This is a genomic window from Rhizobium sp. LARHSG275 (assembly GCF_052871115.1).
Genome location: NZ_JBIXJN010000005.1, coordinates 1 through 57,671, shown reverse-complemented (window position 1 = coordinate 57,671; position 57,671 = coordinate 1). Strand labels below are relative to the sequence as shown.

General features: G+C 60.6%; 50 protein-coding genes and 1 pseudogene (1 of these 51 running past the window's edge). 30 read left to right on the top strand and 21 right to left on the bottom strand.

The window, feature by feature from the left end; all coding sequences use genetic code 11:
• Positions 1-795, top strand: partial view of an FdhF/YdeP family oxidoreductase gene (locus ACIPSK_RS07440; protein WP_446532765.1) — the end only. 1,500 nt of this gene lie to the left of the window's left edge; the window shows 795 of its 2,295 coding nt (coding positions 1,501-2,295); the start codon falls outside the window, past its left edge; the stop codon is at positions 793-795.
• Entirely contained in the window at positions 792-1,076 is a 285-nt protein-coding gene (locus tag ACIPSK_RS07435; RefSeq protein ID WP_222296143.1) for a hypothetical protein, read from the top strand. Before ACIPSK_RS07440 ends, ACIPSK_RS07435 begins: the two co-directional genes overlap by 4 nt.
• A gap of 51 nt (positions 1,077-1,127) precedes the next feature.
• Here the strand turns inward: ACIPSK_RS07435 and ACIPSK_RS07430 are convergent, their stop codons facing one another.
• The 6 genes from ACIPSK_RS07430 to ACIPSK_RS07405 form a co-directional block, all read right to left on the bottom strand.
• Positions 1,128-2,129 carry an AraC family transcriptional regulator gene (locus tag ACIPSK_RS07430; RefSeq protein ID WP_446532764.1) on the bottom strand — a complete coding sequence of 334 codons (1,002 nt, stop codon included), beginning with the start codon at positions 2,127-2,129 and terminating at the stop codon, positions 1,128-1,130.
• A 1,106-nt stretch (positions 2,130-3,235) separates the two neighbouring features.
• The gene (locus ACIPSK_RS07425) at positions 3,236-4,315 is read right to left on the bottom strand and encodes a quaternary amine ABC transporter ATP-binding protein (RefSeq protein WP_162116231.1); all 1,080 of its coding nucleotides are present in this window, start codon (positions 4,313-4,315) and stop codon (positions 3,236-3,238) included.
• Positions 4,308-5,195: an ABC transporter permease gene (locus tag ACIPSK_RS07420; RefSeq protein ID WP_017967583.1), complete on the bottom strand. Its 888-nt coding sequence runs from the start codon at positions 5,193-5,195 to the stop codon at positions 4,308-4,310. The genes ACIPSK_RS07425 and ACIPSK_RS07420 overlap by 8 nt, the downstream gene beginning before the upstream one ends.
• 206 nt (positions 5,196-5,401) lie before the next feature.
• Positions 5,402-6,403: an ABC transporter substrate-binding protein gene (locus ACIPSK_RS07415; RefSeq protein WP_017967582.1), complete on the bottom strand. Its 1,002-nt coding sequence runs from the start codon at positions 6,401-6,403 to the stop codon at positions 5,402-5,404.
• Positions 6,404-6,470: 67 nt separating this feature from the next.
• Positions 6,471-7,265, bottom strand: coding sequence for a pyrroline-5-carboxylate reductase family protein (locus tag ACIPSK_RS07410; protein WP_446532763.1), 795 nt, complete (start codon positions 7,263-7,265; stop codon positions 6,471-6,473).
• A gap of 11 nt (positions 7,266-7,276) precedes the next feature.
• Positions 7,277-7,906, bottom strand: a complete 630-nt coding sequence (locus ACIPSK_RS07405) for a TetR/AcrR family transcriptional regulator (protein WP_017967580.1) — start codon at positions 7,904-7,906, stop codon at positions 7,277-7,279.
• Positions 7,907-8,052: 146 nt separating this feature from the next.
• Here ACIPSK_RS07405 and ACIPSK_RS07400 point away from each other — a divergent pair, with 146 nt between their 5' ends.
• From ACIPSK_RS07400 to ACIPSK_RS07355, 10 genes and pseudogenes are all read left to right on the top strand, one after another.
• On the top strand, positions 8,053-10,089 hold the full coding sequence (locus ACIPSK_RS07400) for an oxidoreductase (RefSeq protein WP_446532762.1): 2,037 nt from the start codon (positions 8,053-8,055) through the stop codon (positions 10,087-10,089).
• Positions 10,090-10,135: 46 nt separating this feature from the next.
• Positions 10,136-10,738, top strand: a complete 603-nt coding sequence (locus ACIPSK_RS07395) for a dimethylsulfoniopropionate lyase (RefSeq protein ID WP_446532906.1) — start codon at positions 10,136-10,138, stop codon at positions 10,736-10,738.
• A gap of 34 nt (positions 10,739-10,772) precedes the next feature.
• A complete protein-coding gene (locus tag ACIPSK_RS07390; protein WP_446532761.1) occupies positions 10,773-11,522 on the top strand; it encodes an electron transfer flavoprotein subunit beta/FixA family protein in 750 nt (249 codons plus the stop codon).
• 25 nt (positions 11,523-11,547) lie between these two features.
• Positions 11,548-12,477: an electron transfer flavoprotein subunit alpha/FixB family protein gene (locus ACIPSK_RS07385; RefSeq protein ID WP_446532760.1), complete on the top strand. Its 930-nt coding sequence runs from the start codon at positions 11,548-11,550 to the stop codon at positions 12,475-12,477.
• Between the two features lie 14 nt (positions 12,478-12,491).
• Complete coding sequence (locus tag ACIPSK_RS07380) at positions 12,492-13,187, top strand: dimethylsulfonioproprionate lyase family protein (RefSeq protein WP_162116238.1); 696 nt, start codon at positions 12,492-12,494, stop codon at positions 13,185-13,187.
• A 148-nt stretch (positions 13,188-13,335) separates the two neighbouring features.
• Positions 13,336-14,463, top strand: coding sequence for an S-(hydroxymethyl)glutathione dehydrogenase/class III alcohol dehydrogenase (locus ACIPSK_RS07375; RefSeq protein WP_162116239.1), 1,128 nt, complete (start codon positions 13,336-13,338; stop codon positions 14,461-14,463).
• 3 nt (positions 14,464-14,466) lie between these two features.
• Positions 14,467-15,303 carry an S-formylglutathione hydrolase gene (gene fghA / locus ACIPSK_RS07370; RefSeq protein WP_446532759.1) on the top strand — a complete coding sequence of 279 codons (837 nt, stop codon included), beginning with the start codon at positions 14,467-14,469 and terminating at the stop codon, positions 15,301-15,303.
• A 54-nt stretch (positions 15,304-15,357) separates the two neighbouring features.
• On the top strand, positions 15,358-15,930 hold the full coding sequence (gfa, locus tag ACIPSK_RS07365) for an S-(hydroxymethyl)glutathione synthase (RefSeq protein ID WP_170259552.1): 573 nt from the start codon (positions 15,358-15,360) through the stop codon (positions 15,928-15,930).
• Between the two features lie 93 nt (positions 15,931-16,023).
• A pseudogene (locus tag ACIPSK_RS07360) lies at positions 16,024-16,161 on the top strand (proline racemase family protein); the annotation flags it as partial.
• A 31-nt stretch (positions 16,162-16,192) separates the two neighbouring features.
• A complete protein-coding gene (locus tag ACIPSK_RS07355; protein WP_446532758.1) occupies positions 16,193-17,206 on the top strand; it encodes a GlxA family transcriptional regulator in 1,014 nt (337 codons plus the stop codon).
• 53 nt (positions 17,207-17,259) lie between these two features.
• Here ACIPSK_RS07355 and ACIPSK_RS07350 read toward each other — a convergent pair whose 3' ends face one another.
• The gene (locus ACIPSK_RS07350; protein ID WP_170276036.1) at positions 17,260-18,330 is read right to left on the bottom strand and encodes an FAD-binding oxidoreductase; all 1,071 of its coding nucleotides are present in this window, start codon (positions 18,328-18,330) and stop codon (positions 17,260-17,262) included.
• Between the two features lie 10 nt (positions 18,331-18,340).
• Complete coding sequence (locus ACIPSK_RS07345) at positions 18,341-19,594, bottom strand: aromatic ring-hydroxylating oxygenase subunit alpha (RefSeq protein ID WP_446532757.1); 1,254 nt, start codon at positions 19,592-19,594, stop codon at positions 18,341-18,343.
• A gap of 110 nt (positions 19,595-19,704) precedes the next feature.
• On the opposite strand from ACIPSK_RS07345, the gene ACIPSK_RS07340 reads away from it, so the two are divergent.
• Positions 19,705-20,592 carry a LysR substrate-binding domain-containing protein gene (locus ACIPSK_RS07340; RefSeq protein ID WP_446532905.1) on the top strand — a complete coding sequence of 296 codons (888 nt, stop codon included), beginning with the start codon at positions 19,705-19,707 and terminating at the stop codon, positions 20,590-20,592.
• Between the two features lie 11 nt (positions 20,593-20,603).
• Here the strand turns inward: ACIPSK_RS07340 and ACIPSK_RS07335 are convergent, their stop codons facing one another.
• Together ACIPSK_RS07335 and ACIPSK_RS07330 are read right to left on the bottom strand one after the other, a co-directional pair.
• Positions 20,604-22,256 carry an acyltransferase gene (locus ACIPSK_RS07335; RefSeq protein ID WP_446532756.1) on the bottom strand — a complete coding sequence of 551 codons (1,653 nt, stop codon included), beginning with the start codon at positions 22,254-22,256 and terminating at the stop codon, positions 20,604-20,606.
• A gap of 328 nt (positions 22,257-22,584) precedes the next feature.
• Complete coding sequence (locus ACIPSK_RS07330; protein WP_446532755.1) at positions 22,585-24,582, bottom strand: putative bifunctional diguanylate cyclase/phosphodiesterase; 1,998 nt, start codon at positions 24,580-24,582, stop codon at positions 22,585-22,587.
• A gap of 180 nt (positions 24,583-24,762) precedes the next feature.
• Between ACIPSK_RS07330 and ACIPSK_RS07325 the strand changes: the two genes are divergently transcribed.
• On the top strand, positions 24,763-25,800 hold the full coding sequence (locus ACIPSK_RS07325; protein ID WP_162116247.1) for a class I SAM-dependent methyltransferase: 1,038 nt from the start codon (positions 24,763-24,765) through the stop codon (positions 25,798-25,800).
• A 41-nt stretch (positions 25,801-25,841) separates the two neighbouring features.
• Here the strand turns inward: ACIPSK_RS07325 and ACIPSK_RS07320 are convergent, their stop codons facing one another.
• From ACIPSK_RS07320 to ACIPSK_RS07310, 3 genes are read right to left on the bottom strand one after another with little or no spacing between them, the layout of a single operon-like run.
• Positions 25,842-26,312 carry a cyclophilin-like fold protein gene (locus tag ACIPSK_RS07320; protein ID WP_017967563.1) on the bottom strand — a complete coding sequence of 157 codons (471 nt, stop codon included), beginning with the start codon at positions 26,310-26,312 and terminating at the stop codon, positions 25,842-25,844.
• Between the two features lie 13 nt (positions 26,313-26,325).
• Entirely contained in the window at positions 26,326-27,072 is a 747-nt protein-coding gene (locus tag ACIPSK_RS07315; protein WP_026154505.1) for an SDR family oxidoreductase, read from the bottom strand.
• A 32-nt stretch (positions 27,073-27,104) separates the two neighbouring features.
• Complete coding sequence (locus ACIPSK_RS07310; protein WP_446532754.1) at positions 27,105-28,292, bottom strand: MFS transporter; 1,188 nt, start codon at positions 28,290-28,292, stop codon at positions 27,105-27,107.
• Positions 28,293-28,386: 94 nt separating this feature from the next.
• Between ACIPSK_RS07310 and ACIPSK_RS07305 the strand changes: the two genes are divergently transcribed.
• The gene (locus ACIPSK_RS07305; RefSeq protein WP_446532753.1) at positions 28,387-29,283 is read left to right on the top strand and encodes a LysR family transcriptional regulator; all 897 of its coding nucleotides are present in this window, start codon (positions 28,387-28,389) and stop codon (positions 29,281-29,283) included.
• Positions 29,284-29,338: 55 nt separating this feature from the next.
• Here the strand turns inward: ACIPSK_RS07305 and ACIPSK_RS07300 are convergent, their stop codons facing one another.
• A complete protein-coding gene (locus tag ACIPSK_RS07300) occupies positions 29,339-29,833 on the bottom strand; it encodes an Lrp/AsnC family transcriptional regulator (RefSeq protein WP_170256631.1) in 495 nt (164 codons plus the stop codon).
• A gap of 172 nt (positions 29,834-30,005) precedes the next feature.
• Between ACIPSK_RS07300 and ACIPSK_RS07295 the strand changes: the two genes are divergently transcribed.
• Positions 30,006-30,212: a hypothetical protein gene (locus ACIPSK_RS07295; RefSeq protein WP_170259571.1), complete on the top strand. Its 207-nt coding sequence runs from the start codon at positions 30,006-30,008 to the stop codon at positions 30,210-30,212.
• Positions 30,213-30,239: 27 nt separating this feature from the next.
• The gene (gene putA / locus ACIPSK_RS07290) at positions 30,240-33,947 is read left to right on the top strand and encodes a trifunctional transcriptional regulator/proline dehydrogenase/L-glutamate gamma-semialdehyde dehydrogenase (protein WP_446532752.1); all 3,708 of its coding nucleotides are present in this window, start codon (positions 30,240-30,242) and stop codon (positions 33,945-33,947) included.
• Positions 33,948-34,100: 153 nt separating this feature from the next.
• Here putA and ACIPSK_RS07285 read toward each other — a convergent pair whose 3' ends face one another.
• The 4 genes from ACIPSK_RS07285 to ACIPSK_RS07270 all read right to left on the bottom strand — a co-directional run bounded on the left by ACIPSK_RS07285 (position 34,101) and on the right by ACIPSK_RS07270 (position 38,676).
• The gene (locus ACIPSK_RS07285) at positions 34,101-35,300 is read right to left on the bottom strand and encodes a mandelate racemase/muconate lactonizing enzyme family protein (RefSeq protein ID WP_446532751.1); all 1,200 of its coding nucleotides are present in this window, start codon (positions 35,298-35,300) and stop codon (positions 34,101-34,103) included.
• Positions 35,301-35,316: 16 nt separating this feature from the next.
• Positions 35,317-36,678 (bottom strand): mandelate racemase/muconate lactonizing enzyme family protein, encoded by a 1,362-nt coding sequence (locus tag ACIPSK_RS07280; protein WP_446532750.1) that lies wholly within the window; start codon positions 36,676-36,678, stop codon positions 35,317-35,319.
• A 67-nt stretch (positions 36,679-36,745) separates the two neighbouring features.
• Positions 36,746-37,912, bottom strand: coding sequence for a mandelate racemase/muconate lactonizing enzyme family protein (locus ACIPSK_RS07275; protein WP_446532749.1), 1,167 nt, complete (start codon positions 37,910-37,912; stop codon positions 36,746-36,748).
• Positions 37,913-37,965: 53 nt separating this feature from the next.
• Entirely contained in the window at positions 37,966-38,676 is a 711-nt protein-coding gene (locus ACIPSK_RS07270; protein ID WP_162116255.1) for a GntR family transcriptional regulator, read from the bottom strand.
• 207 nt (positions 38,677-38,883) lie between these two features.
• Between ACIPSK_RS07270 and ACIPSK_RS07265 the strand changes: the two genes are divergently transcribed.
• From ACIPSK_RS07265 to ACIPSK_RS07205, 13 genes are all read left to right on the top strand, one after another.
• A complete protein-coding gene (locus ACIPSK_RS07265) occupies positions 38,884-40,362 on the top strand; it encodes an ABC transporter substrate-binding protein (RefSeq protein WP_446532748.1) in 1,479 nt (492 codons plus the stop codon).
• A 72-nt stretch (positions 40,363-40,434) separates the two neighbouring features.
• On the top strand, positions 40,435-41,394 hold the full coding sequence (locus tag ACIPSK_RS07260; protein ID WP_017967551.1) for a carbohydrate ABC transporter permease: 960 nt from the start codon (positions 40,435-40,437) through the stop codon (positions 41,392-41,394).
• Positions 41,391-42,281: a carbohydrate ABC transporter permease gene (locus ACIPSK_RS07255; RefSeq protein ID WP_170259577.1), complete on the top strand. Its 891-nt coding sequence runs from the start codon at positions 41,391-41,393 to the stop codon at positions 42,279-42,281. The genes ACIPSK_RS07260 and ACIPSK_RS07255 overlap by 4 nt, the downstream gene beginning before the upstream one ends.
• Positions 42,282-42,292: 11 nt before the next feature.
• Complete coding sequence (locus ACIPSK_RS07250; protein WP_446532747.1) at positions 42,293-43,390, top strand: ABC transporter ATP-binding protein; 1,098 nt, start codon at positions 42,293-42,295, stop codon at positions 43,388-43,390.
• A 33-nt stretch (positions 43,391-43,423) separates the two neighbouring features.
• Positions 43,424-44,587: a mandelate racemase/muconate lactonizing enzyme family protein gene (locus ACIPSK_RS07245; protein ID WP_446532746.1), complete on the top strand. Its 1,164-nt coding sequence runs from the start codon at positions 43,424-43,426 to the stop codon at positions 44,585-44,587.
• A 20-nt stretch (positions 44,588-44,607) separates the two neighbouring features.
• Positions 44,608-45,357 (top strand): ribonuclease activity regulator RraA, encoded by a 750-nt coding sequence (locus tag ACIPSK_RS07240; RefSeq protein ID WP_446532745.1) that lies wholly within the window; start codon positions 44,608-44,610, stop codon positions 45,355-45,357.
• A gap of 175 nt (positions 45,358-45,532) precedes the next feature.
• Positions 45,533-46,543 (top strand): LacI family DNA-binding transcriptional regulator, encoded by a 1,011-nt coding sequence (locus ACIPSK_RS07235; protein WP_446532744.1) that lies wholly within the window; start codon positions 45,533-45,535, stop codon positions 46,541-46,543.
• A 46-nt stretch (positions 46,544-46,589) separates the two neighbouring features.
• Positions 46,590-47,882 carry an ABC transporter substrate-binding protein gene (locus tag ACIPSK_RS07230; RefSeq protein WP_446532904.1) on the top strand — a complete coding sequence of 431 codons (1,293 nt, stop codon included), beginning with the start codon at positions 46,590-46,592 and terminating at the stop codon, positions 47,880-47,882.
• A gap of 72 nt (positions 47,883-47,954) precedes the next feature.
• Positions 47,955-48,887 (top strand): carbohydrate ABC transporter permease, encoded by a 933-nt coding sequence (locus tag ACIPSK_RS07225; RefSeq protein WP_017967544.1) that lies wholly within the window; start codon positions 47,955-47,957, stop codon positions 48,885-48,887.
• The gene (locus ACIPSK_RS07220; protein ID WP_446532743.1) at positions 48,880-49,773 is read left to right on the top strand and encodes a carbohydrate ABC transporter permease; all 894 of its coding nucleotides are present in this window, start codon (positions 48,880-48,882) and stop codon (positions 49,771-49,773) included. Before ACIPSK_RS07225 ends, ACIPSK_RS07220 begins: the two co-directional genes overlap by 8 nt.
• A 2-nt stretch (positions 49,774-49,775) precedes the next feature.
• Entirely contained in the window at positions 49,776-51,476 is a 1,701-nt protein-coding gene (locus ACIPSK_RS07215; RefSeq protein WP_446532742.1) for a glycoside hydrolase family 32 protein, read from the top strand.
• 13 nt (positions 51,477-51,489) lie between these two features.
• Positions 51,490-52,536, top strand: a complete 1,047-nt coding sequence (locus ACIPSK_RS07210) for an ABC transporter ATP-binding protein (protein ID WP_446532741.1) — start codon at positions 51,490-51,492, stop codon at positions 52,534-52,536.
• 391 nt (positions 52,537-52,927) lie between these two features.
• Positions 52,928-54,634 carry an adenylate/guanylate cyclase domain-containing protein gene (locus tag ACIPSK_RS07205; RefSeq protein WP_446532740.1) on the top strand — a complete coding sequence of 569 codons (1,707 nt, stop codon included), beginning with the start codon at positions 52,928-52,930 and terminating at the stop codon, positions 54,632-54,634.
• 234 nt (positions 54,635-54,868) lie between these two features.
• Here ACIPSK_RS07205 and ACIPSK_RS07200 read toward each other — a convergent pair whose 3' ends face one another.
• From ACIPSK_RS07200 to ACIPSK_RS07190, 3 genes are all read right to left on the bottom strand, one after another.
• Positions 54,869-55,537: a hypothetical protein gene (locus ACIPSK_RS07200; RefSeq protein WP_446532739.1), complete on the bottom strand. Its 669-nt coding sequence runs from the start codon at positions 55,535-55,537 to the stop codon at positions 54,869-54,871.
• A gap of 24 nt (positions 55,538-55,561) precedes the next feature.
• The gene (locus tag ACIPSK_RS07195) at positions 55,562-56,962 is read right to left on the bottom strand and encodes a selenium-binding protein SBP56-related protein (protein WP_446532738.1); all 1,401 of its coding nucleotides are present in this window, start codon (positions 56,960-56,962) and stop codon (positions 55,562-55,564) included.
• A 351-nt stretch (positions 56,963-57,313) separates the two neighbouring features.
• On the bottom strand, positions 57,314-57,671 hold a 358-nt coding region (locus ACIPSK_RS07190), incomplete at its 5' end, for an integrase core domain-containing protein (RefSeq protein ID WP_446532737.1).

Genomic DNA, 57,671 nt, shown 5'->3' with positions numbered 1-57,671 from the left:
CCCGGTGAGACGGCGTTCATCCTGCCGTGCCTCGGACGCACCGAGATGGATCTGAACGCGGCGGGCAACTCACAGCTCATAAGCGTCGAGGATTCGATGAGCATGGTGCATGGTTCCGCCGGTATCAATCGTCCGGCCTCGCCGCATCTGCTCTCGGAAGTCGCCATCATTGCCGGCATTGCACAGGCGACGGTCGGCTCCGCCGTGGTCGACTGGGCAGAGCTTGCCGACAACCACGACCGCATCCGCGATCATATCGAGGCGACCATCCCAGGCTTCGAAAATTACAATACGCGCCTGCGCAAGCCGCGCGGTTTCCACCTGCGCAACCCGGCTGCCCATCGAGAGTGGGATACGCCGGCGGGCAAGGCATCATTCTCTTCGGAGGCGCTTCCCGACGAGACGGTGCATCAGCGGGCGCGAAAGGGCGAGGGGCGTTTCGCCCTGCAGACGTTCCGGTCACACGATCAATACAATACGACCGTCTATGGTCTCGATGACCGATACCGCGGCGTCTACGGGGAGCGGCAGGTCATCTTCATTCATCCGGCCGACCTGACGGCGATGAATGCCAAGGCCGGTGACCGGGTCGACGTGATCGGCGAGCATGATGACGGTATCGAGCGCATCGCTGAGAATTTCCGCTTTGTGCCCTATGACATTCCGCGAGGAAGCATAGCGGGTTACTACCCCGAACTGAACGTGCTCGTGCCGCTCGGCAGCTCCGGTCGGGAAAGCGATACGCCGACCTCGAAATCCATCATGGTTTCTTTCCGTAGGCGAAAAGCTGCGTGAGCGAGGAGGTTTCCGACGCCGATCGCTTTCTCGTTCTCGTCGCTGCGGCGCAAGAGAGGGATATCAGGCTGACATCCATACAGGCCGGTCTCCTTGTCGCCGCGGAACTCGGGATTGCCCGTGACAGTCGCGCCTTTGCGCGCAAGCTGGGGATCGCGCATTCTCTCGTGCTCAGGGAACTCAACGGCCTGGCGGAGCGCGAAGGCCTGCTGCAGATCGTGAAGCGGGATCCGAGGACGATGAGAGTGCATTACATGTTGCCGCCGCGGGACGAGACGTAATTACACTGTGTCAGCGCCGGCCATCTGCGTACTCGCCGCAAGCTGAGGCCATTATCGACCGATCAGGCGCTTCCTGGTGTCGGAGGGGTATTCTCCGTATGTGGTTTTATAGACTGCGGAAAACCGGCCGAAATGAAAGAAGCCCCATTTGAGGCAGATGGCCTTCATGGTCTCCTTGCTCTCGGGATCGATGAGATCCTGGCGCGCGGCGCGCAGCCGAAGCGTCAGCAGATAGGCGGCGGGAGAGGTTCCTCTGAATGCACGAAAACCGGTTTCGAGCGCCCGGCTGGATACGCCGGCCGCTTCGGCCACCTTCAGCATGGTGATCGGCTGATCGATATTGGCGTGCATGAATTCGATCGCCCTGCGGACGTGCCGGGGGGCGATCAGGGACGGGCCATTCTCCAGGAAATGCGACAGCCGGTGCGGCACCAGGCGCACGACCAGATCGGCCAGCGCTTGCGTCATATGCGCCATTGCGATCGGCGACTGCAGCAAGGGGCCATCGTCGCGCATGCCTAAGATAATCGTTTCCGTGAGGTTGCCGATCAACCGCCCGGCGGGCTTGGACAGATCCAGTTCCGGCAGTAGGTCGAGGGAGCCGCTGAACGGCATCTCGAATGTCTGGCCGATCGTCTGGAGGATGACAGGCCAGTTGATCAGCAACTCGTCGATGACGTTCGCTTGCCCATGCATGATGACGCTGTCGGGTTCGAAATTGTTATAGAGAAGCAATTTTCCTTGCCCGGCCTCGGCAATGCGGGACGATCCATAGGTTACCCCCATGCCGCCGCTGCGCGGCACGACAATCGACAGATACTCCGACGTATCGACGGTCGGCTCGATATTGAACTGAAACTCCGCCTCATGATAACCCGTCAGCAGAACGGCCTTGTCACAGACGGAGAAATCCAGTCCCCAATGGAAGTCCTGGGCGCGGCCGACAGGCTCGGCATCAAACGCGCCAAAAGCACCCCCCAGCGTTTCGACCATGTTGTCGAAGGACGAACCGCTAAATCGAAATGAGAATGGGGCAGTGCTATTTTCTGTCATGCTGCTCCCATTGTTCGATGTGGCTGTTTCGACATGCCCTTCTTGACCGCTCTGAGATGCCAGTGTGATGCGCGATCCGCGCGGGCGCCGGATCGGCGCGCCTACCTCTGCCAGTCTTGCCGGTCGTCATGCATGCGCCGTCGCGGGACTTCATCAGGGCCAGCAGACGGTGTGGATGGGCGGAACTCGCCTGTATATTAGACGATTGTAACTTATAGTGAAGCGGCTTGCCGCCGAGCAGGTGGATTTCCGCGTGGTCGGTCTCGGATCAGCGGCTTTCGGCAGCCGATCCAGCCCGAATTCGGGCGTGGCAAGCGTCAAAAAAACCAACCCTTTAACTGCATTATCGATTGCTCCGGCAGAGCTCAGATGTTTTTGCGAGACGGCAGGAACTGACAGAACGTGCGGCGATTGGCAAGATTTGCGCTGCCGGTTATGACGGCAGTCCGCCGGTAAATCGATTACGCTGAAGACGCGATTTTGCAGCTATGGCCGCCACGCCTCAGGTTCAACTGCCGCGACCTTGCCGAGACGCGCTCATCATCTGAAGTTTGTAGGAATTCCCATCCGAGAGCCGCGCAGTCGCCTGCCGAAGGTTTTATAGTGGACCGTTTAAGGAGCCTTCGGCAGGCTGACAGGCATGCAAGCATACGCACGGGATGGGGTGCGTATGTATAATCCCTTCCATCCTTCTGGGGGCGACGGATGGACGGGCCTTTTGGCTTAGAGACCGCAAACCATCATGGTCTTGGTCAGGAATGATCTTATTATTCTCCAGCCACGGAGCAATTGTCAGGCGCCGATATTGTCGCCCGATCGGCTTTTCGCTACGCAGTCTGGACTGCTCCTGCGCAAAGTGTATACGCAAGCACTCGCCTTAAGCCGCATCTTCCGCGGAGCGGCCTGCCGGCCGCCGCGCTCGGAAGGGATCGGGCGAGAGAATCGTCATCAGTTGCTCATCTTCAGCGAGCTTCCAGGCGGTTGCGCAGCCGCGCCAGCCCTCGTTCAGCCCCAATCATCAGACGGCCGACTCCAGGTTCCGGAGATGGCGACCTGCCAGATATCGGTGTCGCCAACGAAACGGAGAGACAGCCGCAAGCGCAGCTTCAGAGCGCGATCGAGAGGGCGCTATCGCGTTGGGGAGCCACCTCCTGCGAGTTCACCATCGCACCCGCGAGCTGGCGGAAGGTGACAAGGCCCAATGCTTCCCCGGATGGCGAAATCACCCTCGCATCGTTGTCCTGCGCCGATGCCAGCATCCGGACGGCCTCTTCGACGGTCGTTCCTGATGCAATCGTCAATCCGCCTGGCACTGCACCGGAATGCAAGGGCGTCATGACGGCGTCGACCTGGATGACCCGACCTCGATTGACCTCCTTGACGAAGTTGGCGATGTAGGCGTCGGCCGGACGCAGAACGATGTCCTGGCTGGTGCCTTGCTGGATGACTTCGCCATCGCGCAGGATCGCAATCTGGTCACCCAGGCGAAGGGCTTCGTCGAGATCGTGGGTGATGAAGACGATGGTCTTCTTGATCTCCTTCTGAATGTCGAGAAGGACCGTCTGCATATCCGTGCGGATCAAAGGGTCGAGCGCCGAATAGGCTTCGTCCATCAGCAGAACCGGCGCATCATTCGAGAGGGCTCGTGCCAGCCCGACGCGCTGCTGCATGCCGCCCGATAGCTGGTTGGGATATTTGCTCTCGAAGCCCTTCAAGCCAACCCGCTCCAGCCAGCCCATGGCGACGTCGGCGGCCTTCGAGCGCTCCATGCCCTGCACTTCGAGGCCGAAGATGGTATTGTCGAGAACATTGCGGTGCGGCAGAAGCGCAAACTTCTGAAACACCATGGCCGTCTGATGCCGGCGAAACGCCCGCAATTCGGTCTCGTTCATTTTCACCACGTCGACGCCGTCGACAAGCACTTCGCCGGCGGTTGGATCGATCAGGCGATTGATGTGGCGGATGAGCGTCGACTTGCCCGAACCGGAAAGGCCCATGATGACCTGGATGCGGCCCGAGGGTATCTCGAGATTGATATCTTTCAGGCCGAGCACGTGGCCGTGCTTTGCGTTGAGCTCGGTCTTCGACAATCCTTTCTGCACGGCATCGACATGAGCGGCAGGGTTGGGACCGAAGATCTTGTAGAGGTGGCGGATCTTGATGCCGCCGAAACGTTGATCAGCCATGGACGATCTCCCGATGCTTCTGGAGCCGCTTGCCATACGCCTGGCTGACCCGGTCGAAGATGATGGCAATGCCGACAATGGCAAGGCCGTTGAAAATACCCAGGGTGAAGTACTGGTTGGCGATGGCCTTCAGAACCGGCTGGCCAAGCCCCTGGACGCCGATCATCGAGGCAACGACCACCATGGCGAGCGCCATCATGATGGTCTGGTTGATGCCGGCCATGATGGTGGGAAGCGCCAGCGGCAGCTGGACCTTGAACAGCTTCTGCGCGCTCGATGTTCCGAAGGCATCGGCGGCCTCGAGCACGTCCTTGTCGACCAAGCGGATGCCGAGGTCGGTCAGCCTTATCATCGGCGGAATGGCGTAGATGACGACGGCGATCAGTCCCGGCACCTTGCCGATGCCGAGCAGCATGACGACAGGGATGAGATAGACGAAGCTCGGCATGGTCTGCATGACGTCGAGGATCGGATTGATAACGCGCTGCAGCCGGTCGGAACGCGCCATCAATATCCCCATCGGGATGCCGATGGCGATGGAGAGCACGGTACAGACGAAGATCATCGACACCGTCCGCATCGTATCGTCCCACATGTCGAAATAGCCGATCAGCAGCAGTGTCACGAGACAGCCGAGGACGATCTTCAGGCTGCGGCTCGCAAACCATGCGATGACAAGGATGATTGCCGTAATGATCGGCCACGGCGTCTGCGTCATGAAGCGGTCGGCGGCGATCAGGAAATGCTGCAGCGGGGAGAAGAGGTTTTCGATCGCGTCGCCATAGCTGCGGGTAAATGCGCGAAAGCCGTCATCGATCGCCTTCTTCAGATTGCGAAGGGCATCGTCATCCATATGCGGGAATTTATAAAACCATTCCATTCGGTTCCCCTTTTTCTTCAAAGAGCCGTGGCAGTCTTTTTGATTTTATCGGCAGCGAGAGGCGGTGCGCATCAAGCGCACCGCGGTAGTCGGCGTTAGAGCATGATGCCGAAAACTGTGAGCGGTTTTCGCAGACATCATGCTCTGACTATTTAACTTAGAGCAGGATTCAGATTTTAGGCCGATCCGGCCTAAAATCATCTTGTTTAGAGCGCAGCTTCGACCTTGGTGGCAGCCTCAGGCGAAACCCACTTGGTCCAGAGGTCCTTGTTTTCTTTGAGGAAGTGCTTGGCACCGTCCTCGCCGGTCGCCTGGTTGTCGGTCATCCAGGCCATCAGCTTGTTGACCGTTTCATTGCTCCAGGAGCGCTTCGCCAGATAGTCCATCACCTCGGGCCCGGCCTTTTCCGAGAAAGGCTTTGCAACGAGGGTGACGATCTTGTCGACCGGCCATGCGTTCGGCTTCGGATCGGGGCAGTCGGCGACGGTATTGCAGCGCTTCCATTCGGCGGGGTCGTTCGGCACGCCGGCTTCCAGCTTGACCATCTGATACTTGCCGAGCAGCGCGGTCGGCGCCCAGTAGTAGCCGGCCCAGCCTTCCTTGCGTTCATAAGCCTTGGAGATCGAACCATCGAGGCCGGCAGCCGAGCCGGTATCGACGAGGGTGAAGCCGGCCTTGTCGGCTTCGAAGGCCTTGTAGAGCTGCGTGGTCACCACGGTGCCGCCCCAGCCCTGCGGTCCGTTGTAGATCGCGCCCTTCTTCGGATCCTCGGGAGCGGGGAAGAGTTCTGGATGCTTCAGCACGTCGCCGATGGTCTTGATGTCGGGATGGGCGTCGGCCAGATATTTGGGAATCCACCAGCCCTGCACGCCGCCATCGGGTAACGGAGAGCCGACCTGGACGATCCGGCCTTCTTCCGTTCCCTTCTTGACGACGTCGGGCAGCAGGTCGATCCAGGCTTCCGGCGCGATATCAGGCTGGCCCTTTTCGGCCATCGAGGTAATCGTCGGAACGGTATCGCCGACGGTGATTTCCGCTTGGCAGCCATAACCTTCGTTCAGGATGAACTTGTCGAGGTTGGAGAGAACCTCCGCACTCTGCCAGTTCATGCTGGCGATGGTGACAGTGCCGCATTCGGCGGCGCTGGCGAAAGACGCCCCGCCAATCAGGCCGAACGTCAGACATGTCGATGCGAGTAGTTTTTTCATTCTCGTTCCCTCTGTTTAGCGGCCGGTTTTACTAAGCGGGGCGCCGCAGGACCCGCTCCAACGGTTGTCAGGAAGCCTCTCCCATACTCACCGATTTCTTGAATGCCGCCGATAGTCCCTTCGCGACCGAAGCGTCGAACCCGGCAGCGCGCATGGCTTCGATGGCTGCCGCAGTGGTGCCGCGATAGCCGACAAAGGTTTGAACCACGTCATCGGGACATTCGTCGCGGCGCTCCAGCAGGCGGCCGGCGCCCGTGATCACCGTGTTGACGGCGCGGCGCGCAATCTCCGCCGGCAGGCCGTTTGCGACAGCGTCGCGCATCATGGCGGCGGCAAGCAGCGCCGGGAAAGCCGGCCCGGACCCGGAAAGGCCGGTGAGGTAATCGATGTCGCTTTCCCCCGCGACTTCGTCCTCAGATCCGCATGCCTGAAAAATCGCGCGGACGAGCGCCCGGTCGTCTTCGGTGACATTGCTCGCGCCAATCCACGGCGTATAGGATTTGGCCACTTCGGCGGCGGCGTTCGGCAAAGCGCGGACGACGCGGCCGGTGTTGTGGCGCTCGGAAAGTGCGCCCAGGCGGATGCCCGCCATGACCGAGATGACCAGCTTGCCACCGGCATCGACATCAAGAGCATGCCAGTCATCAGGGCGGACGGAAAGAATGATCACGTCCGAAAGGTCGGCAAGCGCCTGATTGTCGGTGGTCAGGAATGAATTCGGGAAGCGGCGCGGCTGCTCACTGCGATAGGAGAGGGAGAGATTTCGAGGTTCGACCAGGACGGCATCAAGGATCGAGCCGGCGATTGCGCCGCCAAGCCAACCACCGCCGCCAATGATCCCGATCCTCAAGGAAACGCTCATCCCGGCCTTCCCTAACCCGGCCTATAGCCATGCCGGGCGAAGAAGCGATCGAGCTCCCTCTGCTGCGGCACTTCGCCGGTGTAGATCGCGATATATTCGGGAATCCGTTTCATGCGGACGGCGAGTTCCTCCTTGGCTTGCATAGAGATGTACCCGATCTGCACGAGGTACGTTGTTCGCGCTCGGACATCCGATGTCGCTTCTGGTAGCCCGAACCGGATAAACATCCGCTTGAGCGCATCGAGCCGGAGCTGATCGGCTTGCCGGACCTCGGCAAGAATCTCGTCGGACTGCAGCGCCCAGCTGCGCACGGCAAATTCGAACCTGGCGTCGAACAGATCATTGTTGAGCCAGCAATCGAAGACGTTGAGCATCGCCTCGGCGAGCGATTCCGCATAGGCTTCGGACTGCTTGACGATGTTGCCGGTGTTTTTGTCGCGCCACCGTGCGACGAGCCCGGCCAGCAGTTCCTCCCGGTCCTTGAAGAACCAGTAAAAGCTCGTGCGCGAGAGGTTGAGCTTCTTCGCCAGCGGCAGAATTTTCACCGAATCCACGCCGGAATCCAGCAGGGAATGGTACGCTGCTTCCAGCCATCCCTCCTGTGATCCGCGCCAGCCTGTGTCATTCAGAGCCTGATCCATGGATGATCTCCTATCAGATTATCAAGCCGCGCACAAGAAAAATGTACATCAGTGTCGAAATCGACGACCCAGCTGTTTTCAATATTGACACATATGTACATTGTGCTTAGCGTCTCCTCTGATGTTTTAATCCGGAACCACGGCCCATGTCGAACGATCCTCTTCTTCAGCCCTATCAGCTCAAGCATCTGACGCTACGCAACCGTATCATCGTGACCTCCCACGAGCCGGCCTATCCGGAGGACGGCATGCCAAAGGAGAGGTATCGCGCCTATACGGTGGAGCGGGCAAAGGGCGGTGTGGCCTTGACGATGACGGCTGGCTCGGCCGCGGTTTCCAGGGACAGTCCGCCGGTGTTCAACAACCTGCTCGCCTACAAAGACGAGATCGTGCCCTGGATCAGGGAAATGACCGACGCCGTGCATGAAGAGGGTGCGGCGATCATGATCCAGCTCACTCATCTCGGCCGGCGCACGCGCTGGGACAAGGGCGACTGGCTGCCGGTCGTGGCGCCATCGCATCATCGCGAGGCCTCCCACCGCTCCTTCCCGAAGAAGATGGAAGATTGGGACATCGAGCGCATCATCAGGGATTTCGCCGACGCTGCCGAGCGCATGAAGGCAGGCGGCATGGACGGTGTCGAACTGGAAGCCTACGGCCACCTGATCGATCAGTTCACGTCGCCGCTCACCAACGAGCTCGATGGTCCCTATGGCGGCTCGCTCGACAACCGTTTGCGCTTCTGCTTCGACGTCTTCAAGGCGATCCGGCAAAGGGTGGGGAACGACTTCATTCTGGGCGTGCGCTATACCGCAGACGAATGTCTTCCCGGCGGTACCGGCAAGGGCGACGGGATCGAAATTTCCAAGCGCCTGAAGGCAAGCGGCCTGATCGATTACCTCAACGTGATCCGCGGTCACATCGATACCGATGCGGGTCTGACCGACGTGATCCCGATCCAGGGCATGGCGAATTCACCGCATCTGGATTTTGCCGGCGAAATTCGCGCAGCAACCGATTTCCCGACCTTCCATGCGGCGAAAATCCCTGACGTCGCCACCGCGCGCCACGCGATCGCCTCCGGCAAGGTCGATATGGTCGGCATGACCCGCGCCCACATGACCGACCCGCATATCGTCCGCAAGATCATCGAAAAGCGCGAAGACGATATTCGTCCCTGCGTCGGTGCCAACTACTGTCTCGATCGCATCTACCAGGGCGGAGCCGCCTTCTGTATCCACAATGCCGCCACCGGCCGCGAACTGACCATGCCGCATATCGTGGCAAAAGCCGACGCCAGGAAAAAGGTCGTCATCGTCGGCGCCGGCCCGGCCGGTCTGGAAGCGGCGCGCGTCGCCGGAGAACGCGGCCACCAGGTCGTGGTTTTCGAAGCGGCGAACAATCCCGGCGGTCAGATCCGCCTCACCGCCCAAAGCGAGCGCCGCAGGGAGATGATCAGCATCATCGACTGGCGCATGAGCCAGTGCGAGAAATACGACGTCACCTTCCACTTCAACACCTGGGCGGAAGCGGACACTATCGGAGCCGAGAATCCCGATGTCGTCATTATCGCGACCGGGGGCCTGCCGCATACCGAGGTTCTCGCCAGCGGCAACGAGCTGGTGGTCTCGTCATGGGACATCATCTCCGGCGACGTGAAGCCTGGAACCAACGTGCTGATCTTCGACGACGCCGGCGACCATGCCGGCCTTCAGGCAGCGGAGTTCCTCGCCCAGGCAGGCGCCAAGGTCGAGATCATGACGCCGGACCGGTCCTTCGCGCCCGAGGTCATGGCCATGAATCTCGTGCCCTATATGCGGTCCCTGCAGAAGCACGACGTGACCTTCACCGTCACCTATCGTCTGGAGGCCGTCGAGAAGAGCGGCAACCAGCTCGTCGCCCATATCGGCAGCGATTACGGCGGGATTGCCAGGCAGCACAGCTTCGACCAGATCGTCGTCAATCATGGGACCATTCCGCTCGATGAGCTCTATTTCGAACTGAAACCCAGCTCGAGCAATCTCGGCGAGATGTCGCACGACCAGCTTCTTTCCGGAGAACCTCAGTCCGTCATTCGCAATCCTGATGGCAAGTTCCAGCTGTTCCGGATCGGCGATGCGGTCGCCGCACGCAACACGCATGCGGCCGTCTATGACGGGCTGCGCATCGCGAAAGATATCTGATCCCAGAGCGGATCGCTTGCCGCCGATCGTCTCTGGAGGTGATGATATGAGTTTACGCAATGAAAGCCTCCAGATTTTCGTGGATGCGGCTTTCGTGGCTTTCGACCAGTTCGCGAAGGCCCCGGAGGCCCGCCGCTCGGTCCGTCCGATTTTCGCGGCGCTGGAGCGCCCGGGGCTTGCGCGTGCGGGGCCGGGAAGCCGATTGCCCGTGTGTGCTCAGCTTGATGTGGCGCTTTCCTTCGATACGTCCTATCCTTCACTGACGCGTTTGATCGAGGGGTTCAAAGGCATCGAGCCAATGCTTGAATGGCATCGGCGCAGCAAGTATGACCACACGGCCAGCGACAATTTTGTCGATGGGCATGCCAATGCCATGATTATCGGCCCGGGAGGATTGGAAGAGCGGAGCGATCTGTGGATCGGTGTGACGTTGATGGCGCCTCACGTGCGCTATCCGGATCATGATCATGCGCCCGAGGAAGTCTATCTCGTGCTTTCCGAGGGAGAGTTCCAGCAAGGAGAGGGAGACTGGTTCTCGCCAGGTATCGGTGGGTCGTTCTACAATGTCCCTGGCATCCGACATGCCATGAGGTCGCTCGACACGCCGTTCTTCGCCTTCTGGGCATTGCTTGCCGAACGGCCGAACTGACGGCCAGCAGTTTAGAAATAAAAGGGGGTTGCCCATGAAGATACTCGTCCCAGTCAAACGGGTTGTCGACTACAACGTGAAGATCCGGGTGAAGCCGGACGGCACGGGTGTCGAGCTAACCAATGTGAAGATGTCGATGAACCCGTTCGACGAGATCTCGGTGGAAGAGGCGCTGCGGCTGAGGGAAGCCGGCAGGTGCGAGGAAGTGGTGGTCGTCTCAATCGGTCCGGCCAAGGCCGAGGAGACGCTGAGGACCGCCCTTGCCATGGGCGCCGACCGGGCGATCCTGGTCGAGACCGATGATCAGATCGAGCCGCTTACGGTTGCCAAGATCTTGAAGGCTGTTGCCGATGCCGAACAGCCGGGGCTGATCATATCAGGCAAGCAGGCGATCGATGACGACAGCAACCAGACCGGCCAGATGCTGGCAGCACTGATGGGAATTGCCCAAGCGACCTTCGCCTCGAAGATCGAGATCGGTGATGGCAAAGCAACTGTCACCCGCGAAGTCGATGGCGGCCTGCAGACGATCGAGATCAAGCTGCCGGCGGTCGTCACATCAGATCTGCGCTTGAACGAACCGCGCTATGCCTCGCTGCCGAATATCATGAAGGCGAAGAAGAAGCCGCTCGACAAGAAGACGCCCGGCGACTTCGGTGTCTCCACCACGCCGCGTCTCAAGGTCTTGAAGACCGAGGAGCCGTCCGGCCGCAAGGCCGGCGTCAAGGTCAAGTCGGTCGCCGAACTGATCGACAAGCTCAAAAACGAAGCCGGCGTGCTGTAATCAGCCTGGAACAGGAGCCATCATCATGACCATTCTTCTTCTGGCTGACCACGACAATGCCAGCCTGTCCGATCAGACCGCCAAGGCGCTGACGGCGGCGACAAAGATTGGCGGCGATGTTCATATTCTCGTTGCCGGCAAGGCTGCCAAGCCTGCTGCCGAACAAGCCGCCAAGCTTGCCGGCGTCTCGAAAGTGCTGCTCGCCGAAAGCGACGAACTCGCCAACAATCTGGCCGAACCGCTCGGCGACCTGATCGTTTCGCTCTCCGCCAGCTACGACACGATCATCTCGGCTGCCACCTCGGTCGGCAAGAATGTTCTGCCGCGGGTGGCCGCTCTTCTCGACGTCGCCCAGGTCTCGGAGATCATCGAGGTGATCTCGTCCGACACCTTCAAGCGGCCGATCTATGCCGGCAATGCCATCCAGACGGTGCAGGCGAGCGATGCCAAGAAGGTGATCACCGTGCGCACGGCATCCTTCGCCTCGGCACCGGAGGGTGGCTCGGCCACCGTCGAGGCGATCCCGGCGGTTTCCGATCCGGGTCTTTCCACCTTCATCGGAGACGCGCTGTCGGCCTCCGACCGGCCGGAGCTGACCTCGGCGAAGATCATCATCTCCGGCGGCCGTGCACTCGGTTCGGCGGAAAAGTTCAGGGAGGTCATCCTGCCGCTCGCCGACAAGCTAGGTGCTGCCGTCGGCGCATCCAGAGCCGCGGTCGATGCCGGTTATGCGCCGAACGACTGGCAGGTCGGCCAGACCGGCAAGGTGGTGGCGCCTGATCTCTATATCGCCTGCGGCATTTCGGGCGCCATCCAGCATCTGGCCGGCATGAAGGATTCAAAGGTGATCGTTGCCATCAACAAGGACGAGGAGGCGCCGATCTTCCAGGTCGCCGACTATGGCCTCGTCGCCGATCTCTTCGATGTCCTGCCGGAATTGCAAAAGGCGCTCTAGCGGGGAGACCGAACGTGGCGCGCGTCGTGGGACGTCCAATCAAACCTGGTGCCGACCTTCTTCTCAACGATGACGAGAAGCCGGCATATATACGGCTGCACGACATCGGCAGAGAGAGGCGCTCCCGGCCGCTGCAGGAATTTCTCAATGACATCGGCGGCCTGATGCTGTCGGCGGAGGCTCCTGCCGTCGCCAGCTTCGTCGCGGGCAAGGTTCTCCAGAGGCTGCTCAAGACCGGCAAGGTGCGCCCGGAGGGCGGGTCTCTTCCCGGCGCGCCGGAGGGGCTTGATGACGCCATCAACCATCTTGCGAAATCGGGACGGAAATACGAGGCGATCGCCAGCCAGTTCCGTACCCTCGCCGACCAGCTGCTCTGGAGACGCGGCCGCTCCGGTCCGTTTGCAAGCCTGAATTTTGGCGATACGCATTCCCATGCGGTCTTGGTCGGTCCCGGCGGCATGGAGGAGCGCGCCGATCTCAGGGTCGGCGTGATCTATATGGATCGTTATACAAGATTCCCCGATCATGTTCAGACCCAGCCCCGCGCCTTCATTCTGCTTTCGCCGGGGGAAATCCGCCTTGGCGATTCCGAGTGGTTCTCTGGCGGTGTCGGTACGGTCTTTGCGAACGACGCCGGCGAATCTTTCGCGATAAGATGCACAGCCCGGCCGCTGCTGGCGGTCTGGTGCCAGATTGAGCGGGAGAGGTGATAGGGTCCTTGGCAACAGCGAGCCTGAGATGAACGAAAAGCCGAACGCGAGAGCGTGAAGTCTCGCGGTGAAGCAGCAGCAGATCGGCGAGAGCTGGCCCCTTCGAATATGCAGCATCAGAATTCAATTTGACAGGAAGGATATCAAAATGGACGTTCGCGCCGCCGTGGCCACACAGGCAGGAAAACCGCTCGAAGTGATGACCGTGCAGCTGGAGGGGCCGCGAGCCGGCGAAGTGCTGGTCGAGGTCAAGGCGACGGGCATCTGCCACACCGACGATTTCACCCTGTCGGGCGCCGATCCCGAGGGCCTCTTCCCGGCCATTCTCGGCCATGAGGGCGCCGGCATCGTCGTCGATGTCGGCCCCGGCGTCACTTCGGTGAAGAAGGGCGACCACGTTATTCCGCTCTACACCCCGGAATGCCGCGAGTGCTATTCCTGCCTTTCCCGCAAGACCAATCTCTGCACGTCGATCCGCGCGACCCAGGGCCAGGGCGTGATGCCGGACGGTACCTCGCGCTTCTCGATCGGCAAGGACAAGATCCATCACTATATGGGCTGCTCGACCTTTTCGAACTTCACCGTGCTGCCGGAGATCGCCCTTGCCAAGGTCAACCCGGACGCCCCCTTCGACAAGATCTGCTACATCGGCTGCGGCGTCACAACTGGCATCGGCGCGGTCATCAACACCGCCAAGGTCGAGATCGGCGCCACGGCGATCGTCTTCGGCCTTGGCGGCATCGGCCTCAACGTGCTTCAGGGTCTGAAGCTTGCTGGTGCCGACATGATCATCGGCGTCGATATCAACCCTGACCGCAAGGCCTGGGGCGAAAAGTTCGGCATGACCCACTTCGTCAATCCGAAGGAGGTCGGTGACGACATCGTGCCTTACCTTGTCAACCTGACCAAGCGCCACGGCGACCTGATCGGCGGCGCCGACTACACCTTCGACTGCACCGGCAACACCAAGGTGATGCGCCAGGCGCTGGAAGCCAGCCATCGCGGCTGGGGCAAGTCGGTTATCATCGGCGTTGCCGGCGCCGGCCAGGAAATCTCCACCCGTCCGTTCCAGCTGGTGACCGGCCGCAACTGGATGGGCACGGCTTTCGGCGGCGCGCGCGGCCGCACCGATGTGCCGAAGATCGTCGACTGGTACATGCAAGGCAAGATCCAGATCGATCCGATGATCACCCACACCATGCCGCTCGAAGACATCAACAAGGGCTTCGAGCTGATGCATGCGGGCAAGAGCATCCGCGGCGTGGTCGTGTACTGAGCGATGAAGACGATCTCGACCGAAAATTGTCATGGCGGCACCCAGGGCGTTTACGTCAATCGCTCGGATGTCTGCGACTGCGACATGACCTTTGCGGTATTCCTGCCGCCGCAGGCCAAAGCACGGAAGCTGCCGGTTCTATGGTACCTTTCCGGCCTGACCTGCACGCACGCCAATGTCATGGACAAGGGCGAGTATCGGCGTCTTGCCGCGGAACTCGGCATGATCATCGTCTGCCCCGACACCAGCCCGCGGGGCGACGCCGTCCCGGACGAACCGGACAATTGGCAGTTCGGAAAAGGTGCCGGCTTTTATGTCGACGCCACCGAGCCGCCGTTCGCTAAGAACTATTGGATGTACAGCTACATCGTCGATGAATTGCCGAAGCTTATCGCAGCCGAGTTTCCGGTCGACACGACGCGACAGGGAATCTTCGGTCACTCGATGGGGGGACATGGCGCGATCACGATCGCGCTCAAGAACCCCGAACGCTTCGGCAGCTGCTCGGCCTTCGCGCCGATCAGCCATCCGTCGGTCTCCGGCTGGTCAAAGCCGGCGTTCCGGAAATATCTCGGAGCGGATGAAGCGCGCTGGCGGGCATATGATGCCTGCTCACTGATCGAAGACGGGCACCGGTTCCCCGAATTCCTCGTCGACCAGGGGACGGCGGATAGCTTCCTGGAGGATGGACTGCGCCCCGACGAGCTCAGGCAAGCTTGCGAGACGGCCGGCATCAGCCTGCGGCTTCGCATGCAGGAAGGCTACGGCCACTCCTACTTCTTCATTTCGACATTCATGGAAGACCATCTGCGCTGGCACGCGCGAAGATTGGGAGACTGATTGCAGAGCTTGGCCGGGCATATCGCAAACGGCCCAGAAGGGGAGGAGAAACCCATGACCAGCATAGCCATACATCCGGCAGTAGATTCAGGCTTTCGGGCGACTGACGCTGCTTTCGCAGGCGGGACGCTCGTCTGCAAGTGCACAAGCAATCCCGTGAAGGTCAGGATCAAAGGTGATATCGCCCACAACCACGCCTGCGGCTGCACCAAGTGCTGGAAGCCCGACGGTGCCGTCTTTTCCGTCGTGGCGGTCGCTCCGACCGAAAGCGTCGAAGTCCTGGAGAACGGCGATAAGCTCGCCATTGTCGATTCCACGGCCTTGATCCAGCGCCACGCCTGCAAGGAATGCGGCGTTCATATGTATGGGCCGGTCGTGCGCGAACATCCGTTCCAGGGATTGTCGTTCGTCCATCCGGAGCGCTTTCAGGAAAGCGGCTGGGCGAAGCCGGGCTTTGCGGCCTTTGTGTCGTCGATCATCGAAAGCGGCTTCGACCCCGCCAAGATGGACGCCGTCAGAGCGCAGCTGAAGGCATCGGGCCTCGAGCCCTACGACTGCCTGAACCCGGGACTTATGGACTATATGGCAACCTGGACCGCCAAGAAGAGCGGCGTCCTGGCCGCGTGACGAGATCGGGGAGCGCCGCAGCGGCGCTCCCCGGCGATATCCGGATATCGGGATATTCCGGATGGCTGCGCACGGCTTTTCGACGGCCAGGTTGGCCGGGTCCAAGCCGAAGCACGCATTGGACCCTACAGCGGCATTCTTCCAAGCATCGGAGGCTGGGCGCGCGTCATCGGCCACAACACCATTTTCGTTGACGATCGTGATCCGCTGGCGCACGGTTTTCAGATTCGTGAATGCATTCAGAAACGGCAAGGAGATGACCATGCGACCCGGACAGCATCGGCAGGCAGACGACGCTACGAGGTCGGCTGCCCGGCTCAAGGTGGGGTTCGTTCTGGCGCGATCGTTCACGCTATCCGCCTTCGCGCTCTTCGTGGACACGCTGCGGCTTGCCAGCGACGAGCAGGATCGTTCCGGAAGGGTCCTTGCCGACTGGCAGGTGATCGGCAGCACGCGGCATCTGATCACCGCGAGCTGCGGTGTCCAGGTCGCTCCGACGTCCGATTTCGTCGATCCGTCACGCTTCGATTACATCGTCGTTGTCGGCGGCCTGCTGACAGTGGAAAACCCTGTCGACCAGGCGACCATCGCTTTTCTCAAGCAGGCGGACGCCAAGAAGGTGCCGCTGATCGGCGTGTGCACGGGCTCGTTCATTCTCGCTGCGGCCGGCCTGATGAAGCGGCATGACTCCTGTGTGAGCTGGCTGCACTACAAGGAGTTCCGGGAGCGGTTTCCCGACCTCAGCGTTCGTTCCGACCGGCTCTTCAATCTCGACCGCCAGCGTGGGTCTTGCGCCGGCGGCAGCAGTTCAGCCGACATGGCGGCGCTGTTGGTCAGGAAATACATCAGCCGCGACGCCGAACGAAACGCGCTGGAGGTGCTGCAGATCGAGAGAGCCCGCGCCCCTGCGGACGTCCAGCCCCGGCGTCCGCTTTACGACGATTATGACGACGCCCGCGTCAAGGCGGCGATGATCACGATGGAGCAGTTCGTCGACGGCAGCATGTCGATCGAGAAGCTTGCCGGCACGGTTGGACTCTCGCGACGGCAGTTGGAGAGAATCTTCATCGACAAGACCGGCATGTCTCCTGCCAAGGCCTATAGTCGTGTTCGTATGGAGCGGGCGAAATCGATCCTTGCCCAATCGAAGGCGCCAATGATCGAGATCGCGCTGGATGTCGGCTTTGAAAACGCCTCGCAGTTCACCAGAACCTTCAAGCGCACATTCGGGCAGACGCCGTCGCAGCATCGCGCGGCAGCTTTGAGAGCGCACTGAACGCGCAATCCCGCAACATCTAAGTAGGCCTCGGGTGGTGCGGTACCCGCCGCTCAGCGCTCGATGACCAGGTCGCTGAGCGGCTTCGAGCAGCAGGGCAGGAAGAAGCCGGCGTCGATTTCCCTCTGGCGGATTCCGCCATTGTGGTTCATATCGACCGTGCCTGACGTAAGCTTCGACTTGCAGGTGCCGCAGACGCCATTCGCGCAGGACGACGGGATCCTGACACCTGACTTCTTCGCGCATGAGAGCACGCTCTGGTCGCCTGTTACCTCGATGCTGCGGGCCTGCTTCGAGAAAGTGACCTGAAAGACTTTGGCAGATGCCTCCTGAACCGCAGGGATTTCCGGTTCGTCGATGACCGCTGCGTCGAAGCTTTCCTCCAGATAGTTCGAGGCGGGCACGCCGAGTTCGGCGGCAATGCCGCGCGCGGCGGCCATGAACGGGGCGGGGCCGCAGCACATCACGATCCGCTCGGCGATATCGGGAACCGCAAGCCTGATATAGTCTTTCGAAATGCGACCGGTCAGACCGGGCCAGGACGGTTCGCCGGCCACGGTCTCGGGAAGGAAATGCAGGCGGAGGCCTTTCAGCCTGCGGGCGATGCAGGCCAGTTCGTCGCGAAAGATCAGGTCCTGCGGCGTCCGGCCTGCATGCATGAAGACGATGTCGGCGGGTTCGCAGCTGTCGGCGAGTTCACGCAGAATGGACATGACGGGGGTGATGCCGGAGCCGCCCGACAGCAGCAGAAGCTTACGTCCCGACCGCTCGGGCCTGACGAAATGGCCAAGTGGGCCGTTCGCCTTGACGGTCGCCCCGGGAACCAGCATGTCATGAAGCCAGTTGGAGATCTTTCCGCCGGGCACGCGCTTCACCGTCACGGAGAAAGCGTTCGTCCGATGCGGCGAGGAGGAGATGCTGTAGCACCTGTTTTCAGCCTCTCCATTGTGTTCCAGGTCGAACAGAAAATACTGGCCGGCCTTGAACGCGAACCGCTTGCCGTCGCGCGAAGCGAAGGTGAAGGTCTTGACGTCATGGGTCTCCTGCTGGACGTCAAGGCAGACGAGCGCGTCGTCTTCTTCCGGGTTCCAGACGTCGTGAAGGGCGGCCCTGGCTACGGGCATCTGCGGGCTCCTAGTATCCATGGGCGCGCATCCGATCGATGTACCAGCTGGCGAACTTGTCGAGGTTCGTCTCGGAAAACCGGGAGTAGGGGCCTGGCTGATATGCTGGGTCGAGAGTGCCTGCATGGGAGCGCGCGACGAGATCGGCGTCCTGGTCCGTCGTCGCGACCCAGACATCCGTCAGCTTGTCGAGATCGTAATCCACGCCTTCGACGGCGTCCTTGTGGACCAGCCACTTGGTCCTCACAAGCGTCTTGCCGGCGGAGAGCGGAATGACGGTTGCCACCACGGCATGGTCGCCCATGAAGTGGTTCCAGCTGTTGTGGCCCCAAAGATGCATGTCGCCGAGATCCTTGCGGGTCATGTGGCCGAGAAGCTTGGAGGATGCGGCGGTGGCGTTGTGGGTCTGGGATTCGCCGGCGCCTGCGATGATCAGCCGCTGGGTGCGGAAGTTGGTGGCGCAGTCGGCGAGCTGCTCGACCGCAGCCGAGGGGAAGCCGTCCGACTCCCACGCCTTCGTCCGCTCTTCATACAGCCTGAAATGCTCCTCGGCCTGTTCGCGATCCTCCGGGCTCAGCGTCTCGGGGTCGAAGCCGAAGTCGAGATCGACGAAGGAGACGCAGAGCTCCGGATGGTTCGCGGAGCAATGGTAGCATTCACGATTGTTTTCCATCGTCAGCTTCCAGTTGCCGTCCTCGATGACATCCGTTTGGAAGGCAACCTTTGCGTTCCGGATGTCGTAGGGGGCGAGGCGCTCGGTCATGGCCTGTTCGAGGATGGCAATATCCTCGGGCGGATTGTCGGAGAGACAGACATAAATCAGTCCGCCGATCGATTTGAAAGTGACGGGCTTGAGGCTCCGACACTCTTTGTCGAAGTCCTTGCCCATGTGAGGCGCGTAGCTGAGCTCACCCGTCAGTTCGTATGTCCAGGTGTGATAGGGACAGACGAGTTTCGAGACGATCGTCTTGCCCGGATCGAGAAGGCGGGAGCCGCGATGGCGGCAGACATTGTGCAGGACGCGAATTTCTCCATCGTCGTCGCGCAGAAGGATCAGGCTCGTCTTGCCGATATCGATGACCGTGGCGTCACCCGGTTCGGGAACATCGCAATCGAGACCGACACAGATCCAGTGATTGTGGAAGAAGACGTCGATGTCTGCTTCGAACACGTCTTCTCTGACGTAAAGGCCGGCCGGCAGAGAGTGACCGTTGGCACGAGCGTCGAGAAGAGCCGAAATGGACGATGGGAGCTTGTTTAGCATCAGAACCTCTTATGCGAGAGTTTCCCCAGATTGCCCTTGCAGTTCCGATGTTTCAACGGCATAAAAAATTAGCTTCGCATAAGTTTTTATCATGCGATGAGGGTTCTGTGATGCACTTTAGAAGACGGATCCCGTCGCTGACGGCCCTGGTGACCCTGGAGGCGGTGCTCAGAAAGAAGAGCTTCACCACCGCTGCGGCCGAATTGGGCGTCACCCAGGCGGCGGTCAGCAGGCAGATTGCATTGCTGGAGGAGGAATTCGGCCAGCCCTTATTCGTGCGCAAGCATCGAGCGATCGAGCCGACGGCGGCATGCATCAACCTCGGAGCCACCCTGGCCAAAAGCTTTGCCGATATTGCCGAGGGCGTGGAAGCGCTCCAGTCGCGCAGCCAGGACGTACTGACTATAGGGGCGACCGTTGCGTTCTCCTCTTTCTGGCTGCTGCCGCGGCTGGCCGAATTCCGCCGGGCGAACCCGGGTATTCTGGTGCGGGTGATATCCCAGGACAGCCCGATCGCTCTCGACGACGGCGAAGTCGATGTGGCAATTCGATATGGTGTGCCTCCGTTCAGCGATAGCACCGTCATCGCCTCGCGCGGCGACGTCATTTGCCCCGTCTGCTCTCCCGACTATCTCAGGCGACGCGGAGATGGTCCGCTCGGCTCTGCCGACGAATTCATCGAAACGGACGTTCTCGATCGTTCCTGGTATAGCTGGGCCCAGTGGTTTTCGCTGACCGGCGCCAACCTCAATGTAAAGCCGTCGCTTCGGTTCAACCACTATACCGAAACCATCGCTGCCGCGCGCGCAGGGCAAGGCATTGCCTTGGGATGGCGTATGCTGGTCGGCACCTTTCTGGAGGATGGAACCTTGATGCAGATCGGCGGCGGCGAGCTTGCGGCGGAGGATCGTTACAATGTGATCGTGCCCGTCAAAGCCAAGCGAAGCAATGCACGCGACCTTGCCGCCGCCTGGCTGACGGCATCACTGCACGGTTGATCGAAGCGTGGTCACATACCCAGCCCCACGGTTGCCGTCCGGTGAACGCCTTTCGGGACGAAGGCGAAGCGATCTGCCAGGCCCAGGAAATCGGCCGCCAGGTGAATGACGGAAAGCCACATTTCCGTCCCCTGCAAGCTCGGTTCACTACCATCGGCAAAGGGGAATCCTTCGCCATCCCGCCATCTATCCAGCGCCCTTGAGATGAGCTTGCGGGCGATCGCCTCGCCGTCGGCCCGTCTGTAGTCGGTCTGCCGGGCAATCAGCAGCAGAGGATGAATCGTATCGAGCAGGTTGCACGCATTGTATTTTGCCGCAACGAAGCCCTTGTGGTTGCGGTAGTTGAGGTGAACCGTTTCGAGTGAGGCGTGCGGGTGGGGAAGTGCCACGCCGAACTGGGCGTAGGTGCCGCGCGTCAGGCGATAAAAGCCGTTCACCGGTTGAAGCCATCCTTCCGCCGCGGTCGGTTCACCCCAGAGCCCCGAAACGCTGTTGGCATTGTGGCTTAGCCACTCGAAGAGCGCCTGCCGTGAATGCCTGACGCCGAAATACTTCGCGTTGAAGTACATGGCAGTTCCGATCGCATCGGCCACGCTTCCGGCGTGCCATGCCCGGGTCGACCAGGGCAGGGCGCTCAGCCATTCATCCAACTCCCCGGCCTCGAGCTCGACTGCATGGACCGGTTGGCGCGGACCGGAACCAAGCAGTTCAAGCGCATAGCCAACCGCAAGGACGTTATAGAGCGCCTTTGGATCATTCCTCAGCGCCTTGCCATGCATGCGGGCATGTTCTTCCGGGAAAAGGCCGGTCTCTCGGTCCTGAAGATCTTGGAGACGCTCGACGGTCTCCGCCGCATCGAGATCGGGCGGCAGATGGCCGAAGCCGGCAGCGATCTCGATTGCATCGCAGAGATGCCGGATCGCCGGTCTGCGGACGCCGTCTGCTTCCGGCGATTGATAGGTCCCTTGCGTTTTCCAGCGTGCCAGAATGTCCGGCCACTGGTCCTGCGCTTTCTGACCGAGCCTGACCAACTGATCTTCGATGTCGCCATTGCCTGTTTTCCGGGGTGCCGAGCCTCGGCTCCGCAGCACCCGGGCGGGCACGCCACCGGCAATCGCCATGGCGGGAATGTCCCCGGTGACCAGCGCTCCGGCGGCGATCACTGCGCCATTTCCAATCGTGGCGCCATCGAGGATCACGCAGTTGGCGCCGATCCAGACATCGTCGCCGATCACGATGCCGATTCTGACGACGCCCTGGCGGTGTATAGGAATGGTTGGATCGTCGAAACCATGATTGAAGCCGACGATCGAGGCATGCGAAGCAATCCGCACGCCATGACCGCACGTCACCGTGCCGGAAACACAGGCATAGGGATTGATGGTGCAATCGTCACCGAGGGTTATATCGCCGCGAACGAGCGCGTGCCCGGCGATCCACGACCGCTCGCCCATTGTCAGGCTTTCGGTGAAGATTGCGGCGTGCTCGGCGATGTAGGACGTCTCGGCCAGCTCCGCACCGCATGATCGCCGGAGTTCCGCCCTGCGGGCGAGGTGAGCGGGATGACGAAGGTCAGACGCAATGTGTTCCCAGGTCAGGTATTGAAGCCTCCGCGCTTCCCTCTCTTCGTTCACTGACGATTGCGGGCTGCCGGCGTGATCCATCTCGATCCTCATTCTAGGTCAACCGCCGAATATTCGTCTGCCTTCGGCGATCCGTTGCCTCGCTGCATAAGACGGTCTGATTCGTCCAAAAGCAAGACTTCCGACAATGGCGGCGCAGCCCTCGTTGAAATGGCTCCAATTGCTTTGATCGGGTCCGGCCTCCCGGCGACCGATGTGATCGCAAGTGTCCGTAGGATGGCCCCTCGTAGCGGCTTGCCATGCGGGCGGTCGATGCGGCTCCTGTCCGAATTCGCGATTTGCAGAGACGTGATGCACGCGCACCGATTATCGGCCGCGTGCTGAGCCATCTGGAAACGTCGATGTCGAGTTATGCCGCGCTCAGAAGTTCAGCGCTCACCGGCATTCCCATATGAAAGCCCTGGGCGCGGTCGATGCGAAGATCCTTGAGAAGGGAATATTGGGCTGCAGTTTCGACGCCTTCCACCAGGATCGTATTCCCGCGATTGCGGATGAGAGCAATCATGTCCTGAAGCATCGTCAGACCGCGTGGGTTCGAGCTGTCGTGCAGGAAGGTTCGATCGACCTTGACTGTCTGAAACTCGATTGCCCTCAGCCAAGAGAGGCCCGCGAAGCCGGAGCCGAAGTCGTCAAGCCAGATTTCGACGCCGAGTGCACGCAGATCGGCAATGCATTTGAGCACCTCCGACTGCATATCCATGTCCAGGCCCTCGGTGACTTCCAAGGCTAATCGCGACCCGCAGACCCCGCACCGAATAAGGATATCAGCGACACTAGTGGCAAAGCCGGGGGAGCGCAGCTGTATCGGCGACACGTTGACGCTGACGGTCGCCATGCGATCGGTCATCAGAATATCCCGGCATGCCGTCTCGATCGCCCACCTGCCCAGTTCGAGGATAGCGCCGCTTCGTTCTGCAACCGGGATGAATGTCTTCGGCGAAACCGCCGTGCCATCAGGCATCCTGAGGCGCATCAAAGCCTCGACAGCCCTTGCTTTCCCGTTCGTCACGTCGAAAATCGGTTGGTACACGAGCGAGACCAGTTTGCGATCGATGGCGGCCGCGAGCAGGGGCACGAGTTTACCGGCATAATCGTCGGGGCGAGGCAGCAGCGGATCAAAACTGCGAATGCAGTTTCGGCCGCTTGCTTTAGCATTGTAGAGAGCGAGGTCGGCTTCACGCACTATTCGTTCAACTTTCTCTCCAACTTTTTCGCGGGTGAAGGCGACGCCGATGCTGACAGTTACGATCGAGGTATCATCCGGTCGCTCGTCGTGGGCAATCGCGAGAGACTCGACTTCCATTCTGATCTTCTCGGCGACAGCCATCGCGACCTTTGGAAGGGCCGCAGGCATGACCACGATGAACTCCTCGCCGCCATACCTGCCGATCATGGCATCGGACGACTCTACAATCGCCTTCAGCGCATTGGCGATGACAGTCAGGCATCGGTCTCCTTCTTGATGTCCGTAGCGATCATTGAAGCGTTTGAAAAAATCGACGTCGATGAGGAACACGGAGAAGTCGCGGCGTTCGTCTTTCCAAGCGGCCCAGCATTCGTCGAGCCGCCGATCCAGCGCGCGTCTGTTGCTTATGCCTGTCAGGTAGTCGGTATGTGAAAGCTCGAGCAGTGACCTTCCGCGCTCGGACGCTTCCCAGTGCTGGTGGCGAGCCTCCGCCGCGTTCAGCAACACGTTTCGGCGCTCAACATTCAATCGCCAATTGACGAAAGACGTGAAAGCAAAGCACGAAATGTAGAACAGCCCGAAAGCGAGCTTGTAGCTTTGGCTGGAAGGAAAGAGTTCCTCGATCGTAATGAAAAACGCGCAGAGAACGAGCCCGGAGGTGATCACCGAAAGCCGAAACGGAAAACTGAAAAACAGGTTGGCGCCCATCATGAAGATGGCGCCGAATATCATGTAGTAGGACATAGCAGTGACGTCGTGGGTGGCAATCGCCGGGTAAAGCCAGCCTACATAGCCCACAAGCAGTGCAGTGGCGCACGTAATGTCAAGCCAGACGGTTTTCGCATTTGCCAGCCGCAAGACTTCGAACGCCAGCAGGGCGATCGTCGCAACGGCGAATCGGGCGGCGATCGTCGCAGGCGCAACATCGGGGATCAGCCAACGGTCGGGAAGTGCGAAGGCCACATAGACGGCAACCGCCATCCAAAGACCGTGCCGCGAGCTCTGCCTTCGGACAGCATCATTTTCAATTTTCAGAGACTTGAGGGCCTCGGCGAATGAAATGCCGGCGGTTGGTTCGTCCCGCTGGACATTATCGCAAGCCGCGATCATGCAACGACGCCGACCCGAAAGCCATCTAAAGTATGTTGAAAAGTAAGCCATACTTCGGCGCCCTCCAAAATCGCATTCGGCAACTTGCAACCGGTTTGTCTTATTGCTTGGCTTTGTTAGAGGGGTAGCATCGGACCCGCAAGAGTAGAATTACCCTTATCCCGTGTAGATTCTAGTCGCATCCTATTTCGAGGTTGATTATGCTTAACGCTATGTCAAGAGGATCTCGAAATGGAACAAAGCCTGGTATTCGACGGTGAAAGTCTTGTTGCGCCTGGCGAAATTCGGCGGGTGGCAAGGAGGGTTGCTGCCCCGGATCCCGGCGATCTTATCGTTGCCCAGGCCGAGCTTGCCCTCAGCCTTGACGTGTCGATCCGTCAGTTCAAATCCGGCGTCGAGCCTCATGTGATCATCGAGCGTCTTACCGAAGCCTTGCATCAGATGCGGCGGCGCTTTCATCCGCAGGTGTGGGACGTCATCGTTCCGATCGCGCAATCTCATCCCGTTGCTCACTATCTTCATCAAGATCCATTGACCCGCTGGTCGTTTGAAAAGCCGCGCGGCTATTCCGGCGACGCACGTCTTCTCGATTTCATCTACGGCAGACCTGAGATTGAGGACGCCGTCGCATCAGCGAGCGACTTGGGACGTTCGATCTACGGCTACACTCGAAATGCTTCGTCATCCATCGCAGTACGGGAGCGTCGAGACATTCTGGCTCGCCGCGTTGACGAAATCGCTTCGGTCCGGCCGGGTTCCACCGAAGTCCTCGCCATTGCCGCCGGGCATCTTCGCGAGGGGCCGTTGTCGCACGCTCTGAGCGCGGGCGCGATCAGACGCTGGGTAGCGTTGGATCAGGACCCGATAAGCGTTGGAACCGTCGCCCGCGATTTCGCCGGCACCTCCGTCGAGGCGGTGAACGGGTCGGTCAAATCCCTGATCGGTGGAAGGCATGCGCCGGGAATGTTCGATTTCGTCTATGCCGCCGGTCTCTATGACTATTTGCCGGACGCGGTAGCCGTACGGCTGACCAGGAAGTGCATCAGCATGCTTAAGCCTGGCGGCACATTCCTATTCGCCAACTTCTCTCCGGAGACGGATGTCGATGGCTATATGGAGACATTCATGAACTGGGCCCTGCTGTTGCGGTCGGAACGAGAGCTGGGCTCGATCGCCGGCGACAGCGTGACTGGCAATGATATGAAGGTGTCTGTTTGGTCCGGCTCAAACCGGAGCATTGTCTATTGTGAAATTCAAAGACCGCGTTAGGTCGCAAAAGCGATTTGAGATTTCCACCCAAAACGCCCTTGTCAGATGCGTTCTATGCGGACCGGATACGCGCCGCGCACCAGCAACGGCTCGAAGCCATCGTCGAAGCGGCCGAGCCGGATCAGCCCGTCCCAGCGGTAATCCGCGTAGAACAGGGCCAGGTTACCCCACGGTTTGAAGTAGCAAAGGTCGCCCGCCTGCTCGTTTCCGAAAGCACCACTCCCTTCTTCGGTCAACTTACGCGGCAGATAGACGATCTTTTCGTTCCTGCCGTAGTCCTCGATCTTGAGGTTTAGGGGCAGCATGGAAGCAAGATCGCGCGCCGACGGATTATCGAAGAGTGTCGCCGTCAGGGGAAGATTGTTGAAGTCAATCCTGATCCTGACATCTGACACCTTGTGAGTGGTCGAGCTGTGCCCGTCCTGCCCTTGCGCCACGAGAGGGAGGGCGGCGGCCGCCAACGCTCCGCCCAAAATCGCGCGACGGCTCATGAACGTGGATGTCATCGACATAGCGCGCCTCGCGTCAGACAGGTTGAGCCGTGGGCCGGAACAAGATTTCGTTGATGTCGACATCGTCTGGTTCGTTCACCGCGAAGGCGACCGTTCGGGCGAACGTGTCCGCGCTGATGGCGATCCTGCTGACGAACTCCTTGGTGCCCGCCTGGATGTCCTTTTCGCTGATGTGTTCGAGCAGTTCGGTACTCACTGCGCCGGGTGAAATAATCGTGGTGCGGATATTGTATGGCTTCACTTCCTTCCGCAGCCCCTCGGAGAGGGCGCGCACGGCGAATTTCGTCGCGCAGTAGACGGTGGCACCCGGATCGACCACATGACCGTAGACGGAGGACACGTTGATGATGTGCCCGGACTTCTGCGCCTTCATGTGCGGAAGCGCTGCTGCGATGCCGTAGAGCACCCCTTTGATATTCACGTCGATCATGCGATCCCACTCGTCGACCTTGAGCCGTTCGAGCGGCGCCAACGGCATCAGGCCGGCATTGTTCAGCATCACGTCGATGCGGCCGAACGCGTTGACGGCGGTGTCGACGAGCTTCTTGACTTGATGTTGATCCGTGACGTCGGTTTGGACTGCCTTGGCTCTATAGCCTTTGGCGGCCAGCTCCTCAGCCAGCGTAGCGATACGGTCACTACGCCGCGCGCCGAGGACGACGGACGCGCCGCGCTCAGCAAGGTGACGCGCGGTGGCTTCGCCAAGCCCGCTGCTTGCGCCGGTGATGACGACCACTTTGTTTTCAATTCCTTGTGACATGATGATCTCCATTTTTGAGGTTTCGGAAGGTTTCAGGCGCGGCGGCCGGCGAGTGCGGCGAGGACAGCCGAACCGGCGAGAAGGCAGGCGGCCAGAAGGAAGGTGCTCCACCATCCCGCGGTGTCGAACAGTACGCCGCCAGCGAAAGCGCCGCCGGCAATGGCGAGTTGGATCAACGCCACTTGCAGCCCACCTGCCGCTTCCAACTCACCGGGGACGGTGGCGGCCATCCAGGTGTTCCAGGCAACGGGAATCGGGGTTGAGAAAAATCCCCACATGACGAGCAGGGATGCCGCAACCGCCGCGAACGGCCCGAGAGCGATCAGCAGCAGGGCTAGGAGCGCAAGAGCACCCGGCAGGCCTACGAGAACGAGACGGAGGTGCCGCCGGGCGACGAAGCCAATGACGGAGGTTCCAGCCAGTCCACCGACGCCAAGGCCGAGAAGCACCATGGATAGAACATTCAATTCGAGGCCCGTGACGCCTTCGAGGAATGGACGAAGATAAATGGACAGCGCGTTCTGGCCGATGAAGGCGAGAGCGGTCGCCGCCATTCCTATCGCGAATGTGCGATTGCGCAGCAGCCCGAATATTCTGGCCACCGAGACGGTTGATGTCGCCGGCATCCTCGGCAGGACGACCAGTTGCCAGACGAGCGCGGCAATTCCGATTGGCACCGTGATGAAGAAGGTTCCGCGCCATCCGATCAACCCGCCAAGAAAACTGCCGAGCGGTGCGGCAAGGACGAGGGCGAATGCGGTGCCACCTTGAAGAAGCGCAATCGCCTTGGGCAGGTCACGGTCCGAAGCCAGGCGTGCCAGAATAGCCGTCGACAGCGACCAGAAGCCGCCGATCGAAACGCCGACCAGGGACCGCCCGACGAGAAAGACTAGGAAGTTGGGTGCGAGGGCAACCGCCAAGCTCGATGCAACAAGAACCGCCGTATAGAACAAGACGACAGACTTCCGGTCGATCCTCGCCAGGAATGCATTGCCGAAAAGACTGGTGATAACCGCAAAGACTCCCGACACGGTGATCGCCAATCCGGCTTGCCCCTCTGACACCGAGAGATCCGTGGCGATTGGAGTCAGAAGGCTCACAGGGAGAAATTCCAGCCCCACCAGCAGGAAAGTGAGCAGCGAGAGACAGGTCACAGCAGACCATGAGGTCGCCGTGTCGTCCGTCAGTGAGGTCTCATCCAATGTCAACTCGACGGTCATGCATGTTCTCCTGTCCGTTGCCAGATAGATAGCCGGACTGGTTTTGCGCGACTAGAAGCTATAATCTGAATGTCGTGATGAAGGAGATTCAACAATGCGGCGCGACGAGTTCACGGAAATGCGTGCGTTTCTGGAGGTGGCTCAGGAGCGGAGTTTCACGCGCGCTGCATCAAAATTGGGAGTCACGCGCTCGGCGTTGAGCCATACGATCAGCGCGCTCGAAGCCCGGCTCGGCGTCCGGCTTCTCTCCCGCACGACGCGTGACGTGGCTCCCACGGCGGCTGGTGCGCGTCTCGTGGAAAGCATCCAGCCGCATTTCGAGAGCATCGCCGCCGGGATCAGTGCCCTCGGCGCGTTGCGCGACAAGCCTTCGGGCACAGTCCGCCTCGTATGTCCCGATGATGCCGTGGAGCTGGTCTTCCGTTCGAGGCTGCCGGCATTTTTACGGGATTACCCCGATATCACCGTGGAACTCATCGTCGACAACGGTTTCACTAATATCGTGGAGCGGCAATTCGATGCCGGCGTGCGGCTCGGCGAAGCGATTGCGCGCGACATGGTGGCCGTTCGCATCGGATCCGATATCTCTTACGCCGTGGTCGGATCACCCGAATATTTTGCGGCCCGCACTGTGCCTTCGACCCCGCATGACTTGACGAACCACAATTGCGTTAACCTGCGTCTTCCGACGTCAGGCGCTCTCTATGCCTGGGAGTTTGAAAAGGATGGCCGCGAGTTCAGCGTTCGTGTGGAAGGCCAACTCGTGATGAGCAACATAGGGCCGGCGATCAATGCCGCTCTCGATGGGGCGGGGCTGTCTTATGTGCCGAGGGACCTTGTCCGGCAATATTGTGACAGCGGTCAACTGAACGAAGTGCTGGCGGATTGGGCACCAACGTTCCAAGGATATCATCTCTATTACCCCAGCCGGCGCCATCCGTCCCCGGCTTTTTCCGCCTTCGTCGAAGCCTTTCGCTACCGGCATCGGTAACCAATGATGGACTCTGCGGCAACTCAGCGGCGGGTGGTCACCCCAAGGATCACATTCACGAAAAACTCGAACCGGACCTGTCCCAGCCTTCCTTGACCGTTTCCATCGCGACATTCGTCGATGTGCTGGCGACGTGGGGCAGTGTCGAGATGCGCTCGCCGAGGACGCGGCGGTAGCGGCCGATATCGCGGGTGCGGATCTTCAGGAGATAGTCGAACCTGCCGGCGATCATATGGCATTCTTCGACTTCGCTGATCTTCTTGATGGCATCGTTGAAGCTTTTTAGCGCGTTCTCGCGGGTATCGGAGAGCTTCACCTCGACGAAAGCAATGTGGTCGAGCTGCATTTTCGACGGATTGAGGACGGCCTTGAAGCCTTCGATATAGCCTTCGCTGATCAGCCTTTTGAAGCGGAGTTGGCACGGCGTCTTCGAGAGGCCGACACGCGCCGCGAGATCGGTGATCGACAGTCTGCCGTCCTCGGCAAGAGCCGCGAGGATTTTTCTGTCGAATTGGTCCAATTCACTAAATATATCGGGTTCGCCAGCCATTTGAACTCTCAACAGTGCTTTAATAAGTTCATACAGGCTAAAATCTGCAAAAATCAAGTGAGATCGAGATCTGCGATCTGTGATACTTTGTGCGTCGGCAATGGGATGGAAGGCGCAGGCGCTGACGGATCGCCAGGATCGCATCGGCGCCGCACGCAAAATGGGGTCACGCATGCGCAAGGAAGAACCGGATGACGATCAGAAGCCGGACCTGCTCGCTCACTACCGACCGGTGGCGATAAGAGCGGTTGCTGCGGCGCTCACCCTCAAGCGCAACAATCCGGATGCGCGTCCGCTTCGCGAGACGGAATATTCCGGCCCGGCCGCCTCGGACGACGCTGATTGGGACGATGAACCCGGCATCTCATTCATCCGTTAAACTAGATATCGACTGATAGGGACCTTCATGTTGAACGCAGCGATCGAGACTACTCAATCCAAAGACGCCGCCGACGGCGCGCCGTTTTCCGGCTTTGCGCCACCGATCCGACCGCAATCCGAACTTCGCCAGGCCATCACCGCAGCCTATCGCCGGCCGGAAACCGAGTGCCTGCCGCCGCTCGTTGCCGCCGCGCGTGTCTCCGAGGCAAAACGCTATGACATTCGCAGTACGGCCCGCAGCCTGATCGAAGCGTTGCGCGCCAAGCACAAGGGGACCGGTGTCGAAGGGCTGGTGCAGGAATACTCGCTCTCCAGCCAGGAAGGCGTGGCGCTCATGTGCCTCGCCGAAGCGCTGCTGCGCATTCCCGATACCGAAACGCGGGACGCGCTGATCCGCGACAAGATCGCCGAGGGCAACTGGACCTCCCACATCGGCGGCGGAAAATCCATGTTCGTCAACGCCGCAACCTGGGGCCTCGTCGTCACCGGCAAGCTGACGTCGACGGTCAACGACCGAAGCCTGTCGGCAGCGCTGACGCGGCTGATCGCGCGCGCCGGCGAGCCGGTCATCCGCCGCGGCGTCGATATGGCGATGCGCATGATGGGCGAGCAGTTCGTCACCGGCGAAACGATTGCGGAGGCGCTGAAACGCGCCCGGCCGCTGGAAGCGCGCGGCTTCCGCTATTCCTACGACATGCTGGGCGAGGCCGCGACGACGGGCGCCGATGCCGAGCGTTATTACCGGGATTACGAAAAGGCGATCCACGCCATCGGCAAGGCGTCGGACGGGCGCGGCATCTATGACGGCCCGGGCATATCGATCAAGCTTTCGGCCCTGCATCCGCGTTACGCAAGGTCGCAGGCCGGACGGGTAATGAGCGAGTTGCTGCCGAAGGTGAAGAAGCTCGCCGCTCTCGCCAAGACCTATGATATCGGCCTCAATATCGACGCAGAGGAAGCCGATCGGCTGGAGCTTTCGCTCGATCTCCTCGAGGAGCTTTGCTTCGCCCCTGAGCTTGCCGGATGGAATGGGCTCGGCTTCGTCGTACAGGCCTATGGCAAGCGCTGCCCCTTCGTCCTCGACTATATCGTCGATCTCGCGCGCCGTTCCGGGCGCCGGATCATGGTTCGTCTCGTCAAGGGCGCCTACTGGGATGCCGAGATCAAGCGCGCCCAGTTGGATGGTCTCGAGGATTATCCGGTCTATACCCGCAAGATCTACACCGATGTCGCCTACGTCGCCTGCGCGCGCAAGCTGCTCGATGCTCCGGATGCGGTCTTCCCGCAATTTGCCACCCATAACGCGCAGACGCTCGCCACGATCTATCGTCTGGCCGGTCCCGATTTCACCGTCGGCAAATACGAGTTCCAATGCCTGCACGGCATGGGCGAACCGCTCTACGACGAGGTCGTCGGAAAGGAAAAACTTGACCGGCCCTGCCGCATTTATGCGCCTGTGGGAACACATGAGACGCTGCTCGCCTATCTGGTTCGACGCCTTCTGGAAAATGGCGCCAATTCCTCCTTCGTGCACCGCATCTCCGATCCGAATGTCTCGGTCGAGGCGCTGATCGCCGATCCCGCCGAAACCGTCGCAGCCATGCCTGTCGTTGGCGCGCCCCACGCGCAGATCGCCTCGCCGAAGGCTCTTTACGGCAACGCCCGGGTCAATTCCGATGGTCTCGATCTCTCGAACGAGGCCACCCTTCTGGATTTGGCCGAGGCGCTCACTTCTACGGCTGCTGCGCCGTGGCATGCGCTTCCCATTCTTGCGGATGGCTCTACGGATGGGGTAACACGCGATGTTCTCAATCCTGCCGATCACCGGGATGTTGTCGGCACGGTGACCGAAGTGAAGGTCGAGGACGCCACGCGCATCGTTTGCATGGCTGCGGAGTACGCGCCGCAATGGGCCGCCGTACCGCCGGCCGAGCGCGCGGCCTGCCTGGAACGGGCCGCCGACATCATGCAGGCCCGCATCAAGGTGCTGATGGGCATCGTCATGCGCGAGGCCGGAAAGTCTGCGGCCAATGCCGTCGGCGAAGTGCGTGAGGCGATCGACTTCCTGCGCTATTACGCCGAGCAGGCGCGCAAGACGCTCGGCCCCTCGCATGCCTCCCTCGGCCCGATCGTCTGCATCAGCCCGTGGAATTTCCCGCTGGCGATTTTCACCGGACAGGTCGCCGCAGCCTTGGTGGCCGGCAATCCCGTGCTTGCGAAACCGGCCGGGGTCACGCCGATCATCGCTTCGGAGAGCGTGAAGATCCTTCACGAGGCGGGCGTGCCGGTCGGTGCCTTGCAGTTCGTGCCCGGCAGCGGCCGCCTCGGCGCCGGCATGGTCGGGGCTCAGGAGACGGCAGGCGTCATGTTTACCGGGTCGACCGAAGTTGCCCGCATGATTCAGGCGCAGCTGGCGGAACGGTTGTCGGCGAGCGGCAAGCCTATTCCGCTGATCGCCGAAACCGGCGGTCAGAACGGCATGATCGTCGACTCCTCGGCATTGGCCGAGCAGGTGGTGGCCGATGTCATTGCCTCTGCCTTCGACAGCGCCGGTCAGCGCTGCTCGGCCCTCAGGGTTCTCTGCCTTCAGGACGATGTCGCCGACAGAACCCTCCATATGCTGAGGGGCGCCTTCCGCGAACTGACGATTGGCCGTACGGATCGGCTGAGCGTTGATGTCGGCCCAGTCATCAACGACAGCGCAAAGACGGAGATCGATCAGCATATCGAGCATATGCGCGGTTTAGGCCGCAAGGTGGATCAGCTGCCGCTGCCGGAGAGCGCTGCGGCGGGGACCTTCGTTCCGCCGACAATCATCGAGATCAAGTCGCTGTCGGACCTGACGAGGGAAGTCTTCGGACCGGTGCTGCATGTCATCCGTTTCAAACGAAACGGGCTCGACCGACTGATCGACGACATCAACGCATCGGGTTATGGTCTGACATTCGGGCTTCACACCCGGCTGGATGAAACGATCGCGCATGTGACCAGCCGCATCAAGGCTGGAAACCTTTACGTCAACCGGAACATCATCGGCGCCGTCGTCGGCGTGCAGCCGTTCGGCGGCCGAGGCCTGTCGGGAACGGGACCGAAGGCCGGCGGTCCGCTCTATATCGGCCGGCTGGTGCAACGTGCGCCCGTGCCGCCGCAGCAGGATTCCGTTCATACGGACCTCGCCCTTCGTGACTGCATCGTCTGGCTCGACAAGAAGGGTTTATCGGGCGAGGGAGAAGCGGCGCGTGGATATGCAAGCCGCTCGGCACTCGGGCTCGAACGTGAGCTCACCGGTCCGGTCGGGGAGCTCAATCTCTACGCGCTGCATCCCCGCGGCCGTATTCTCGTCGTGCCGCAGACGGAAGGCGGGCTTCATCGCCAGATCGCCGCAGCCCTATCGACCGGCAACCACATCGTCGTGGACGCCGGCTCCCTATCGAAGTCAGTCCTGGCGGATCTTCCGGCGGCAGTCTCCAGCCGGATTTCCTGGACATCCGATTGGGAAAAGGACGGGCCGTTTTCCGGTGCCCTCGTCGAAGGGGATCGCGACAGGGTCCTGGCCGTCAATCAGAAGATCGCCCACCTGCCTGGTCCGCTTCTGTTGGTCCAGGCCGCGACGAGCGAGGAATTGGCGAGCGATCCCGAAGCCTATTGCCTGAATTGGCTGCTGGAGGAGGTGTCGACGTCGATCAACACTGCAGCTGCCGGCGGCAATGCAAGCCTCATGGCCATCGGCTGAGTAAAGACGAGGGCGTTGAAAATATGGTCATCGTCGGCATCCATCGCCGATCAAACTCAAGACGGGAAAAGGGCCTCTGAGCGCTGCATGACCCGAAGCGTGTCATTCCAGTCATTTGCATGGACGATTCACGTCATGCAGGTGGAGGGAGGTTCAGTCGAAGAAGCCCGCATCCTCTTCCCTGAGATATCTCCTGGCCGCTTCGGCGTCGATATCGAGGCCCAGCCCCGGCGCGTCCAGCAGGTCCACCATGCTGTCCTTCACGATCTGCGGCGGCAAGCCGACGACCAGATCCTCCCACCAGGGGTCGGTGGCGCTCGGATATTCGAACGCGATGTAATTTGCCGGCAAGGTGGCGCAGACATTGATCAACGCGCCGAGCCCCAACAGGCCGTTGGCGGTGCCGTGCGGCGCCATCAGGATCGAGTGCATGTAGGCGTGTTCGGCGACCCATTTGAGCTCGGCAATACCGCCGATATCGGCTGGATCGGGGCCGATGACGCGTACCGCCTGCGTCTCGATCAGTTCCTTGAAATTATGTCGCAGGTAGATCTGCTCACCGGTGTGGATCGGCGTCGAGGTGGAGGTTGTCAGTTCCCGATACGCCTGCGGATTGACCCACGGCACGTAGTCGCCAGTCAGCATGTCCTCGAGCCACATCAAATTGTACTTCTCGACCGCGCGAGCGAACCTGATCGCATCGGGCAGCATCCAGCCCGGGCCGCAGTCGAGCGCCAGGCTGACTTCGTCGCCCAGCACTTCCTTCATCGCGATCACGCAGTCGAGCATGTGATTGAAACCGCGCTCGCTGATTGCGCCCTGGTCCTTGGCGCCGTGATAGCCGGCCTTATTCTGCGTCACGCCGTAGTGGAAGTCCTCGATGGTGTCCTTCATGTTGGAGTGGAACGAGATTCCTTGCTTGACCATGAAGAAGTTCTGCGGCTGCTCCATCATCCATTTGACGTCGGCGGCGTAGTCCTCCGGCCGGTCGCCCGTGCGTTTCTGGCGGATCGAGCCGTTGTAGACGCGCACCTTGTCACGCACCTTGCCGCCGAGCAGTTTATAGGCGGGCACGCCCGCGGCCTTGCCGGCAATATCCCACAGCGCATGCTCAATAGCGCTCACCGCCGCGCCGTACGGCTTGAAAGAGCCGCGTTGGCGGATCTTCAGCATCACTCTCTCGACGTCGGTCGGGTCCTCGCCGATCAGCGCCTCGCGGAAATGCAGCACAAAGGGCTTGAGGTAGGTCTTGGTGAATTCGACTTCACCCAGGCCATAGAGGCCCTCGTCCGTCACGATGCGGACAATCGGGTGTTTGCCGATAAGGGCACAGCGGAGATCGGTGATCTTCATCTTCGGTTCTTTCGCCTCAGCTCCAGGTGCGATCCCAGGAATACTCATCGTCCCAGCGATCCGTAGGCTGCCAAATGCCGGTGACGCCCGGCTGCAGGTGCTGCGAGATCACCTCGTCGACGACATCGTCAATCCCCAGGCCGGGCTTGTCCGAAACGGTGATAAAGCCGTCCTTCACGAGTGGCTTGGGAAGGCCGGTGACGATATCGTCCCACCAGTCGACATCGACAGAGTGGTATTCGAGCGCCATGAAGTTTTCAGTCGCGGTCGCGACATGGGCCGCGGCCATGGCGGCGATTGGACTTTCTGCCATGTGGATGGCCATGGCGACGCCATGGTCCTGCGCCATATCGCCGATCTTTTTGGTCTCGAGAATGCCGCCGCTGGTGAGCAGGTCCGGGTGGATAATGGAGAGGCCGCCGCTCTTGAGCAGAGGCCCGAAGCCCTCCTTGAGATATATGTCCTCGCCGGTGCAGATCGGCACCGTAGTGGCGTCCTGCAGTTGTCGGTATTGCTCAGTGTACTGCCATGGGATCACATCCTCGAGCCAGGCTGGCACGTATTTTTCAATTCGCCTGGCAAGGCGAATGCCGTTCTGCACTGAGATGTGGCCGATGTGGTCGATGGCGAGCGGAATATCCATGCCGATGACTTCACGGACCTCGGCGATGTATTGTTCAAGGAAGTCGAGACCCTTGTCGGAAAAGTGGAGGCCAGTAAACGGGTGCGGGACGTTATGCAGATCGTACGCAGCATTGCGGGCACGCCGCTCTTCAATAGTCTTCAGCGGCCCGCGACTGGGACCGTTTCGGTATCCTTCTAGTGAGCCGGCAGGAAACACGACCGCACCGGGCACGTCCGCGATCTGCATCAGCCCCAGATCCATCTTGAGGACGGTGAATCCGAGCTCCATGCGCTGCTTGAGGCGCCTGCCGGTCTCGGTACCGCTCGGCACGGTGGCATCAGTATCGCAGTAGACGCGCACTTTCTCCCGAAACCGGCCGCCGAGCATCTGGTAGATGGGGACGCCGTAGGCTTTCCCGGCGAGATCCCACAACGCGATTTCGACTGCCGATACGCCGCCGCCTTGCCGGCCGTGCCCGCCGAACTGCTTGATCCGGCGAAACAGGCGGTCGATGTTGCAAGGGTTCTCGCCAAGCAACCGGCTCTTCAGCATCAGCGCGTAGGTGGCGCTGGCGCCGTCGCGCACCTCGCCAAGCCCGACGATACCCTGATTGGTGTAAATCTTGAGCAGTACTGAGGTGAACGGCGCGCCTATAATTTCGGCTACTCGCAGGTCGGTGATGCGAAGGTCGGACGGCTTGGAATGCGTGTTCACGCGATTGAGCGCCTCGTCGGCTCCATCTGCCTCTAGCATGATTTAATCCTCATTCTGATCGGCCGGGTTCGCCGCCGCGCACGCTGGTGGCGGCGTAGATTGTTGGCTAGGCCAGTTCAATCTCGTGATTTTGAAGGTAGTCGCGGTTCATTTCGACGCCGAGACCGGGCTTGGGCGCAAGCTTGAGGCTGCCGTTCGAAACATCGAGTGGTCTGTCGATGAGATGATCGTATTTGCCCAGGTTCCACTCCGACGTTTCCAGTTTGTAGAAGTTGGGAACGGTCATCATCACCTGCGCTCCCGCAACCACGTTGATCGGTCCAGCGGCGTCATGTGGCGAGACTGGGATGTAGTAGGCCTCGCATAGGGCAGAAATTTTCTTGAGTTCAGTAATGCCGCCGGTCCAGGTGACGTCAGGCATGATGTAGTCGGCGAGTCTGTTTTCGAGCACCGGCACGAAATCCCACTTCGTGTGGCCGCGCTCGCCCCACGAGATAGCGACGCTGACCTTTTCGCGCACCTGCCTGAGAGCGTTGAGGCTCTCCGGTGGACAAGGCTCCTCGAACCAGTCGATCTGACCGGCTTCCTCGAGGCTCCGACAAAGGCGAATGGCGGTGGGAACGTCGAAGCGGCCGTGCGCATCGATGAGGATGTCGACATCAGAGCCCGCCGTTTCGCGGATCAGAGCCGTGAGTTCGGCGGCTTCGCGCTCATCCTTGCGGGTCATGCTGCCATCGAGGTAGCCGTCCCGCTGTTCGCGAGGCAGTCCATCGGCGGTGCGGCCTTGGTAGGGGAAAGGATCGAACTTGAGCGCCGTGTGGCCGGACTCGACGATGTCTCGAATTTCCCGGACCACAGCCTCATTGCTGGTAAATTTCGCCTGATTGGGATGGGTGTAGAGCGCAATTTCATCGCGGACCGGTCCGCCCAACAGCTCGTAAATCGGCTTAGCCAGGACTTTGCCTCGGATGTCCCAGAGAGCTATGTCGATGGCGCTTACGCATTCGACTGCGGCGCCGCGACTGCCCATATAGGTGAAGCTGCGGAATATCTTGTGCCACAGATACTCGATACGCGCCGGGTCCTCGCCTGTCACAGCGGCACCGATCTGCCGCAGGATCGTGCAGAGGGCGCGATTGGCGAGCCTCGTCGTGGTGGTGATCTCTCCCCAGCCGCTCACCCCGTCGTCGGTCGTCACTTCGACGAACAGAAACTCTCCCCAATAAGAAGCATCGGATCTGATTAGCCACGGCCGAACGCTGGTGATTTTCATCTCAACTGCCTTTATTGAAATGGTCGGGATAACGATATTCCAGGCTATCTATTCTATCCTGCCCGAGCGGCATTACGCGCACGCATGTGTTCGAGGATGTGCCGGCCGGAGCCCTCGACATGGCGTGCAATGAGCTCGGCTGCCTCGTTCGCATTTCCCGCTTTTACATGCGAGATGAGCTCGCGATGCTCGCTAAGGATCGCGGCGCGCCGGGCGAGCGTGAAGTTGAAACGCCGGCTCACGGCTCGAAGCACTTCGCGATGCTTCCACCAAAGCTCGGCGGCATGGCGATTGTAGTGCTTTTGGTACATCACGGTGTGAAAGGCGGTGTCCAGCTCGCTGTGCCTGAACGTGTCGTCGAAGTTGTTGTCTTCGATCAGGCCTTGGATGCGTTCGAGTTCGGCAATGTCCTCGACGGTGGCCATATTCACGAACCATCGCGTCAGTGCCGGCTCGATCAAGACTCCGATCTCGTAGATGTCCCGAACAAAATCCTGATCTATAGGCCGGACGCGCGCTCCGCGGTTGGGAACGAGGGTGACAAAGCCTTCTCCGCGCAACAGTTGCAGAGCCTCGCGCACGGGGTTGGTTGAGGTGCCGTGGCGCCGGGCGAGATCAGTGACCACAAGCCGCTCGTTGGCAGCGAGCCGCCCTTCGATAATGTCATCCCTGATCAGTTGATAAAGCGAGGCGCCCTCGCTGGAGGCCCCGATTGCGTCGATCCCTTCGGGTGGCTTTGCTTTAAAATCGCTTGTTCCGGCCAAGACGGTCCCCAATCAATACACATACTGCTCGGATATCACGCAAGGCTTCTGTAAACAATGTACGATTTCTTTGATTGACAGACAATCTTCAATCTGAAAACGTATGATTAGGTCTAAGGGATACATTGTGTGGAAAGTCCCGCGACCGGGGAGCAAAGACCGCTCGCCTCGACGCAGAGCGGCATGGGAGAACCTGGAGGATACCTTATGACGAGGATTTCACTCGGCGGTGCCGTCCTGCGCGGCGCTGTCTCCACTGCTTTGATGGTATCGTTGATGTCCGCATCGGCGCTGGGTGCGCCGGTCGACTTGAGCAAGTGGTCGCCGCAATATGTGCGCTCCATTGCCGGCACAGAGGATTTTGACACGGCGGCCGATTGCGCCAAGGTCACGCCCCTCGACTACAAGGGGCGACTGACGTTCTGGTATCAGGGCGTGTTCGAGGGCGACCCCGACCTCCTGCGTCAGTATTACAAGGAGTTCTTCGAGACCTTCCGCAAGACCTATCCAAACATCCAGCTTGAGGAACAAGCCCTCACCTATAACGACCTGCTGGACAAGTTCCGGACGGCGCTCCTCGGCAATGCGGCGCCCATGGCGGTCCGCCTGCAAATCCTGGGCGGCACGGAGTTCGCCTCAAAGGGCTATTTGCAGCCGCTCAAACCCGAGGATGTAGGGTATTCGACCGAGGATTTCTGGCCCGGCGCAATGAAGGCTGTAACCTGGGACGGCGTGACCTACGGCATTCCCACCAACAACGAGACGATGGCGTTCATCTGGAACGCCGACGTCTTCAAACGTGCAGGCCTCGATCCGGACAAGGCTCCGGCAACCTGGGACGACGTCGTCAAGGATTCCCAGCAGATCCACGATAAGCTCGGCATTGCCGGCTACGGCCTCGTGGCTCGCAAGAATGCCGGCAATACGCCGTACCGCTTCATGCCGCAGCTGTGGGCCTATGGCGGCGGCGTCTTCGACGAAGCGACCGCCAACCCGACCTATAAGCAGGTCGAGCTCAATAGCCCGCAAAGCAAGGCGGCATTGCAAGCCTCCTACGATATGTATGTTCGCGACAAGTCGGTTCCGGTTTCGGCGCTCACCAATCAGCAGGCCGACAACCAGCCCCTCTTCCTCGCTGGCCAGCTCGGCATGATGATCTCGCACCCGTCCGACTACAACGTCATGCTCGACCTGCAGAAGAAGGCGACGGGTACCGACAAGGATAAGGCGCAGACCGTCATCGACAACATGCGCTACGGTCTGATCCCGACGGGCCCCGACGGCAAGCGTGCCGTCGTGTTTGGCGGCTCCAACATTCACATCCTGAAGCCCGAATATGTCGAGGGCGGCAAGGTAGACGAGGCGGCCGCAAAGGCGATCATCTGCATGTGGACGAGCCCTGAATGGTCGCTGAAGATGGCCTATGCCGGCTCGAACCCGGGAAACCTTAACGGCTTCAAGACCAAATGGATGAAGGAACGTCTGGACAATATCAAGTTCCTTGATGTCACGACTTCGATGCTGCTATACGGTATCCCGTTCCCTGCGCTGCCACAGTCCCCCGAGATCATGAACATCATCATCCCGGACATGCTGCAGAATGCCCTGACCGGAGCCATGACCGTCGACCAAGCAGCGGACGACGCAGCCAAGAAGGTGAAAGATCTGATGGACGGCGGACTCTAGTCCAAGCCTGACGATCTGACCGGCTGCGCCTCGATGCAGCCGGTTTGTTCCCAAGAACAAGGGCAGGGCACAGTGACGATCTTGACTGGCAAGGCCGAGGCTCGCCGAAGACTGCAACCCGACGGGTCCAGTGTGCTGCGAAAGATTTGGGAGCATCGCGCTGACTACGCGTACGTGCTTCCTGCGATCGCCGTGATGCTCATCGTCATAGCCTATCCGATCTATTATACGATCGAGCTGTCGTTCTTCAATACGCCGCCGGGCCTGCAGCTCCGGGACAAGACTTTCATCGGCCTCGGCAACTACACCGCCATCCTCACAAGTCCGGTGTTCTGGACAGTCACCTCGAACACTCTTATCTGGACACTGGGATCCACTTTCATCTCATTTGTCCTGGGGTTTGCCAGCGCGCTGGCGCTCCATCGCGACTTTGTCGGCCGTGGCATCCTGCGCGCCGTCCTGATCATTCCCTGGGTCATCAGCGCGGTCGCCGCCTCCTATATCTGGAAGTGGATCTACCATTCGGACTTTGGGATTATCGGCGCGGTGCTGGTCGGCCTCGGATTGGCCGACAGGCCGCCGAATTTCATCGACAGCGTCAGCACAGTGCTGCCTTCCCTGATCGTCGTCAATATCTGGCGGGAGTTTCCGTTTGCCATGATCATGATGATGGCTGGCCTGCAGACAGTCCCGGACCAGTTGCTGCGCGCGGCAAAAGTCGACGGAGCCAATGCATGGCAGCGGTTCTGGCACGTCACCTTCCCGCACTTGAGAAATGTCTCGACGGTGACGATCCTTCTGCTGGCAGTGGCCAACTTCAATTCATTCATCATCCCTTGGATCATGACCGGCGGCGGGCCGTCGAACGCATCGCATATCTGGATCACCCACATCTACGAGCTCGCCTTCGGCCGCCAGCGCTGGGGGGTGGCATCGGCCTATTCGGTGCTGCTGTTCCTGATCCTGATGTCGCTCGGCTACTTCTACGTCCGCGCGCTAAGCGGCAACGAGCGGAAGGATGGGAGCGCATGAGCACGATTGCCGAGACTGTTTCTCGAGGCAAGGCCGGTCGCCGTATGCGCATCGACGGATGGCGGTGGGGCGGACGCATCTTCCTCGTGTTCATGCTGCTTTACACCGCGTTGCCGATGATCTGGATGCTGATCACCTCGATCAAGTCCGGCTTCGCGGCCATGCAATTCCCGCCGCAATGGTGGCCTGACCAACCCACCCTCGCCAGCTACCAGAAGCTGCTCGATCCGCAAAATAGCGTCGGCCAGGACTTCCTCCGCTTCTTCTGGAACAGCCTTTTCGTCTCCACCGCCACGACCATCCTTTCTGTCATCGTGGCAGTTCCTGCGGCCTACGCGTTTTCGCGCTTCACCTTCCCGGGCCGAAACTTTCTGTTCTTCGCCGTCTTGCTTCGCAACATGTTCCCGGCCGTAATCTTTCTCGTGCCACTCTTCATCCTGATGCGCGCGATCGGGCTGGTGAACACGCATGCGTCGCTCATCCTCACCTACCTCACATTCGGCCTGCCGCTGGCAATCTGGCTCCTCAAGGGCTTCTATGACAACATCCCGGTGCAGCTCGAGCAGGCGGCGCGAATCGACGGGGCAACGCGGTTCCAGGCCTTTGTTCTGATCGTGATGCCGCTCTCGGCGCCAGGAATCATCGCTACGGCGATCTATGCCTTCATCGGCGCGTGGAACGAGTACATCTACGCCTACACCTTCCTCTCCAAGAACGACCAATTGACGCTGCCGGTCGGCATCCAGCGTTTCTTCTCGGAAAATACGACGGACTTTCCGGGCCTGATGGCGGCCAGCTTTATGATGAGCGTGCCTGTCGTGGTCCTGTTCCTCGTCCTGCAACGATACTTCGTCCGCGCCCTTACGGAAGGCGCAGTCAAGCACTAGAGGAGTTGCCGGTGGCCCACGTGGTCCTCAAAGATCTGGTCAAGACCTATGGCAGCTTCAAAGCTGTCAACAATGTTTCGCTGACGGTCAATGACGGCGAATTCGTTGCGCTCGTCGGCCCTTCAGGCTGCGGCAAGACGACCACGCTCAATCTTGTGGCGGGGCTGATCCCCATCACATCGGGCGACATCGTCATCGGCGACCGGGTGGTCAACGACCTCGACCCCAAGGACCGGGACATCGCAATGGTGTTCCAGAACTACGCGCTCTATCCGCAGAAATCGGTCTACAAAAACTTGGCGTTCCCGCTGCAGATGCGCAAACTGCCAAAGGACGAGATCGACAGGAAGGTCAAGGAAGCAGCGCGCGTGCTCGACATGACGCAGCTGCTCGAGCGCAAGCCGCGCGAACTTTCGGGCGGGCAACAGCAGCGCGTGGCGCTCGGCCGCGCCCTCGTTCGCGATCCGGCGGTTTTCCTGATGGATGAACCACTCTCCAATCTCGACGCGAAGCTGCGTGTGCAGATGCGCTCGGAAATCAAGCGTTTCCACCAGGACCTCAAGGCAACGATCATCTATGTGACGCACGACCAGCTCGAAGCCGTGACCATGGCCGACAGGATGGCGGTGATGAACGGCGGCTACCTGCAGCAATACGATTCACCGGCGCAGGTCTTTGCCCATCCGGTGAACATGTTCGTCGCCAGCTTCGTCGGCAGCCCGGCGATGAGCCTCGTTCCGCTGGAGGCAGCAACGGCAAGCGGCAATACGGTGTTGACCAGCGCGGAGGGCTGGCGCCTCGAACTCTCGCCACATAACGCCCAGAAGGTCGCGAGGGCAACCACCAGGAAAGTCGTGCTCGGCGCACGTCACTCGACGATCAAGTTGCACAAGATTGCGGTGCCAGGAAGCCTTCCTGCCAAGGCCTACACGGTCGAGCCGACCGGAGACGTCACCTTCGTACAGGCGTTCCTGTCTGGCGCCATCGTCAATGTCAGCGTGCCGCCGACCATTGCCGTTGCGCCGGACGAGCCGATTTGGCTCGAGTTCGACCAGGAGCGGATGCATCTGTTCGACGGCGAAACAGAAATGGCCCTCAAGGCCGACTGAGACAGAGCCGATGCGTCTGGAACGAGGGTGTGGATGACTACGAAGCTTAAAATCACCGCGATCAAGCCCTATCCGGTATGGGTAGGAACCCGCAACCAGATGCTGGTCAAGATCGAGACCGACAACGGCATCTTCGGATGGGGCGAGAGCGGCTTGAGCGGTCGCGAGAAGGCCGTGGTCGGCGCGATCGAGCACTATCGCGAGTTTCTCATCGGCCGCGACCCGATGCAGATTGGTCGGATCTGGCAAGAAGTTTATCGCAGCCAATACTTCGAAGGCGGGCGCGTTCTGCAGGCGGCGATTTCCGCTATCGACATTGCCCTTCATGACATCAAGGGCAAGGCGCTGGGGGTGCCGGCCTACGACCTGCTGGGCGGCAAGCAGCGCGACCGCATTCCTACCTTCGCCTCGACCGGTGACGAGGCGGAGGGCGATGTTGCGATCGAACGAGCCCGCGAACTACGCGCACAGGGGTGGCAGGCGATCCGCTTCTTTCCCATCGGGCAAAACAGCAAGGATATCTTTGAGCCGCGCCAGTCGATCGGCGCGACCGCAGCCATGCTAAACAAGGCGCGCGAGGCGCTGGGTGACGAGATCGTCATCGGCGTCGACTATCATCATCGGCTGTCGGTCGCAGAGGCGGCGAGCTTCTGTAACAAGCTCGACCGTGGCGTACTTGATTTCCTCGAGGAGCCGATACGAGACGAGACACCGGAGGCCTACGAATCCCTGCGTACGATGACGGACATCCCGTTCGCCATCGGCGAGGAATTTGCCAGCAAGTGGCAGATCCTGCCCTACATCGAGCGCGGCATCCATCAGTTCAACCGACTCGATGTTTGCAATGTTGGCGGGCTAACCGAAGCGATGAAGGTGGCTGGCTGGAGCGAGGCGCACTATGTGGACCTGATGCCGCACAATCCCCTCGGCCCAGTCTGCACGGCCGCGACTATCCATCTCGCCGCCGCGGTACCGAATTTCGCCTGGCTCGAGACCAGGGCGCCCGAAGCAAAGCTCGGCTTCGACAATTCCGACTTCTTCCCCGTGCAACCACGGCTGGACGGCCCCGACTATCCGGTCAGCGATCTGCCGGGGCTCGGCGTCGAGGTCAACGAAGAGGCGGTCAAGGCGGAGAGCTTTCGGTTCTGGGAAGCGCCTCACCTGAAGCGCCGCGACGGTTCTGTTACGAACTGGTAGTTCATCCAACGGAGTCTAAAATGACGCATACTCCCGACATCACGCGGCCGCCCAAAGATATGATCGACGCGCTGAAGGAAATCGGCGCCGCGACGGTTGCCGGCACGCTTGGCCACATGGGCTTCCGCAATCCGCACATGGTCGGTCCCGTGCCGCAGAACCGCGGGAAGTCGATCGTCGGGCCGGCGCTGACGCTCCAGTTCATGCCGCAGCGGCCGGACCTCTTCACCGAGGGAGAATATGCCGATCCGGAGACGCAGTTGCACCGGCACGTGCTCTATCACGCGCAGGAGGGCGATGTGGTCGTAGTCGACGCGCGCGGCGACATGAGCTCGGGCGTCTTTGGCGATATGATGTCGACCTATTTCAAAGGCAGAGGCGGCGCTGGCATCGTAATCGACGGGTGCATGCGCGATCGGCCCAATGTCGAGAAGCTGGATCTCCCCCTATGGCTGCGTGGCTGGACTCCAAACTACCATGTGCAGACCAGCATCTATCCCAATGCCGTCAACGTTCCGATTGCCTGCGGCGGTGTCACGGTTATCCCCGGCGACATCATCGTCGCCGACGACGACGGCGTGGTGGTGCTTCCAGTCGCAATGGCCTCGAAGGTCATCGAAGAGTCGCAAAAGCATCACGATTGGGAGGAGTTCTCGCGAGTGAAGCTTATGGAGGGCGGGTCGTTGCAGCGCTACTATCCGCTGCATGACGATGCCCGCGGAGAGTACGACGAGTGGCGCAAAACAAACCACTTGGGGACCCTAAGCTAGCCTTTCGATTACCCCACGCGGGCGGCGACCTGCCGCACCACTTGCGCGCCGTGTCGAGAAAGGCTGGCGTTCTCCATCAAATGCCGGCGGCAACCTGATTGGCGTGTGCAGTGCGCCTAAAATCCGCTTGACAAAACGCGTCCGCTGCCACTATTGGGTAATCGATAACCCAAGGATGATGAAGATCGTGGCAGTCTCGCTTTCTGACATCGCGGAACGTGCGGGCGTCTCGGTAAAGACCGTTTCCGGCGCATTGCACGGCGGCTCCGCCCGCATGTCGGACGACACGCGCCAGAAGATCAAGGCCATTGCCGAAGAATTCGGCTACGTCACCAACCTGGCGGCGCGTGGCGTGCGTCAGGGCTGGCTGCCGCTGGTCGGCGTCGTCTCCGACGGCCTCATCACTTCGCCCTTCGCCACCGAGATCGTCCGTGGCCTCGACGGGGCGGCCCGCAGCGCCGGCATGGCGGTCTTTGCGGTCAACCACAGAAGCGGCCAGTCTATCGGCTCGGTGCTCGACGAGGTGCAGCAGTTCCGGCCGCGCGCCGTTGCTTATGCCGCCATGTACCACAAGCATGTCGCCCTGTCGGACAGGTTGGCGGGCGCCGTCGGCGTCATGATCAACTGCCGCGAGGCTGCCGGCCGCGTCACCGCACTGGTGCCGGACGAAGAGGGCGGCGCGCGGGAGATCGTGCGTTATCTGCTCGCCGCCGGCCGCCGGCGCATCGCCTTTATCAATCTGCCGGGCATTCTCGCCGGCACGCTGCGCGAGTTGGGGTTTCGTGCGGCGCTTGAGGAGGGGGGCATCGACCCCGTCGGCGTGTTGCCGGCGGTGCGCCGCAGCGTCTACAGCGACCGCGCGCCAAGCCTTGTTGCCTCTCATGTGGAGGCGCTTCTGACATCCGGTCAACGGCCAGACGCCATCCTGTGCGGCAATGACCGCGTGGCGATGGAAGTCTATGCGGCGCTCGCCCGCGCCGGCCTTCGCATTCCGGATGATATCGCGGTGGCAAGCTTCGACAACCAGGTCGAGCTTGCCTCGCGGCTGGACCCGCCGTTGACGACGATGGCCCTGCCGCACCGCGCCATGGGCCGCCTTGCCATGGAGATCCTCCTGGCCGAGCAGCCCGAACCGCCGCATCTGCGGAAACTGCCGTTCCATCTGGTCGAACGGGCATCCGTCTGAACATCGAATAGTGTCTAACAGGAGGAGAATATCAATGAGCATCTCAATGGGTAATCGTTTACTTTACGCGCTCCTAGCGTCCGCCGCGCTGGTCGCGACCGCCGGTTTCGCCGAGGCGAAGACCGTCATCCACGTCATGCACCAGGGCGATCCCGGCTGGGTGACGGCCTATGGCGATGTTGCCGCCCGCTTCGAGGCCGCCAATCCCGATGTCGACATCGAGATGATCTACGCGCCGCACGATGCCTATAACGAAAAGTTCAGCGCCGCCGTCATGGCCAAGCAGCTGCCCGATATCATGGAACTCGATGCTCCGTTCCTCGCCAATTATGTCTGGTCCGGCTATCTGCAACCCGTCAAGCCGCTGATTGACAAGGACCTGCTCGATGACATGACGGATTCGAATATCGCCCAGGGCACCTATCCGATCGACAAGGACCTCTATGCGATCGGCCTCACCGACTCCTCGGTCGTGCTCTACGGCAATAAGAAATATCTTGAAGCCATTGGCGCCCGCATTCCGAAATCGGTCGACGATGCCTGGACCCGCGAGGAGTTCGAAGGCTATCTCGAAAAGCTTTCCAAGCTTGAAGGCGTGAAATGGCCGATCGACACCTTCCGGGGTTACGGCATCAAGACCGAGTGGATCACCTATGCCTACGGCCCCCTGCTCGAAAGCGCCGGCTGCGACCTGATCGACCGCAAGACTTGGAAGGCCAGCGGCACGCTCGATGGCGAGGCCTGCGTCAAGGCGCTGACGATGATGCAGGACTGGGTGAAGAAGGGCTGGGTCGTGCCGACTTCGTCGGGCACCAACCAGTTCTACGCCGAGGGACAGCCGGCCGCGCTCGCCATGGGCGGCCACTGGTTCTACGCGGAGGCATCGGCAGCGATGAAGGACAATATCGTCGTCATGCCGCTGCCGAAGATCGGCGACAAGGGCGTGAGCCCGAACGGAACCTGGATCTGGGGCATTTCCGCGACCTCGGAAAACCCTGCGATCGCCGGCAAGTTCCTGAGCTTCCTGCTGAAGGACAAGGAGTACCGGGAGTACGCCAAGACCCAGTCCGCCTATCCGGGCCTGAAGAGCTTCGCCGCCGCATCCCCGCTCTATGCGGAAGGCGGTCCGCTCGCCATCGCCTTTGAGCAGGCTTCCAAGACCGCGATCGCCCGTCCGCCGCACCCGGCCTATCCGACGATCACTTCGGCCTTCATGCAGGCCGTCGACAAGATCTTCAACAGTGGTGATGCGCAGGAAGCGCTGACGGCCGCTGCCAAGAAGATCGACGAGGATATCGAGGACAACGCCGGCTACCCGCCCTTCGACGAGCAGCAGTAAGGGGTTTTAACGGGGCCGGCTCGTCCTGCCGGCCCTGTCCATCTCGGGAGGATGACCGATGAGGAGGAAACAATGACTTTGCAACAGACCTCCACGCCCGCTTTGCGGCGTCCGGCGAAACGCCGCGACAAGCAGCGGCTCTGGCAGGAAATGGCGATGATCGCGCCCGCCTTTCTGCTTATGGCGATATTCCTGATCACGCCGTTCCTCTTGTCCTTCTGGACGGCGATGACCAACCAGCCGCTCGTGCCGCGCCCGACGCCGGTGCGCTTCGTCGGCCTCCTGAATTTCGAGCGCGTCTTCACCGATCCGCTGTTCTGGACCTCGCTGTGGAACGTCACGCGCTTCACCGTCTGGGTGCTGCCGCTGCAGTGCGGCCTCGCCTTCCTGACCGCGCTACTCTTGCATCAGAAGCTGCCGATGCAAAACCTGCTGCGTGGCCTGTTCTTCCTGCCGGCGATCACCTCCATGGTGGTGGTCTGCGTCATCTGGGGCACGCTGTTCCAGTATCCGAGCGGCCCGCTCAACCAGATCGTCGGTTTCGTTTCCGGCGGTACGATTCAGCCGATCGACTGGCTCGGCGACCCCAACTGGGCGATGTTTTCCATCGTGTTGCTTTCAGCCTGGCAAGCTTATGGCTTTCAGATGATCATCTATCTCGCCGGCCTGCAGGGCATTCCCGAAGAACTATACGATGCCGCCCGCATCGACGGGGCAAGCGCGCTGCGCCGCTTCTGGCACGTCACCATGCCCGGCCTTCGCCCGACCCATGTCTTCGTGCTGGTCATCACGACCATCCAGGCCTTCAAACTCTATACGCAGGTGGCGATCCTCACCCAGGGCGGCCCGAACGAAAGCACCGAAACCGTCGTCCACTACATGGTGCGCGCCGGCTTCGAGGAGCAGAAACTCGGCTACGCATCGGCCGTTTCCGTCATCCTCTTCGTCATCGTTCTTCTGATCGCGCTCCTGCAGCGCAAACTCCTGAGGCGCTTCGATGTCTGATCTCGCTTTGACCCAGCCCGTCCCGCTGGCAATCGCAAGGGACAACGGCAAGAGAAGCCTGCGCATCGTGCAGAGCCTCTGCATCCTGGTCATCGCGCTGGTGATGATCTCGCCGCTGTTCATGCTGCTGATCGCCAGCCTGAAGGACGACCGCTTCCGCATCCTCGCCGACATGGGCAGCTTCCGCGCCTTCTGGGTCAGCGACCCGACGCTGTCGAACTACAAGGAGATCGCCCATTTCTCCGGCGAGCTGGCCTATGGCCGATATCTCTTCAATTCGCTGGTGATCCTCGTCGCCACCGTCGTCTCGGGCCTGATCGTCAATTCCATGGCGGGCTTCGTTCTGGCCTGGGGCTCGCTGCGCGGCAAGGCGGCGCTCTTGGCGCTGGTCGTCGCGCTCTATGTCATTCCGCAGGAAAGCATCATCATGCCGCTCGTCGTCATGATGTCGCGGGCGGGGCTGACGGATACCTTCGCGGTGCAGATCCTGCCCTGGGTGGCAAGCCCGCTCTATGTTTTCCTGTTCTACCAGTTCTTCGCGCAGCTGCCGAAGGAACTCTATGAAGCGGCGGAAATGGATGGCGCATCTGCCTTCCGCATCTACCGGTCGATCTACATGCCGCTCAGCCTGCCGGCGCTCGCCACGGTCTCGATCCTCATGGGCATCGAAAGCTGGAACCAGTATCTCTGGCCGACGCTGGTCACCCAGACCGACTATGCTCGGCCGATTGCGGTCGCCATCGCCACCTTCTTCGGACAGGACAGCATCTACTGGGACCGCGCCATGGCCGCCTCGGTGCTGATGATGATCCCCGTCCTCATTCTCTATCTGGCTTTCCAGCGCTGGTTCGTCAGTTCATTCGTCGGCTCCGCCGTGAAAGGTTGATCATGTCTCTGCAGGCAAAATCCGAAACGTCAGCACCTGAAACCATCGAAGCGGCGCTGCCCGAAGGCACGATGCTGCATCTGTGGCTGAAGGCGCGCCACGCGGGCGGCGAGGCGAAGCTCTTCGTAGCCGTTAATGGCAACGACATCGGCGAGCCCTCGACCCGCCGCACGGGGGAATTTGAGTTCTTCGCTGTGACGCTCGCGAAGGGCGGTCGTGCCACGCTGTCCTATGATGCGACAACCACAGCGCTCTCCGTCGCTTATGCCTTCCGGCCGGAAACCGTGATGAAGGAGGGCATCCGCCTCCTGCACAGCGATGCCCGCACCGCCGCCCCCGACGTGCCCGACAGCTACCACTTCCGCCCGCCCTTCGGCTGGATGAACGATCCGAACGGTTTTGGACGGTTCGGCGGAAACGTTCACCTCTTCTACCAGCATTATCCCCATGAGCCGCGCTGGAACACTATGCACTGGGGCCATGCCGTCTCGAAGGATTTCGTCCGCTGGACGCATCTGCCCATGTTCCTCTTCCCGGCGGCGCATCTATCGGAAAAGGACGATGGCCGCGGCGGCGCCTTCTCCGGCTCGGCGATCCCCGGTACCGGCCCGGAAGGCGAGGAAATCCGCGTCTTCTACACCGAGCATGTGCGTGACCGGCAACCGGAAGAGCAAATCCAGCTTTCCGCCGTCAGCCGCGACGGCATTGTCGCCGACCCGCCGGAAATCGTGATGCCGCTGCGCCCGGAAGGCTTGAACCTCACCACCGATTTCCGCGACCCCTATGTCTTCAAAGGCCCGGACGGCCGTTGGAAGATGCTGCTCGGCAGCCGTGACAGGCAGGGCGGCGTCGTACTGCTCTATGAAACCGCAGACGCGCAAGGCGCCGATGGCTGGACCTTCCTCGGCATCATCCATCGCGAGGATGGTTTCGGCATGACGGCGGCGGAATGCCCCTGCATGGTACCGCTTTCCGGCAAAAACGCAGAAACCCGTTGGGCGCTGATCTTCGGTCTGCTCACTAGCCGCGACCCGGCCACGGGCCGCCGCAACCTCACCTCCGTCACCGTCGGCGGTTTCGATGGCCGCACCTTCACGGCGGAGTTCGAGCAGGAGTTGGATTTCGGTTCGGATGCCTATGCCTTCCAGGCCTTCGTTGATGGCGACGAACCGGTCGGCATCGCCTGGCTCGCCAACTGGTCGGATTTTTCCAAGAAGGATGATTTCCCGACGACCATGACCCTGCCGCGCCGCGTGCTTCTCGATGGCGACACCGTGCTGACCCCACCGGTTGCAGCCGTCGAAAGCCTGCGCCATCAGTTGCTTGATGACACCGCGCTTGTCGCCGGCAAGACCGTGCCGCTCGGCACCGGCGCCGTCGAGATCGTACTTGATCTCACCGAGCCGGGCGCCGCCTTCGATCTCACCTTCGATCATCCGGATGTCGATCTAGGCGTGAAACTCGATGCCGATGGTCTGGCGATTGTCTTCGACGCTCGCACCGGTAAAACGCCGCCACGTTACGTCGCCACCGGGGCGAAACCGTCGAGCCTGCGCATCTTCCTCGATGCCGGCTCCATCGAGGTCTTCGCTGACAACGGCCGCTGGACCGGGTCCAAACGCATTCCGGGCTTTGCCGCCGCACGTTCGGCAACGCTCACCGGCGCCGTCGCCGCGGCCGGCGTCTGGCAATTGAAACTGTGAGGGAGGACAGACAATGGCATCGGTGGCAATCGACCGGGTTCTGAAGCAATACGGCGCGGCCAGCGTTATCCACGGGGTTTCCGCGGATATCGCGGACGGTGAGTTCGTCACACTCGTCGGGCCGTCCGGCTGCGGCAAGTCCACGCTTCTGCGCATGCTGGCGGGGCTAGAGGATATCAGCGGCGGTGAAATCCGCATCGACGGCCGCGTCGTCAACGACGTCGCGCCGAAGGAGCGCGATATCGCCATGGTGTTCCAGTCCTACGCGCTCTATCCGCACATGACGGTGCGCGAAAATATGGGCTTTGCCCTGAAGCTGCAGGGGCGCGATAAGGCGACAATCGACAAGCTGGTGAGCGAAGCCGCCGCCATTCTCGCACTCGAACCCCTGCTGGAGCGCCTGCCGAAACAGCTTTCCGGCGGCCAGCGCCAGCGCGTCGCCATGGGCCGCGCCATCGTACGCCATCCGAAAGTGTTCCTCTTTGACGAGCCGCTGTCCAACCTCGACGCCAAGCTGCGGGTGACCATGCGCAGCGAGATCAAGGAGCTGCATCAGCGCCTTGGCACGACCATCGTTTACGTCACTCACGACCAGATCGAGGCGATGACCATGGCCGACAAGATCGTCGTCATGCGCGCCGGCCGCATCGAGCAGATCGGCAAGCCGCTCGATCTCTACGACCGCCCAGATAACACCTTCGTCGCCGCCTTCATCGGCTCGCCGTCGATGAACCTTTTCGAGGGCGGCGTCAGCGACGGCGGCTTCCGTATCGAAGGTGGTGTTTCCCTGCCGCTTCCGCCGCAATTGAGCCAAAGCGCGGCGCGCACCTACGGCATCCGTCCGGAAGACCTCGACATTGCGGAGACGGGCATTCCGGCCACCGTGCTGACTGTTGAGCCGACCGGTGCGGAGACCCATCTTTCGGTGCGTGTCGGCACGCAGACGGCAACCATCGTGCTGCACCGACGGGTGGATTTAAAACCTGACCAGCAAATCCACCTCGCGCCCAAATCCGAGAAAATCCACCTCTTCTCCGCCGAAGGCAATCGGCTGGGCTGATCCCCCGGCGCCTCCCGCTGAGCCGCGTCCGTCATTTGACGGGCGTGGTTCGGTGCCGGTGCCATCCAGCCTTTGCGACATCTTAGTTTTGGGTGTTCGGCCCTTCAGTTGATCGAATTAGCCAATTGCACGGCGATCTGTTGCCACGCGCCTGCCAAACGTGCTCCGCGGGCGGTGCAGGCAGCAGCGACCGGACCGTCCCGCCCATCACCAGACGTTCAAGAACCGTCCGCTTTTCGTGGATACTCATTTCCGTGTCGTCCACCTCGTCACAAAGAAGGATTACGGCTCGATGGAGGTGGAGATCGCCTGGATATTACCTCTTACGATTTGTTGACTTACCTGCGGTTGAACAATAACTTGCTAATTTGGTCATTAGGCTTGTCCTCACATGACGGACCAATCTATTCAGCGTCGCCTTGCCGCCATCGTCGTTGCCGATGTGGTGGGTTATACACGCCTGATGGAGGCTGATGAAGTCGCAACGCTGGCGAACCTCAGGGAACTCCGTTCTGGCGTTATCGAGCCGGCTGTAAAGCGCCACAAGGGTCGCATCTTCAAGGTCATGGGCGACGGATTCTTAATCGAATTCGGTAGCGCGGTCGACGCGGTCGCAGCAGCATTGGAAATGCAACGGGCCACCACTGCTGTTGAGGCTTCCGGAGACCGGCGCCTGCTTTTGCGTATAGGCGTTAATCTGGGAGATGTCATTGACGACGGTTCAGACATCCTCGGCGACGGCGTCAATGTCGCGGCGCGACTCGAGACGCAGGCCGCACCGGGAGGTATATGCATTTCAGCCAAAGTTCACGGCGAGATCGTCGGCAAGATCGGCGACCGGTTCTTTGATGCAGGCGAACGTTACCTAAAGAACCTGACTCGCCCGGTCCGCGTGTGGCATTGGCCGGATGCGCTGCAGAGCACATTGCCGCTGCCCGAATGTCCCTCGATCGCTGTATTGCCGTTCACGAATATGAGTGGGGATGAAGCGGACGCGCCTTTCGTCGACGGCTTGACCGAAGACCTGATCACCGACCTTTCCCGTACGGCTGGCCTGTTCGTCATCGCGCGCAATTCCGTGTATCGCTACAAGGGCAAGCCGGTCGACGTGCGGCTGGTCGCCCAGGAACTCGGCGTCCGCTACGTCCTGGAGGGGAGCGCCAGACGCGCAATGGGCCGTGTCCGCATCAATGCCCAATTGATCGACGCGCTTGGCGGCCAGCACTTGTGGGCCGACCGGTTTGACAGGACGGTGGAAGATGTTTTCGAATTACAGGATGAAGTTAACGGCAAGATTGTTGAAGCCCTCGTCGGCCGGCTGACCATCCCGAAGCAGCGCAATCGGCCGAAGAACCTTGAGGCATACGATCTGTGTGTGCGCGCTCGCCTCCTGACGGAGGAGTCGCCGCAAACTGAGCGTGAGGCCTATATGTTGCTCCAACGCGCGGTTAAGCTCGAGCCATCATATGCCGAGGCGCTCGGTCTGCTCGCCTATAACCGTTGGCTTGCCTGGACTCATTTCGGCGAGCCCGAAGATCCTAACCGTCTGATGGCGATGACGTTCGCGCAGAAGGCGGTCGACCTAGATCCCAACGATGCCGGCTGCCGTTACGTTCTGGGGACCATTTTGGCTTATGAGCGGCGATGGGAGGAATCGGAGGCAGCCTTCGCCAAGGCCCTGGAGCTGGACCCCAACCACGCCGACACCTGGGCCGCCATGTCGGACATGTCCGTGCTGGACGGCAGGGTTGCCGACGGACTAGCGCAAATCGAAAAAGCTCTGCGGCTCAATCCCCATCCAACCTGCTGGTATCTCTGTCATCTTGGGCAGGCGCAGTACGCCGCGCGTGACTATGAGGCGGCAGCCGCGACACTCCGCAGGGAAGACACGTATCGTACCAACTCACGCAAATTCCTGGCTGCTACGCTTGCGCAGTTGGGCCACCTTGAGGAGGCGCGGCGAGAAGCAGAATTGTTCCTGATCGCCCACCCTCATTTCACGATCGGCCATTGGCTCAGCTCCCAGCCGCTGCGCGATGCATCTGTACGAGACCACTTTGTCGACGGCTTTCGAAAGGCCGGCCTGCCGGAGATGTGACAGCGGGTGGGGACAATCGCGAGGCGTTCGAGGACTTTATCAACGGATATGCGCTGCGCGAGAACGGTGGTCTGGATCGCAGTGCCAAGCTTCGTCAGACGCTCCACCAAACGCGTCAACCAGCCCGAGTCTCGCATGACTTTCCGCTGGACCGCTTGCATCATGGTGGCGACGAGCCCGTAGCCCCGAATTCATCATACCGTAAGGTTGTGATTACCATCGAGGGCCTCAGGCCTACTGAGTGAATCCGAGACTCGCGATCCCAATTCCCCCCACCAGGATCAGGCTCGCGGCCCACACGATATCGAGATTGAACCAGCTTTGTGAGATGAACTTGGGTCCGAGCCATCGATAGACGGCAATGGCGATAACGCCGCCACTTACAATCATAGCGGCCGCGTGGACCATGGAGACGGCGGTAGCGGTGATCAGATTACCAGTCATGAGCGTGGCAGCCGCTCGGTGTCCGACATCCGGTTCCGCGGCCAAGCACAGGCCTAGATAAATTGGCACCAGCATCAGCCCGGCGCCATGCGCTGTGGCAGCCGCGAAGGACCACAACGCCAGTTGCGCCGGCGGGATACGGGCAAGAACACGCGGGTGGCGCCGGTTGATCAAGAGATAGATTCCGGCTGCGATCACGATCAACCCGGCTGCGATGCGGATCTGTCGTTCCCAGACAATCAGCGTCAGCATCGCGCCGAAGGGCAGCAGGATGCCAATCATCGCCACAAAGTGGCCCATTGCCAAAAGGCCGAGCGCCCGGAACAATTCGCTGGCACGTCTGTCCAACAGTCCGGCCGAGACGGCCAACGGCCAGCCCATGCCGGGGTTGACGCCATGATAAATGCCGCTGGCGATGACGGCCAACCAGAGAGACCCGGCAGTCGTCCACTCGCTCATCGCTTCATTGATCCGAGCAGTCCGTTACACCGATGGATAGCAAAATGAATCCGTTGAGCAATCGCCGCCTTCCAAACGAATCTGGTGCGAGCGATACCCCTCGGGGAACTTGACAAAAAAGTCCTTGTCCAGGGTGATCCCACCGTTCTCGCCGACACTGGCCTTGACCATGGCTGCCGGGATGCCATCGGGATAGAATTGGTCATCCCAGGTCGAATACAGGGAGTTGGTCCAGTAAACGCGTTTGCCGTCGCGGCTGATCTCGACCATCTGCGGTCCGCCCCTGTAGTCGCCGCCGCCGGGATGCTTGGTCTTGCGCGTGATGCCGCCAATATGGACGGACCCTGCAACCTTAGGCTTCATAGGATCGGTGACGTCATATTGGCGCATCTCACCGGTCCCCCAGCAGGATACGTAGAGGAAGCGGTCATCGAGCGATAGGTCTATGTCGGTTACCAGCGGCGGGACCGCCTCGAAGCCCTGCAAAAGCGGGGGGAGGTCACCTTTCGCGGCTGCCTCGGGCGGGATAGTCGCCGTCTTTTCGCAATGAAATTTGCCGTCCGCGCGCCACCATGTCCAGATCGATCCCTCAAGGTTTGTCGTGTCAACGACCACTCCAAGGAAACCGTATTCTTTTACCGGGTCATGGGCGGGGCGGACTTCCAGTGCCATCTGGTGATTGGCTCCCAGATCAATGGTCTGCACGTTCCTGCGTTCGCGCAAATCCCAGAAATGCACCCGGTGTCCATATTTGTTCGACAGGAGATCTTCCGGGACGATGCCCTTCTCGAACTGCGGCGGAAGTGCCCACTCGCTCGATACCATGTAGTCGCGTGGCAGGTTCCACCAGAAATCATACTGCTTGTCCTGTGGCCCACGATCGATCTCATAGCGCCCGATGACATCGAACGTCTCGCAATCCATGACAAAGATGCCGGGAGGTCCGTCGGTGCCCTCAGGGCCACCGCCCCCGAGCGTCGAGACATAAATACCTTCCGGACCGCAGTGAATCGTATGAGGCCTAGAATAGCCCGTCTTGGCAAACACTTCTTTTGGCTCGATGACCTTGTGGATTTTGGCTTTGGTCGGTCCGCCCTTGGTGTCTATTACGTAGATGCGCGAAGATCGAATACCGGGAATGATCAGAAACCGGCGCTCGAGAAACGGGTGACCGTTCAGCGGCGAAAGGGCCGAAGAGCACGCGTTCCAGCCGAAGTGGTGAAACTCGTCGCCTTTGTTTGGCATTATCACGCTATGGACGACCTTGCCGTAGTCCTTTGACTTCGGGTCTACGTCAACTATTGCTAATCCATCAGGCCGAGAGAAGTCGGGACTCAACATCAAAGTGTACGCAAAATTTTCGACTGGCGCCTGCATTGCGAGCTTGGCAGTCGCGTGGAAAGTCCGGTCTGGCCGTACAGTCATCGTCGTCCTCCCTTGGCGGGTTAAGCAGCCCGTCAGACAATCAGGGCACGACCTGCGTTTGGACGCCCGCCGAAAACGTCGAGACGCTTTGTTGTTCGCACGCTATTTTCATCCGACTTTGAAGAATCTCACGGATTCTAGAGAACTACAATCTCGATTTGCACCGGAAGAGGAATCAATGACATGGACTACAGATTCTACGAGGAGCTTGGTTGGCTTCAAAAAATCGATGCCCGGCGGCCATGCGAAGCCATCGTTACGAGTGATACTGTTATCCCAACATTGAGCGGCCGGCGAATTCAGCATTGCCAACATGCGCACACAAGGGTGGCGAGATCATCGAGGTGGCCGCTAGGTGTTTAGTCCCGGCATTTGATGGATAGGATCGATGATGAATCGATCTGGCTCGGAAGTCCACCTTTTGCAGAGGAACTCGTAGGGGGTGAGTCCCTTTAGTGTCTTGAGCCTGCGCCCAAAATTGTAGGCGTCGATGAAGTCGGCGAGATGCTTTTTCAGTTGTGCGTGATCGTCGTAGTGGAAGCGCTTGACAGTAGCTTCCTTGATCGTTCGGTTCATCCGCTCGACCTGCCCATTGGTCCATGGGTGCTTAACCTTTGTCAGGCGATGCTCGATCTCGTATTCCTCACAGACTCGGTCGAAGATGTGCTGGAAAGCATTTTGGTCACAGGCCCGGTTGGTGAACTGGATG

Coding starts and splice junctions, on each gene's coding strand:
- ACIPSK_RS07340 (WP_446532905.1), top strand. CDS start 19,705: ATGCACTTTAGAAGACGGATCCCGTCGCTGACGGCCCTGGTGACCCTG.
- gfa (WP_170259552.1), top strand. CDS start 15,358: ATGACCAGCATAGCCATACATCCGGCAGTAGATTCAGGCTTTCGGGCG.
- ACIPSK_RS07425 (WP_162116231.1), bottom strand. CDS start 4,315: ATGGCTGATCAACGTTTCGGCGGCATCAAGATCCGCCACCTCTACAAG.
- fghA (WP_446532759.1), top strand. CDS start 14,467: ATGAAGACGATCTCGACCGAAAATTGTCATGGCGGCACCCAGGGCGTT.
- ACIPSK_RS07430 (WP_446532764.1), bottom strand. CDS start 2,129: ATGACAGAAAATAGCACTGCCCCATTCTCATTTCGATTTAGCGGTTCG.
- ACIPSK_RS07265 (WP_446532748.1), top strand. CDS start 38,884: ATGACGAGGATTTCACTCGGCGGTGCCGTCCTGCGCGGCGCTGTCTCC.
- ACIPSK_RS07355 (WP_446532758.1), top strand. CDS start 16,193: ATGCGACCCGGACAGCATCGGCAGGCAGACGACGCTACGAGGTCGGCT.
- ACIPSK_RS07225 (WP_017967544.1), top strand. CDS start 47,955: ATGACTTTGCAACAGACCTCCACGCCCGCTTTGCGGCGTCCGGCGAAA.
- ACIPSK_RS07295 (WP_170259571.1), top strand. CDS start 30,006: ATGCGCAAGGAAGAACCGGATGACGATCAGAAGCCGGACCTGCTCGCT.
- ACIPSK_RS07345 (WP_446532757.1), bottom strand. CDS start 19,594: ATGCTAAACAAGCTCCCATCGTCCATTTCGGCTCTTCTCGACGCTCGT.
- ACIPSK_RS07200 (WP_446532739.1), bottom strand. CDS start 55,537: ATGAGCGAGTGGACGACTGCCGGGTCTCTCTGGTTGGCCGTCATCGCC.
- ACIPSK_RS07420 (WP_017967583.1), bottom strand. CDS start 5,195: ATGGAATGGTTTTATAAATTCCCGCATATGGATGACGATGCCCTTCGC.
- ACIPSK_RS07400 (WP_446532762.1), top strand. CDS start 8,053: ATGTCGAACGATCCTCTTCTTCAGCCCTATCAGCTCAAGCATCTGACG.
- ACIPSK_RS07240 (WP_446532745.1), top strand. CDS start 44,608: ATGACGCATACTCCCGACATCACGCGGCCGCCCAAAGATATGATCGAC.
- ACIPSK_RS07220 (WP_446532743.1), top strand. CDS start 48,880: ATGTCTGATCTCGCTTTGACCCAGCCCGTCCCGCTGGCAATCGCAAGG.
- ACIPSK_RS07405 (WP_017967580.1), bottom strand. CDS start 7,906: ATGGATCAGGCTCTGAATGACACAGGCTGGCGCGGATCACAGGAGGGA.
- ACIPSK_RS07320 (WP_017967563.1), bottom strand. CDS start 26,312: ATGTCGATGACATCCACGTTCATGAGCCGTCGCGCGATTTTGGGCGGA.
- ACIPSK_RS07315 (WP_026154505.1), bottom strand. CDS start 27,072: ATGTCACAAGGAATTGAAAACAAAGTGGTCGTCATCACCGGCGCAAGC.
- ACIPSK_RS07275 (WP_446532749.1), bottom strand. CDS start 37,912: ATGAAAATCACCAGCGTTCGGCCGTGGCTAATCAGATCCGATGCTTCT.
- ACIPSK_RS07330 (WP_446532755.1), bottom strand. CDS start 24,582: ATGGCTTACTTTTCAACATACTTTAGATGGCTTTCGGGTCGGCGTCGT.
- ACIPSK_RS07300 (WP_170256631.1), bottom strand. CDS start 29,833: ATGGCTGGCGAACCCGATATATTTAGTGAATTGGACCAATTCGACAGA.
- ACIPSK_RS07210 (WP_446532741.1), top strand. CDS start 51,490: ATGGCATCGGTGGCAATCGACCGGGTTCTGAAGCAATACGGCGCGGCC.
- ACIPSK_RS07195 (WP_446532738.1), bottom strand. CDS start 56,962: ATGACTGTACGGCCAGACCGGACTTTCCACGCGACTGCCAAGCTCGCA.
- ACIPSK_RS07305 (WP_446532753.1), top strand. CDS start 28,387: ATGCGGCGCGACGAGTTCACGGAAATGCGTGCGTTTCTGGAGGTGGCT.
- ACIPSK_RS07245 (WP_446532746.1), top strand. CDS start 43,424: ATGACTACGAAGCTTAAAATCACCGCGATCAAGCCCTATCCGGTATGG.
- ACIPSK_RS07280 (WP_446532750.1), bottom strand. CDS start 36,678: ATGCTAGAGGCAGATGGAGCCGACGAGGCGCTCAATCGCGTGAACACG.
- ACIPSK_RS07230 (WP_446532904.1), top strand. CDS start 46,590: ATGGGTAATCGTTTACTTTACGCGCTCCTAGCGTCCGCCGCGCTGGTC.
- ACIPSK_RS07310 (WP_446532754.1), bottom strand. CDS start 28,292: ATGACCGTCGAGTTGACATTGGATGAGACCTCACTGACGGACGACACG.
- ACIPSK_RS07205 (WP_446532740.1), top strand. CDS start 52,928: ATGACGGACCAATCTATTCAGCGTCGCCTTGCCGCCATCGTCGTTGCC.
- ACIPSK_RS07395 (WP_446532906.1), top strand. CDS start 10,136: ATGAGTTTACGCAATGAAAGCCTCCAGATTTTCGTGGATGCGGCTTTC.
- ACIPSK_RS07415 (WP_017967582.1), bottom strand. CDS start 6,403: ATGAAAAAACTACTCGCATCGACATGTCTGACGTTCGGCCTGATTGGC.
- ACIPSK_RS07255 (WP_170259577.1), top strand. CDS start 41,391: ATGAGCACGATTGCCGAGACTGTTTCTCGAGGCAAGGCCGGTCGCCGT.
- ACIPSK_RS07215 (WP_446532742.1), top strand. CDS start 49,776: ATGTCTCTGCAGGCAAAATCCGAAACGTCAGCACCTGAAACCATCGAA.
- ACIPSK_RS07350 (WP_170276036.1), bottom strand. CDS start 18,330: ATGCCCGTAGCCAGGGCCGCCCTTCACGACGTCTGGAACCCGGAAGAA.
- ACIPSK_RS07410 (WP_446532763.1), bottom strand. CDS start 7,265: ATGAGCGTTTCCTTGAGGATCGGGATCATTGGCGGCGGTGGTTGGCTT.
- ACIPSK_RS07335 (WP_446532756.1), bottom strand. CDS start 22,256: ATGGATCACGCCGGCAGCCCGCAATCGTCAGTGAACGAAGAGAGGGAA.
- ACIPSK_RS07390 (WP_446532761.1), top strand. CDS start 10,773: ATGAAGATACTCGTCCCAGTCAAACGGGTTGTCGACTACAACGTGAAG.
- ACIPSK_RS07385 (WP_446532760.1), top strand. CDS start 11,548: ATGACCATTCTTCTTCTGGCTGACCACGACAATGCCAGCCTGTCCGAT.
- ACIPSK_RS07325 (WP_162116247.1), top strand. CDS start 24,763: ATGGAACAAAGCCTGGTATTCGACGGTGAAAGTCTTGTTGCGCCTGGC.
- putA (WP_446532752.1), top strand. CDS start 30,240: ATGTTGAACGCAGCGATCGAGACTACTCAATCCAAAGACGCCGCCGAC.
- ACIPSK_RS07285 (WP_446532751.1), bottom strand. CDS start 35,300: ATGAAGATCACCGATCTCCGCTGTGCCCTTATCGGCAAACACCCGATT.
- ACIPSK_RS07375 (WP_162116239.1), top strand. CDS start 13,336: ATGGACGTTCGCGCCGCCGTGGCCACACAGGCAGGAAAACCGCTCGAA.
- ACIPSK_RS07235 (WP_446532744.1), top strand. CDS start 45,533: ATGATGAAGATCGTGGCAGTCTCGCTTTCTGACATCGCGGAACGTGCG.